The organism is Bacillus cereus group sp. Bc031 (assembly GCF_027716265.1).
In the GTDB taxonomy this organism is placed as follows: Bacteria; Bacillota; Bacilli; order Bacillales; family Bacillaceae_G; genus Bacillus_A; species Bacillus_A paranthracis.
Genome location: NZ_JAQFUL010000012.1, coordinates 1 through 57,671, shown reverse-complemented (window position 1 = coordinate 57,671; position 57,671 = coordinate 1). Strand labels below are relative to the sequence as shown.

Sequence of the window (57,671 nt, the reverse complement as noted above, 5' to 3'; positions counted from 1 at the left end):
CCGTTTTAATAACCCACAGTGCGTAGCAAAGTGCGATTACTGCGACTATACCATCTGTAATTCTTGCCCGCATTTCATTTTTATACGTTTCACCAGTTGCGACTAGTTTTAACTGGAAGATTGGTGAAACGAGATATGGAATGAGGTAGGCCAGTGTCGATACAGTAATTACGAATGTATAAGCTTCCGCAATTGTTCCTGATAATGTTGAGAATAAGAACACTTGCGACATAATGTTTGTTAATCGTAATGAATAAATTGGACTTCCTTTTTTGTTTGTTTTTGTGAAGAAGGAGGGGAAGAAACCTTCTTTTGCTGCTTGATACGGTACTTCTGAGCTTAATAAAATCCAGCCTAAGATGGAACCGAATAGGGAAGTAAGAGCAAGTAATGCCATCAGTTTCCCGCCGCCATGACCCATTGCAGCGTTTAGTGCATCTGCTAATGGACGTTCAGAAGCTTGTAATTTATCAATGTGAAGTACACCCATTGTTAAAATTGTAATTCCTAAGTAAATCGCAACTGTAATAAGTAATCCCGCAACTGTTGCGCGTTTTACCGTTTTTGGAGAAACAGCACGGTTTGATAAAAGAACCGCTGATTCAATTCCGATAAACGCCCAAAGCGTCGTAAGAGCAGCTAAATTTACTTGTGAAAGAAGGCCGTGTGATACACCTGATTTATCGATCATCGGTGTGTACCATTGTCCAAACTTAGAAGCTTCAAATGCAAATAAAGTAACGACGATGAATAAAAGGAATCCAGTTACTTTCGTTGTTGTTGCTAAGAAGTTTAGCTTTCCAGCTCCGCTTACACCGTTTGTTAAAATAACATGAGTTCCCCAAAGTAAGATGGAACAAATGGTAAATGTAATTAGTTTTCCAACTTCTACGTTAAACGAACCAATTGAAAATAGTAGTCGTGTATCTTTCATAATTGGGAAGAAGAGTGATAAATATCCCGCAAATGATGTAATGATAGCAACGTTACTTGCCCAGTTTGCAACCCAATATCCCCATACCATACTGAAACCAGCCATTTTTTTCTTTTTTGGTGATGAGAATAAAGCATATGCATGACTTTGTGGTCCTGTCGTTAAATCAGGACGACGAATTGCTAAATTACCGAAAACAAGAGCTAGCATTAAAACACCAAACCCTGTAGTTAACCAAGCTAAAGTGACACCGAGAGGGCTTGCTGTTTGTGCCAACGTACTTGGCACCATGAAAATCCCAGCGCCAACCATGTTACCGACAACGAAAGCTGTGAGTACCCAAAAGCCCCATTTTTTTTGTTGCATAGAAAATACCTCCAAAGTTAGTATAACCAAGTCAAGCGAGGAGATATGTATGTCTTCCTGAGTCAGGAAGAGAAGTCCCAAACAAAACAAAAAAAGCACGTAATTTGCCGCTACATGCTTTCTATCTTATAAGAAACCCACGACATACCTCTCGATAGCTCTCCACAAACGAAACGTTTGTGACAGTTCTGCACTTATTAAATGCAGACCCAGCAAGTGTGCATGGTGGACACAACTTACTTCGGCAACCATTCCTTTCTCATTCCTTCATCAATGCCACTACATCTCCGGAAATGATACTCTTAATGATTGCAACCTCTACCTCACCGAGATACGAATGAGGATTTAAATATTAAATTAACGTATTTAAGAGTAACAAATGAATTTTTATACGTCAATGGATATAGTAATAATCAGATTATAGAGAAGAGTTTGTGATTAAAATTATGAGGGATTATTATGTAATATTGAATTTTCATAATATAATAAATGTTATTAGCGCTAGATGATTGAAAAGGGGATGAAGTATATGTCTGTATGTCATAAACATTCAGTAATAGGTGTGTTAGATTCGGGAGTTGGGGGATTAACAGTTGCGAGCGAAATTATAAGACAATTGCCTAAAGAGAGCATTTATTATATTGGTGATAATGAGCGTTGTCCGTATGGGCCAAGAAGTGTAGAAGAGGTACAATCTTTCGTATTTGAAATGGTTGAGTTCCTCAAACAGTTTCCGTTAAAAGCTCTAGTTGTAGCATGTAATACTGCTGCAGCTGCTGCATTGGCTGCGTTGCAAGAAGCACTGTCCATTCCAGTTATTGGCGTTATACATCCGGGAGCAAGAGCGGCTATTAAAGTGACGAAGAAAGGGAAAATCGGAGTAATTGGAACTGTAGGTACGATAAAATCTAATATGTACGAAAAAGCATTGCATGAGCTTGATACATATTTGGAAGTGCATAGTCATGCGTGCCCGACCTTAGCTACAGTTGTAGAAAATCAATTAGAAGATACAGCATATGTAACCGAGCAAGTGAAACAAGCTTTACTGCCATTAACGGAAGAAGATATAGATACGTTAATTCTGGGGTGTACGCATTATCCACTTTTAGAGTCCTATATTAAAAAGGAACTAGGAGAGGATGTAACGATTATTAGTTCTGCAGAAGAAACAGCGATAGAGTTAAGCACAATTTTACAGCACAAAGGAATTCTGGCTGACAATCTGAATCCGAAGCATCGCTTTTTTACAACAGGCTCTGCCTTATCATTTGAACATATTGCTGAGCGTTGGCTAGGATATCACATTTCTGTAGAATGTGTGGATTTACCCGTAAAGAATGCTCGCATCTGTAATTAGACTGTATGAAAGTACTTTTTGTTCAATACACTAGGTTAGTTGCATAAGAAGGAAAAAATGCACTTTTAATTGAAAGGATTAAGGTCATTTCAATTAAAGGGGAGATTGGATTATGGAATTATCAAGGTCTCAATTATTTGCTTTAGAGTATATTTCAAAATATGCAGAGAATGAAAAACGTGAGGCGAAAGCAACAATTAATCATATACTTAACATGTGTAATATTACAGATGAAATATTTGAAGAAGCTGTCGCTAACTTGAAATCTCATGCAAGGATTGCTTTACACTTTCATCCAGACAGACTCGATTCGAGTATGAAAAGTGTTGCTGAAGCATTGTTTGAGCAAGGAATATATAAAAGTCAGTTTGAAACATTGCTATCTAACGGAAGCGTATCTGCTTATCCTGGCGGTGAACGTGACCTTTGGGAACAGAGAATATTTGGAGGAGCATATCAATTGGAAGGTGTAACGAATAATCAACGGCCAAAGTATGGAGCGCTAAATTTGATGTTACATCCAGATGGGCCTGCTCCGCGTTTTGGATCATGTTACTTTCTCTTATATCCAAAAGTTTCTTATCACTCTACATATACGTATTTAGATTCGCATCAAGATCCAAAAGAAAAGGGGACTTATGAGGAGTTTGATATGATTTTAGCTGCTCTTTTGGAAGAGACATTCGTAAGAGAGTGTGCAATTGGTGAAGGGAATTTGACTCCAACAAGATTAGTTAATCATTTACTGGCTAACATGGAAAGGCCGTTTATAGATTTAGTAAGCAAAGAGCCAGCCCGTAATCTTAATCATTATATTGAAGCGCAAGTTCATGGAGAGATTTCTCTTAAAGAAGACGTGGAAGCTCTTGTTGTAGATCCTTCATTTAAGGGTACGGATGTAGGAAGAACTTTAGAAGAAATTTGCCTGAAGTATGCTATGGATTTGTATTGGCACACAGGTTTTGTACTTATGGTAGACGACGTTCCAATGAATTTTAGAGGTTCAAAAATGCCATCTTTAGCAAGACGCATTGCACGGAATCATTGTATCGATGCAAATATAATCGGTTCTGCTGTAGCGGATTTAAAACGCAATCCATTATCTTGGAGTGATCGTGGAACTTATGAAGAAGTGCTTCAAGAATTAAAATTATTATGGCATGTTTTAGTTCGATTTGGAAAACCAAATCGAAAGTAGAACGAAATACTCCGTTTTTGGGAAGTATCTATATAGAAAAGAAGCTGATCTAAAATTAGATCAGCTTCTTTGTATAAGATTAAACTAAGTTTAATACAGTTACTTTTTCACGTGTCATAGACTCAAGGCTCTTACGGATACCTTGTGCGCCCATACCTGAACCTTTTACACCGATGAATGGGAAGTGGTCAGGACCGCGCTCTGTGCGTCCGTTAATTTGAACAGAACCAGTTTCGATTTTGTTAGCAATTGCAAATGCTTTGTTAATGTCTTTAGTGAAGACACTTGCTTGCAGACCGAACTCTGATTTGTTAGCAATTTCAATTGCTTGCTCATCTGAAGAAACACGGATGATTGGAAGGATTGGGCCAAATGGCTCTTCCCAAGCAACTTTCATTTCTTCTGTTACGTGGTCGATTAATGTTGGATAAATTAAGTTACGCTCACGTTTATTACCGATAACGATTGTTGCACCTTTTTCCACAGCGTCGTCAACTAAACCTTGAACGAAGTCAGCAGATTTATCGTCGATTAATGGAACGATTGTGCTGTCTTGTTCTGGAGATCCAACTGATAGTTTAGCTACTTGCTCTTTTAATAAGCCAACAAGCTCGTCTGCTACGTTTTCGTGTACAAGTACACGTTTAATAGCTGTACAACGTTGACCAGAGTAAGAGAATGCACCGCTTACGATATGGTTTGCAGCATCTTGTAAGTCAGCATCTTCACGAACGATACCAGGGTCTTTACCACCAAGTTCTAATACAAGTGGAATCATTGAAGCTTTTTTCGCTAAATGTTTACCTGTGTTTGTACCACCTGTGAACGATACCATATTGATGCCTTCGTGTTCTACTAAGTAGTCACCAATTACAGAACCACGTCCTGTCGCTACGTTTACAAGACCTTTTGGAAGGCCAGCTTTATGAAGTGCTTCCACCATTTTAATACCGCTAATTGCACCTTGAGTTGCTGGTTTGAAAATAACAGCGTTACCCATAATTAATGCTGGTGCAAGTTTTGCAGCAGATAAGTTTACTGGGTAGTTAAATGGTGCGATTGCTAATACAACACCAAGTGGTGCGCGTTGGATAATCGCAAGTTTTGATTTTGTACCGCCCGGGAAGCTATCGCCCATCATGCTTTCTCCGTGCATATGTAAAGCTTCTTCGATCGTGTAACGAATGAAGTCAGCTGTACGAACAACTTCTTTCTTCGCATCTTTATATCCTTTACCGACTTCTTTCATAATGATATCGGCAATTTCATCTTGCATATTTACGAGCTCATCAGCCCATTTATATAAATACTTTGCGCGATCTTGTAGAGAAGCTTCCGCCCATGATTTTTGAGCTTCCTTTGCAGATGCAATTGCTTCATCTACTTCTCCGCGAGTAATTGCTTGTACTTGTCCAATTACTTCGTGTAAGTATGGAGATGGAATTTCGATTGTTTCTCCTGAAGAGCTTTCTCTCCATTCTCCATTTAAATAAAATTTGTACGTATTGCTAGTTGTCATGATTAGTCCTCCTAAAATAGCAACTTGTAAGAGTGAGTATAAGGTGATTGTATGGAGTTTGATAACATTTTTCAAATGAAATATTTGTGAAAACGATTTCTTATGAAGTTTTTATTTTGTATGCCCTTTCTTACAGAACATTCCCTTATTTCGAAATGATGGATCATATGTTTTTATTCAATTTGTAAAAAAACAATTGACAGAATACTCAATAAAGTTATAAGATTATAAATGGAAAATAAATGAAGGGGGTGTGCGTAATGATTGTAATCGTAAATGTAATGGGTTTAGCTCTGTTAAATGGCAGAAAACATTTATATCATTACGCAACCCGTGCGGATATATAGGGCATTTTTGTCTTATAAAAAGCGTACGTTGCGTATATCGTAACGTACGCTTTTATGCATTTTTGTGCATATCGTCAAGCGGCGGTATGCTTTTTTTTGTTTATTTTCCATGTTACTAAATAAAACTTTGGAAGGTGGAAAAATGTGATGAGATTGTATGGGTTACGAAATGTAAATGTAATGGGTCTGGATAGCGGATAAAGAAATGAGAGATAAACGAGAACGAGAAGGGAGAGATTACATTGTTTTCAGTATTACTAAAGTTAAAGTGGTTTTTTAAAGAGCATTGGAAGAGATATAGTATCGCCATTGGAGCTCTTTTAATTGTGAATATAGTTGAAGTTATTCCCCCGAAAGTGTTAGGGGTTACGATAGATAATATAAAAACAGGAACGTTATCGAACGAAGCTATTATACAGTCTATTCTTATTTTAATTGGGGTTACGATAGTTGGATATGGCCTCACTTTCGTATGGCAACATCAATTGTTTGGCGGTGCATTCGTGCTTGAGAAAACGATGCGCTCTAAATTTATGGGGCATTTACTTAAGATGACGCCGACTTTTTATCAAAAAAATCGTACTGGTGATTTAATGGCGAGAGCGACAAATGATTTAAAAGCAATCGCTATGACAGCTGGTTTCGGTATATTAACGCTCGTTGATTCGAGTTTATATATGCTTACGATTGTCTTTATGATGGGATTTACAATTAGTTGGGAGCTTACATTTGCGGCACTTATACCGCTTCCAATTATGGCGTATGCGATGAATATATATGGAAAGAAATTGCATGAAAGATTTACAGTTGCGCAAGATGCGTTCGGTGATATGAATGATAAAGTACTTGAGTCAATCGCTGGTGTGCGCGTGATTCGTGCATACGTACAAGAAAATGCAGATCAGGAAAGATTTCATCAATTAGGAGATGACGTCTACGAAAAGAATATGAAAGTAGCTAGAATTGATGCACTATTCCAGCCAACTGTGAAAATGCTTGTCGGTCTTAGTTATTTAATTGGTTTAGTGTATGGCGCATATCTTGTATTTCAATCAAAGGTGACACTTGGTGAACTTGTTTCCTTTAACGTGTATTTAGGGATGATGATTTGGCCGATGTTTGCAATTGGTGAATTAATCAATGTCATGCAAAGAGGAAATGCGTCACTCGACCGTGTAAATGAAACGTTAGCGTATGAACCAGATGTAAAGGATCCGAAACATCCAAAGCTTGTACAAGAGCCGGATTATATTCAGTTTGATGATGTTACTTTTTCATATCCTTCATCAACTGAAACAAATTTAAAAAAGGTTTCGTTTACATTAAAACAAGGGGAAACGCTTGGGGTTGTTGGAAAAACAGGAAGCGGAAAAACGACGCTCGTACGTCAGCTTCTTCGCCAATATCCGCTTGGAGATGGAGATATTGCAGTCTCTGATGTGACATTAGATCAAATGACGAATGAAAATGTGCTTGGGTGGATTGGTTATGTACCGCAGGAACATATTTTATTCTCAAAAACAGCGAGGGAAAATATTTTATTCGGAAATAGGGAAGCGACTGAAGAGGAACTCGAGAAAGCGATTGAAATTGCAGCGTTTAAAAAAGACTTAGAGTTTTTACCAGAAGGGTTAGAAACGCTCGTCGGAGAGAAAGGTGTTTCTTTATCAGGAGGGCAAAAACAAAGGATTTCGATTGCACGAGCTGTTATTCAAAATCCGGAAATATTAATTTTAGATGATTCTTTATCAGCTGTTGATGCTCGTACGGAAGCAGCGATCATTGAAAATATAAGAACAGAGAGAAGCGGAAAGACGACGATTATTACGACGCACCGTTTATCTGCCGTACAACATGCGGATTGGATTCTCGTGATGGATGAAGGAGAAGTAATAGAAGAAGGTACGCATGATCAGCTTATTCAAAAGGGAGGCTGGTATGCGGAACAGTTTGAAAGACAACAGGGTGAAAGTGAAAGTGCGGATAGTGGGGTGAAAATATGAGCGTTTCAAAACGATTGTTTCAATACGCAATGAAAGTAAAAGGGACGATTTTTGCAGCAATGCTAATGTTATTTATTTTCGTCATCGCAGAGCTTGCTGGTCCTTTCGTCGCGAAAACGATGATTGACGATCATATCGTTGGAATAGAGAAGCCTTGGTATGAAACAGAAAAGAGTGAAGAGGCTGTTTCGTATAATGGCGCCTTTTATAAGCGAAGCGATCGCTTCCAGGAAGGTGAGAAAAAAGGAAAAGAAGTACGCGTGATGCAAGTCGGTTTTCAATATTACTTTATACCGAATAAAGTAAATCTAGAAGGGTCACGGACTGTAAAAGGTGATATGATTACCGTTCAAAATGGTAAGGCGGTGCAAGTGTATAAAGCGAAAGCATTGACGAAAGAAGAAGTGTTTGCGTTTTATAAACCAGAAATAAACCGTCTATTATTACTTGGTGGTGGATACTTCGCTTTATTAGTAGTCGTTTCATTATTTGCATACGGAAAGCAGTTTTTCTTACAGAAGGCAGCGAACAAAATTATTCAAATTATGAGGGAAGATGTCTTTTCTCATATTCAAACGTTGCCGATTCGTTATTTCGATCATTTACCAGCAGGGAAAATTGTGTCGCGTGTGACGAATGATACAGAGGCCATTCGTGATTTATATGTAACGGTGCTGGCAACATTCGTTTCTAGTATCATCTATATTATTGGGATATTTGCTGCGCTATTTTTACTTGATGTAAAATTGGCGACGTTATGTTTACTCATCATCCCAATTTTAATTGTTTGGGCTATTTTATATAGAAAGTACGCGTCTGTATACAATCATAAAATGCGTTCGCGTTTATCTGATATTAACGGAACAGTGAATGAATCCATTCAAGGGATGCCAATTATTCAAGCGTTTCGTCAAGAGCGTGAAACGAAAAAAGAGTTTGAAGAATTAAATGGCGATTATTTTAAGTATCAAAATAAAATTTTAAATTTAAATGCAGCAACTTCTCATAATTTAGTAGCCGTATTAAGAAATATTGCTTTCACAGGAGTAATTTGGTATTTCGGCGGTGCTTCATTAAGTGCTACAGGCGTCATTTCTTTAGGGATACTATATGCGTTCGTTGATTATTTAACACGATTATTCTCACCGATTACAAATATGGTGAATCAGCTTGCTAACTTAGAACAATCGCGCGTTGCATCAGAACGTGTTTTTGAATTATTAGAGGAAAAAGGGGAAGCAGTAGAAGAAGAACGTATACCTCGCTTACAAGGAAATGTGAAGTTTGATAATGTGTCGTTTTCTTATAATGGAAAAGATGAAGTGTTAAAAAATATTTCATTTGAAGCGAAACAAGGCGAGACAGTCGCACTTGTCGGTCATACTGGCTCAGGAAAAAGTTCCATTATGAATGTACTCTTTCAGTTTTACGAGTTTGAAAAAGGAAAGCTTACAATTGACGGTCATGACGTAAAAGAGATGCCGAAACAAGCAACTCGTGAACATATGGGAATTGTACTGCAAGATCCATTTTTATTTAGCGGAACAGTAGCATCTAATGTTAGTTTAGAAAATGAAAATATTTCAAAAGAGCGCATCGTAAAAGCATTGCGTGATGTAGGTGCTGAAAGATTTGCGAACAATATAAATGAAGAAATTACGGAGAAAGGAAGTACACTTTCAACCGGAGAACGTCAGCTTATATCGTTTGCTAGGGCGCTCGCTTTTGACCCAGCCATTTTAATTTTAGATGAAGCGACATCTAGTATCGATACAGAAACAGAGGCGATGATTCAACAAGCGCTAGAAGTTGTGAAAAAAGGAAGAACGACATTTATTATTGCCCACCGTCTTTCAACAATTAAAAGTGCAGATCAAATTATCGTACTTGATAGAGGGACGATTTTAGAAAAAGGATCTCATGATGAATTAATGAAAAAGCGCGGGCGTTATTACGATATGTACAAAACGCAAATGGAAGGGAATCAGAGCGCTTAATAGGTATGGGGAGGAACTTGTGATTTTCACAAGTTCTTTTTTTAGTGAATCAGGACTGTTAAATAAGAAGTATTATTTTACCTTTCGTACAATAAATGCTATATTAAAAAATGTTACTTATTTTTTGTATGTAGCATTATTTTTCCTTTTTGTTTGATTATGAAGAAAAAGGATAAACTAAATAAGAACATTTTCATTGAAAAATTGTTCAAGATTGCATACAATCAATATAGTTTTTAAATTCCTATCAGAATACTTGGAGGATTACCATCATGAAGAAATTATTTTCAGTGCTTGCAGTAACTACATTAGCGATCGGGATTGTAGCCGGCTGCGGTAAAGAAGAGAAAAAAGATACAGCTAGTCAAGACGCGTTACAAAAGATTAAACAAAGCGGTGAACTTGTAATTGGTACAGAAGGTACATACCCACCATTTACGTTCCACGATTCAAGCAATAAATTAACTGGATTTGACGTTGAACTATCAGAAGAAGTTGCAAAACGTTTAGGTGTAAAACCTGTATTTAAAGAAACGCAATGGGATAGCTTACTTGCTGGTTTAGATGCAAAACGCTTTGATATGGTTGCAAACGAAGTTGGTATTCGTGAAGATCGTCAAAAGAAATACGACTTCTCTAAACCATACATTTCATCTTCAGCGGCATTAGTTATCGCAAAAGATAAAGATAAACCTGCTACATTTGCTGATGTAAAAGGATTAAAAGGAGCACAATCTTTAACAAGTAACTATGCAGATATTGCTAAGAAAAACGGTGCAGAAATCGAAGGTGTAGAAGGATTTAGCCAAGCAGCAGAACTATTAGCTTCAGGGCGCGTTGATTTTACAATTAATGATAAGTTATCAGTATTAAATTATTTAGAAACGAAAAAAGATGCAAAAATTAAAATTGTAGATACAGAAAAAGAAGCGTCACAAAGTGGATTCTTATTCCGTAAAGGTAGCACTAAGCTTGTACAAGAAGTAGATAAAGCGTTAGAAGATATGAAAAAAGACGGTACGTATGACAAAATAACGAAAAAATGGTTCGGTGAAAATGTATCTAAGTAGTGCATTGGTTTCAGATCGATTGTCTACTTGGGTAGATATTATGCAGTCTTCCTTCATGCCGATGCTGAAGGAAGCTGTTTTTACGACAATTCCATTAACGCTTATTACATTTATTATCGGTCTTATACTTGCGACGTTAACGGCGCTTGCACGTATTTCAGGTAGTCGTATTTTACAATGGATTGCTCGTATCTATGTATCTATCATTCGCGGAACGCCACTTCTTGTACAGTTATTTATCATTTTCTATGGTCTCCCAACTCTTAATATTGAAGTTGAGCCATATACAGCAGCAGTTGTTGGATTTTCATTAAATGTCGGTGCGTATGCATCTGAAATTATTCGTGCTTCTATCCTTTCGATTCCGAAAGGGCAGTGGGAAGCAGCTTACACAATTGGGATGACATATCCGCAAGCGTTAAAACGTGTTATTTTACCGCAAGCAACGCGCGTATCAATTCCGCCGCTTTCGAATACATTTATTAGCTTAGTGAAAGATACTTCATTAGCATCGTTAATTTTAGTAACAGAAATGTTCCGAAAAGCGCAGGAAATTGCGGCAATGAACTATGAGTTTTTAATTGTTTATTTTGAAGCAGGTCTTATTTATTGGGTTATTTGTTTCTTATTATCAATCGTACAACAGATGTTAGAAAAGCGTTCAGAACGCTATACATTAAAATAATCCTTTTACAAAAGGAGTTTTTGTTTTTATGATTTCAATTCAGCACTTACAAAAAAGTTTCGGAGATAATACCGTACTAAAGCATATAGATTTAACAGTTGAGAAGGGCGAGGTTGTTGTTATTATCGGGCCGTCTGGATCTGGTAAAACGACATTCCTGCGTTGCCTTAACGTATTAGAAACGCCAAACGCTGGTCATATTCGTATCGGTAATAAAGAGCTTAACTTCTCTCAAAAAGTAACGAAGAAAGATATTGTCAACCTTCGTACGCAAACAGGTATGGTATTCCAGCACCATAATCTATTCCCGCATTTAACAGCACTTCAAAATGTAATGGAAGGGCTCGTTACAGTGAAAAAGATGGGGAAAGAAGAAGCGAAGAAAAAAGCAAACTATTTCCTTGAAAAAGTGGGTCTAGCAGATAAAGTGGATTTATATCCGTTCCAATTATCAGGCGGACAACAACAGCGCGTTGGAATTGCTCGCGCGCTTGCGATGGAGCCGGAAGTGTTACTATTTGATGAACCGACGTCAGCACTTGATCCTGAACTCGTTCAAGAAGTTCTGAAGGTCATGAAAGAACTTGCTAAAGAAGGTATGACGATGGTCATTGTAACGCACGAAATGCGTTTTGCACATCAAATTGCGAACCGTGTTATTTTCATGGATGGCGGTGTCGTTGTCGAACAAGGTACACCAGAAGAAGTATTTACAAATCCAAAAGAAGAACGTACGAAGAAGTTTTTACAAATGTTGCAATAAATGAAGGAAGGTCTCAAGGCATATGCCTTGAGACCTTTTTGCCATATATATTTATTTGTGGAATCCGCCAAGGCTTTGCTCAGCCATTGCAACTAGACGTTTTGTGATTTCGCCACCAACAGAACCGTTAGCACGAGCTGTAGAATCTGCTCCTAATTGTACACCAAATTCTTGAGCGATTTCGTACTTCATTTGGTCGATTGCAGCTGTTGCTCCTGGTACTCCTAATTGATTTGAAGAATTTTGGTTTGCCATAGGAATATATCCTCCTTAGAGTTATAAAAATTTTTTTGGTTGGACTAGCTGGAGTTGAACCAGATTATCGCCCCGTTTGGCGCTAATCCATCGGTAATTAAGTTTGTACTCATAGTATGGATGTTACCTAGAAAGATATACGAAATAATAATTTGTAAATTTTGTAAAAAAAATCTTAGTGATTTCGTAAATTATGAAATAAGAGTAATCGTTTTATTTTTTAGAAAGAAGGTAAAACTAAGAGCGATATGAAATATATTTTTCTTTTTGTATCCTGCTATTTTGAGGTAAATGTAAGTAAGAACGGGGCAAGACGCTCCTATACGTAGCTAGATACAATTATATGGAGGAATCGTGATGGGAATTTGCCCGCTTTGCAACGCATTAGAATCACAAACATATTCTTGTCAAAATTGCCAAAGTATACTCCAAGATTATGGGAAGGCTGTAGATTACATAGACGATTATAGTGCGTATATGGACCAAGAATTATTAAGTGCAGTAGATGGATTGACACATAATAATTCAAATGAATATTGCAATCATATTTTTTATTGCGGAGTATGTAACGTGGAAACAGAGTTTGTAGTAAAACTTGTGTAAATAGAAAACTTCCACCTTATGAATGAGGTGGAAGTTTTTGTTTTTGTATTTGTGAGTGAATCATAGGAGACGGAATATGCTCGTTGTTTGAGGAAGTCTCTGATTTTATTTGAGACATTTTTTCTTTTGTATCGCGCAAAGAGTGTTCAGTTAAGTAGATGGCATATTCGTAAAATAATTGGCGCGTTAGTTCACTCTGTTCTTTTAACTTGGCATCTTGGAATACAGTTCGCCCTGGTTTAGAGTTTGCTTCAAAGAGCCACGGGTTTTCCTGCGTGTCTAAACCGATATCAAAACCGATTTCTCCAATATTCCCGGTTACTTGTTCATCGAGTGCGTAACTAATTTGTAAGGCTGTATGTTTTAATTTATTTTCAATTTGAATTTGTTTCGTTGAATCAGGAAAAAGTTCTTGCAGCAATTTCGTATCGCCACCGCTATTTACATGCGTTGTTAAGCTACCTTTGCCAGCAATTTTTGCGACGATTGCACTGACCATCCATTGGCCGAAATGATTTTTATTTGTATGAATGCGGAAATCAACAGGCTGCCCATCGAAGCGTAGCAAGGAGATACCTTGTTGTACGATAAACTTTTTTAAATCATGTCCTTTTAACACATGGTTCAGAAGCGTTTCTAATGATTGGTACTTTCTTAGTTTATTTTCTTCATTTTCGCGATAACGACAGTAGTAGCAATTCTCTGTTTGGGAATAAAATATTTGATGAATGTTTCTACCGAAGCTACCATGAATCGGTTTCATATAAACGGATTTATACGTTCCGAGAAATCGTTCCACTTGTTCGAAGTGCTGAAATGTTTCTGTGTTTGGTAATAACGGCATAATGGATTCATCTTTCATAAGAAGTTGATGCACTTCCCATTTATTAAAAAAACCTGGGTTAAACCATGGAATCGCATAGTCATGCTCTAACTTTCTTTTTGCTCTTACGATCGGTTTATAATTTTCGGCTTTCCGATTTGGTAATCGATCGTAAATGACATTCGGTAAAGGGACTTTTTTCTTTATCCACTTTTCCTCTTGAAAGAAATACCCTTCAATTGTTTCGTCTTCCCAGTCTATATGTTGCACACCAAAAACGAATACAAATGGTCGTAAGGTGAATGGTGGAGTTAGTAACTCGCCAAGAGATGTGGAACGGTTCCCTAAAGGATTAGAAGCGTCATCGTTAAAACCAGTCGTGAAAATCCCGATTAATGGTCCGAAAATAATCGTTTCATTTTGTGTGAATGTATGGATAGTAGTGGAATGAGGCAGTAAAAGTTTTTCAGCAATTTGTTTTCCAATTATGATTTCGCGAGTAAAGGAATAATGAATTTTTACATCTTCACTTGCAACATGGCGTAGGCCGAAGGAAAGGGATGTAATTGGTGGTGTAATGGAAAAAATATAAGGTAAAGTAATACTATTTGGATTCTCGTCTGAAATGTTGAATGTATATATGTGCTCTTTCAAAATAGACTTACCCCCTTTCTTTATGGTGTAAAGCGACTAAATTGTAATGGTCCGTGATATATTTTTTCGGCTAATGAATCACTATGGCGAATGTAATGTTCGTACGGGGGAATCGTGTTGACATACATAAGCCAAATTGCCCCTTTTTGATCCATAATAGTGGAAAGCTCTAGCTCGAATAATGAAGAATAAGATGCATCTAGCGTTTGAAACACTTCATTTATAATGTCTTGTAAAGCGTCTTGTAACAATTGTACACCGGTACTAGATAGTACGTATTTAATTTTTGAAAATGCATGCAGGGAGGAATCATCGGTTGCCGATAGTAAAAGTTGATTCGGAAATGAACTTTTTTGTATAAACTGACCGATAACGTTCCACTTCTGTTCTTTATTTTTTTGTAAAATGGTTCGAATATGGAGTGGGTATGTTAATTGATTTGGAGGTTGCAGCATTGTATGCGTGATGTAACGTGCTGATCGTATATGAGATTTGTACCAAGATATAAATTCATCAGTTCGTTTAATTGGAGTAGAAGTATGGTAAGCATCATTTATCGTATCAACATGAAACGTTTTATTTTTATAAACGACCCGGTACAAACTTTCATTGGAATGTGCGTTAGTAGGACGTATAATAATATCTTTTGTTTTTAATAACAGTTTGAAAACGTTGTGTATCGTTGCTATTTCAAATTTTGGTATATAAGGAGATAATTTTTTATTCGTGAGAAATACATCATGTAGTTCGCTTAAGTCAATGAGTGTGTTATTTAAAAAGGTAGTGGAAGCACGGTTGTGTAATGAGCGAATAATTGACTTTGCTTTTTCGACGTTTGTTTCCTCGTTAAAAGAAGAACGATCGTATATATAAGAAGGAATAGGGAATATTTGCTCTTTCCATTTTCCTGTATCTGTATCATAAATCAGACCAGAAATAAGATCTGTTTTAGGATCAATACCAAACGGCGTAAACTGGGCAACGACATTATGATAAAGCCGAGCGCGTTTAGCGATTTCGGTGTAATACGTTTGCTCATAATGAAGGTGAGAAGTTAAAATACCGAGAACCAACGAAATCACTCCTTTACTAACAAAATGTTGGCATAATAGGCGAAGCTATATATTGCAAATACGTTTTTATACCATTATACTTTTGTCCGTATGATGATATGCTATAGTTTTGGAGAAGCGAAAGGTTGATTGTAATGAATATATGGTTAAGTATGTTAACGACGACAGGGCTCGGAGCAATTATTGGAGGATTTACAAATCATTTAGCAATAAAAATGTTATTTCGTCCTCATCGCCCTATGTATATTGGGAAGTTTCAAGTGCCATTTACACCAGGATTAATTCCGAAGCGCCGCGATGAGCTTGCTGTTCAATTAGGGAAAATGGTTGTCGAACATTTGTTAACACCAGAAGGAATCGGCAAGAAGTTAACAAATGAAGAGTTTCAAAAAGGTTTAATCCACTGGGCACAAGTAGAAGTAGATAAAGTAATGGCGAATGAACAGTCACTGCGACACATGTTAGAAAAATGGGACGTAGCGCATGTAGAAAAAGAAGCAACTGAGAAAATCGAACAGGTGATTACAGAAAAGATTCAGGCATTTTTAGAAGAGTACTATACATATACATGGGAACAAGCTTTACCTCATTCTGTTCATGAAAAAATAGAGAATGCAATTCCAAATGTCTCGGCGTTTATTTTAAAGCGAGCAATTCATTTTTTTGAAAGTGAAGAAGGGAAATCTCGTCTTTCAAAAATGATTGATGATTTCTTTGCTTCTAGGGGGACATTGCTTAACTTAGTCGGAATGTTTTTAGGGAATGTAAGTGTAGTGGATCGTGTGCAGCCTGAGGTTATTAAGTTTTTAGGGCAAGATGGCACAAAGCAGCTTTTAACTGAAGTACTGCAAAAAGAGTGGGAGAAGTTAAAAGGAAGAGATGTAAAAGAATTAGAAACGTTTGTAGAAAAAGAAATGATTGTAAGCTCTATATTGTCAGCAGTTAAAGTGGAGGAAACAGTGAGCAAGTTTTTAAATCAATCTGTGCAGCAAGTATGTGAGCCAGTTCGAGAAACAATTATGGAAAAGGTAGTCCCAAGTGCAGTAACGAAAGGCTTGAAGTGGGGAGCAGAAAACGTAGCGAGTATACTAAATAATCTCCACTTGGCTGAAATTGTGCAGCAAGAAGTGTCCACATTTTCCACGGAGAGACTAGAAGATTTAGTGCTGTCCATTACAAAAAATGAACTGAAAATGATTACGTATTTAGGTGCCTTATTAGGCGGTATGATTGGAATTGTGCAAGGTTTATTACTGTTGTTTCTGAAATAATAAAATACGTACATACAAATAAAAGTGAAATTTCTTCACATCTCTTGCATAGTTTGATATGGTAAGAAGAGGTGCGTATGTAAATGCACGTAAAAGGCAGTGCGTATGATAAGCGCTAGCCTTCTAAAGGAGGAAAAATAAAATGACAAAAAACATTCATGATGTAGCATATGAATTACAAAAAGCAATCGCTGAAAACGATGACTTCAAAACGTTAAAAGAGAGCTACGCAGCAGTTCAAGCTGATGCAGCTTCAAAGAACTTATTCGATGAGTTCCGCACAATGCAACTTAGCCTACAACAAAAAATGATGCAAGGCCAAGAAATCACTGAAGAAGACAACCAACAAGCACAAGAAGTTGTAGTTCGCATTCAACAAGATGCTAAAATTACAAAGTTAATGGAAACTGAGCAACGCTTAAATGTTGTAATCGGCGACGTTAACAAAATTATCATGAAACCACTTGAAGAATTATATAGCGCGCAACAACAAGCGTAATGAGAGAAGACGCTCCTAGTATAGGGGCGTCTTTTTTATTTGTTATTTCTTGAAATACTTCGTTTCAATGTTTTTCTCCCTCAAAAACTTTTCAATCTCTTTTTGCTTTCTTCCATTCACTTTCTCAAAGCGCTTTGTAAAAGAAAAATTGGTTTTGAACAAGTTGCCATCTTCAGCGAGTTTGTCTAGTTCTTGCCCTAATTCTACTGAAAGTGCCGTAGACGCTGAAATGTAATCATGAATTTCCTTTGAAGGCTGTTTATAATCATGAGGGATCGTATTGTTATTAATAAAATTAAGGAAATTCGCATCGTTTTGTTGTGCTAAATCTACTAGTTGTTTTAATTTCTCCCGGTCAGATTCCGTTGCATTCTCGTCAGACATGGCTGACGAAAGTGCAACGATGTTTTCGTATAACTCTCCGCTATAATCTAAATAAGTTTTTATACTTCGTTTCATTTCATCTTCATTAATCGTTTCATTCTTTTTTGAGGAAGTGAATATAGTTTCCGGAATTTTAACCGTAACATCTGTAATAGATTGTACATCGTTTTCTTCCTTAGGTTGTGCACTGTTTGAACAAGCTGATAGAAATAAAACTGTAAGTAGCATGAGTGAATATAAAGTATATTTCTTCATTTTAATCTCCTTTTTTATTCATTAGTGTCTTTGTAAAATAGCTATATTCCATTTCAAATACTTTACTAAAAGTGCGTATATATGTTTGACCATTTGATAACATACGACGGATATGAGTAAACCGACGCAAAAAGCGATGAACACATTATAAACATCGGAATAACTAATTTGATGAAACCCTTTAAAGAATCCTAATCCTATTAATAAAATAGGTGAAATAATTAATACTGGAGTGGCAATGATTAGTGCTAGAAGAAAAGGTAATAAAAAGAGTAGTACGAAAAAGGCGATAAAGATAAAGGCAAAGTTTAAAACACTTAAGCTCATAACAGAAAATAGTGCAGTTATCATATTTTTGAAGCTTCGTTTCTTGTCAGCATTGCTTATTGCATAGGAAACAGTAAGTTCTTTAGCAATAGCTTTAGGGTTTCCTAGTTTTCTAGCAATTTCTTCTTCACATTTTCCATCTTGTTTACCACTAATAAAATGAGTTTCATACTCTGAAATAATATCCTCCTTTTCTGAATTAGGTATATTCCGTAGGGAGGAACTAAGTTGGCTTAAAAACTCACTTTTGTTCATTGCGATCACTTCCCTTTATAAAATAATGAATTATAGCTGAGAATCCGCTCTTTGTTGAGAGGGGGATATACTAACTACGAATGTCATTCCAATTAATGGGTGTTCCAATATTTACAAATATATCATTTAGTAGTGTTCTTTGCAAGGTACTGTAAACATTTTGGTACCGTGATGAGATGGAAGTTTTTTAGATTTTTTCGAGAAAATATGAAAATATTATTTTAAGATAAATAAAGGGTTGTAAGCGCATTCCTTAATGAGTGTCATAAAACTGTCAAATTCATATCGTTGGAAAAATAATGCATTTGTAATATAATGATAAATAATACTTCACCACGTTAATTAACCAGGTGAAGTTTAAAATCTTTATTACACAAATTATGAAACAAAGGAATGGTTAGTTTGAGTACAGGTGTAAAAGCAAACGACGTGAAGACAAAAACAAAAGGAGCAGATCTTGTTGTTGATTGTTTAATTAAACAAGGTGTTACACATGTTTTCGGTATTCCAGGAGCGAAGATTGACTCTGTATTTGATGTACTGCAAGAAAGAGGACCAGAGTTAATTGTTTGTCGTCATGAACAAAATGCAGCATTTATGGCAGCTGCGATTGGTAGATTAACAGGAAAACCGGGCGTATGTCTTGTAACTTCAGGACCAGGGACATCAAATTTAGCGACAGGTCTTGTTACTGCGAATGCGGAGAGTGATCCCGTTGTTGCTTTAGCTGGTGCAGTTCCGCGTACAGATCGATTAAAACGTACGCACCAATCTATGGATAATGCTGCACTATTCGAACCAATCACAAAATATAGCGTAGAAGTAGAGCATCCTGATAATGTGCCAGAAGCATTATCAAATGCATTTCGAAGTGCGACTTCCACAAATCCAGGCGCTACTTTAGTAAGTCTTCCGCAAGACGTTATGACTGCGGAAACGACTGTAGAGTCTATCGGTGCGCTTTCTAAGCCACAGCTTGGAATCGCTCCCACACATGATATTACATACGTAGTAGAAAAAATAAAAGCAGCGAAATTGCCGGTTATTTTACTCGGTATGAGAGCAAGCACAAATGAAGTGACGAAAGCTGTTCGTGAATTAATTGCGGATACAGAACTTCCTGTCGTTGAAACATATCAAGCAGCTGGTGCGATTTCACGTGAATTAGAAGATCATTTCTTCGGCCGCGTTGGATTATTCCGTAACCAACCAGGTGATATTTTACTAGAAGAAGCGGACCTTGTTATTTCTATCGGTTATGACCCAATTGAGTATGATCCGAAATTCTGGAATAAACTTGGGGACAGAACAATTATTCATCTTGATGACCATCAAGCAGATATCGATCATGATTACCAACCAGAGCGTGAATTAATTGGTGATATTGCCTTAACAGTAAATAGTATCGCAGAAAAATTACCGAAACTTGTGTTAAGTACGAAATCAGAAGCAGTATTAGAACGATTACGTGCGAAATTATCAGAACAAGCAGAAGTTCCAAATCGTCCTTCAGAAGGTGTTACGCATCCACTTCAAGTGATTCGTACACTTCGTTCTTTAATTAGTGACGATACAACTGTTACATGTGACATCGGTTCCCATTCTATTTGGATGGCGAGATGTTTCCGTTCTTATGAACCACGTAGATTATTATTTAGTAACGGTATGCAAACGTTAGGTGTTGCACTCCCTTGGGCAATCGCAGCTACTTTAGTAGAACCAGGTAAAAAAGTAGTTTCCGTATCAGGTGACGGTGGTTTCTTATTCTCAGCGATGGAGTTAGAAACGGCGGTACGCTTAAATTCTCCAATCGTCCATCTCGTTTGGAGAGACGGCACATATGATATGGTTGCATTCCAACAAATGATGAAATACGGCAGAACATCAGCTACAGAGTTTGGGGATGTTGATCTTGTGAAATATGCGGAAAGTTTCGGGGCGTTAGGTCTTCGTGTTAACACGCCTGATGAATTAGAAGGGGTATTAAAAGAAGCATTAGCAGCAGATGGTCCTGTCATTATTGATATTCCAATTGACTATCGTGACAACATTAAATTAAGCGAAAAATTATTACCAAACCAATTAAACTAATGGAGGCAGATTTGAGATGACTGTTGCGCAATTAATTGATATTGATGCAAAAAAAACGAAAACGAGTAATGAAGTATATCAAACATCTACAATGCTTGCGCTATTAGATGGTATATATGATGGTGTGATTAGCTTTGAGGAACTAAAAGAACGTGGTGATTTCGGTATCGGCACATTTGATCAATTAGATGGTGAAATGATCGCGTTTGATAATGAATTTTATCATTTACGTTCAGACGGTTCAGCAGAAAAAGTAGAGCCAGAAGAAACAACACCGTTTGCGACTGTAACGTTTTTTGAGAAAGAAATGAGTTATACAGTGGAGCATCCGATGAATCGTGAAGAAGTGGAAGCATTATTACATGAATTAATGCCGAGTAAAAACCTATTTTATGGTATTCGAATGGATGGTACGTTCCGTGAAGTAAGAACGAGAACTGTTCCAAGACAAGAAAAACCGTATACACCACTCGTTGAAGTGACGAAATCACAACCAATCTTCTCATTTGAAAATACAGAAGGTACGCTTGCTGGATTTTGGACGCCAGATTATGCGCAAGGTATTGGTGTAGCTGGATTCCACTTACATTATATTGACGATGAAAGAAGCGGAGGCGGACATGTTTTCGACTATGTTGTTGAAAACTGTACGATCCAAATTTGTCAAAAAGCTCATATGCATTTAGCACTTCCAGAAACAGCTGACTTTATGGCAGCTGAATTATCTAGAGAAAACTTAGAGGATAATATTGCGACTGCGGAAGGTGCAGAGTAAAAAGGGAGAGACTGTTCCATTTTGGAACAGTCTTCTTTTATTTGTAATGTTATTCCTTGTCGAATCGTTGATATATTGTAAGTTACGATAGATATATTCGAAAAATCGTTGATATCGTTCATTTCTTTGAAACAAACGGATGCCCCTCATAATAAAAACGCCACGGATAATGTACAGCTTCTTCTGCATAGTCGATATTAATACGAGGTCCTGCTGTTATTTTATATTGTGATGATATGTGTTCTTCTTCTGGGACGAGTTCAATATGCAATGTGTCACTTTGTAATGATACGCCTCGTTCTTCTAAAGTGATTCCAAGGGCACGACATAATTTTCCAGGTCCGTTCGTTAAGTTTTTATACTGTGCCTTTGTAATGTCTGTTTTGTTGTAGCGCGCTAGTTTTATTTCTTCTATTCCATCTACCGGCTCAAGGGCTCGAATGAGAACACCTTGCGGGGTGCCTACTGGTGCTGTAATGACGTTAAAACAATGGTACATACCGTAAATTAAATATACGTAAGCATGTCCTGGCGCACCAAACATGACTTCCGTACGATCCGTCCGTCTGCCGCCGTAACTATGTGCGGCCTTATCACCCGGACCTTTGTATGCTTCTACTTCAACAATGATTCCACTTCGCTTTATTCCATCTACAATATGAACAAGTTTCTGTCCGAGTAATTTTTTTGCGACTTCTAACGTATCGCCTTCATAAAAGGAAGGTGGTGCCTGCATTGTACTATCTCCTTTACTGAGTGTATATGTATATAGTAAACCAAATTTTCAGTAGAAATTCTAACTCGTTCTATTTGCTACATTTATTTCATAAATTATGGATAGAGTACAACAGCGAAGAGGGGGAGTGCGACATGATTTATCGCTTACTAGCTCTTAACATAGATGGGACACTACTATACAACAACGGAAAAATTGCAAAAGGATTAAGAGAAACAATTGAATTTGTAAAAAGAAAAGACGTATACGTTACATTATTTACGAGCCGGAATTTTCAGTCCGCTCATAAAGTAGCAAAGGCGTTAAAATTAGATTCTATATTAGTGACACATGGCGGTGCTTTCGTTTCAGCAACTTTAGATAAGCCGTACGTTCAAAGAAGATTATCGGAAGAGAAGACATTTAACATTGTGCAAGTATTGGAGCATTTTGACTGTAACGTCCGCATTTCTCATGAACGGTTTTCAATCGGAAATCGTGAGAGAAATACACCAAACTTAATTGCGCGTACTGTGCTATCGAGTGCGGATCCGTTATTTTATCCAGTTCAATTTGTAGATTCGTTAGGTGATGCGCTTCGTGATCATCCAGTCGCGGCGCCAAAAATTGATGTTCTTTTCCAAACGAAAGGTGAAAAAGAAAGAGGACTGAATACATTAAGAAAAGCGTTTCAAGATATAGAGTATATTGAATGTGATTCAAAACGAATAGAAATTTTGCCACAAAATGTATCAAAATTACGTGGATTACAATTGCTTGGAGAGCATTTAAATATTTCGTTAAACGAAATGGTTGCCATTGGAGATAGCATGGAAGATTTAGAGGTTATTGAAAATGTGGGTCTCGGGGTAGCGATGGGGAACGCGCCTGTAGAGGTAAAACAAGCGGCCGACTGGATTACACGTTCAAATAGTGAGAACGGCGTAGAGTATATGATTAAAGAGCATTTCCGCAAGCAATTCCCGCTTCCGTTTTTGAAGAATCATAAAAATACACCGAAACGATAAAGGAAAAACGTAGCTTTTGGCTACGTTTTTTGTTTTTCATTTTTTTATGTATAGGTTAAGGATATACCGAAAGAAGATAAGGTAAAACCTTCTGTATTGACCTGCAAACGCCCTTCAAGTAAACTAAAGAGAGTTTGCAAATGAAAAGGTGATAATGGTGTTAATTTCAATTAAAACGTTACAAGATGATCGTTTTTTACGTCCGCTACAAAATATTGGCGGCTTATTTTTTGAAGATAGTACGATTGGATTTGAACAAGAGGAAGCAAATCTTATCGTTGATATACACATTGAAGAGAATGTGAAAGCATCAGCTCGTTTAACAGATGTTGCGACTGGAAATGTGTATGAAGAAACATTCGCAAAAGATTTATCTGCTTTTACAGATGAAAAAGAGCGTATGAAGCAAGTGAAGCACGTTGTTTCTTATGTATATCTTTCTGTTCTTCAGCAGTTAACTGGTATTGAACAAAGCTGGGGTATTTTAACTGGAGTTCGTCCAACGAAACTTCTTCATAAAATGCTTCAAAACGGTATGTCAAAAGAAGAAGCACACCAAGAACTTCGTGAAAGTTATTTAATTCATGAAGAGAAAATTGAACTTCTTCAACGTATCGTTGATTGCCAATTAGCGGTAGTTCCGGATTTATATCGTTTGAAAGAGGAAGTAAGTATTTATATCGGTATCCCATTCTGCCCAACAAAATGTGCATATTGTACATTCCCGGCGTATGCAATTAACGGACGTCAAGGCTCTGTTGATTCATTCTTAGGTGGTTTACATTATGAAGTTCGTGAAATTGGTAAGTTTTTAAAAGAAAAAGGTGTAAAAGTTACGACGATTTATTACGGCGGCGGTACACCGACAAGTATTACAGCAGAAGAGATGGATATGCTGTATGAAGAAATGTATGAAGCGTTCCCAGATGTGAAAAATGTGCGTGAAGTAACAGTTGAGGCAGGTCGCCCAGATACAATTACGCCAGCGAAGCTAGAAGTGTTAAATAAATGGAACATTGACCGTATTAGTATTAATCCGCAGTCATACCATCAAGAAACATTAAAAGCAATTGGACGTCATCATACTGTAGAAGAAACAATTGAGAAGTATCATTTAGCTCGTGAAATGGGAATGAATAATATTAATATGGATTTAATTATTGGTCTTCCTGGTGAAGGGTTAGATATTTTCAAGCATACGCTAGATGAAACAGAAAAGTTAATGCCAGAATCATTAACAGTTCATACGTTATCATTTAAACGTGCTTCCGAAATGACGCAAAACAAACGTAAATATAAAGTAGCAGGTCGCGAAGAAATTACAGCGATGATGCACGAAGCAGAAGAGTGGACGCAAAAGCATAATTACGTACCATATTACCTATACCGTCAAAAGAATATTTTAGGTAACTTAGAGAACGTTGGTTATGCAATGCCGACGCAAGAAAGTATTTACAACATTGTCATTATGGAAGAAGTACAATCGATTATCGGACTTGGCTGCGGGGCATCAAGTAAATTTGTTCACCCGAAGACAGGTGCAATTACGCACTTTGCTAATCCGAAAGATCCAAAATCATATAACGATGGCTTCGTAAAATATACAGAAGACAAACTGAAAATTTTAGAAGAGCTATTTGCATAAGAAGAAAGGAGCTGTTCCGAGTCGGGACAGCTTCTTTTTTATCTTGTCAGTTTTTGTCGGTAAGTCGATATATTCGAAAAAACGCCGATATAATTCAAGTTGCGCCGATATATTTCGAAAAACGCCGATATAATTCAAGTTGCGCCGATATATCCGGAAAATCGCCGATATAATTTCACTTACCCCCAAAAGCGGAACTGTTTGTAAAACTATGTCGATAATAATCAGAAAAATTAGACGAATCATTAAAGGACAATGTCTACTTATGGACGAAATGATAGATTTATGAAAGAGAAAAGGGGGAAATTGTTGGCATGTACATGACGATAGGGAGAATATTTGATTTATCTGTTGGTAAGTATCCGAATAAAGAGGCGTTAGTGGAACCAGAAAAAAATATTCGCTGGACGTATAAACAGTGGGATGAGCAAATAAATAAAACGGCGCATGCTTTATTAGAAGAAGGGGTAAGAAAGGGCGATACGGTATCTGTGTACTTATATAATTGCCGTGAATTTGTAAACGTTTACTTAGCCTGTGCAAAAATTGGAGCGATCTTTAACCCAATTAATTTCCGCTTAAAAGCAAAAGAAGTATCTTATATTCTTCAGGATGCATCCTCGAAAGTCGTTGTTTTTGAAAAAGCAGTTGAGCCAACTGTCGCTATCATTGAACGAGATTTTCCAAATTCGTCTTTTTGGTATGTAGAAGACGATACACCTTCTTATGCAAGTTCTTACCATGAAAAAGTGAACGCAGCATCTTCTAAGAAAATAGATATCGAAATTAATGAAATGGATTATTGTTCGATGCTGTATACAAGCGGTACGACAGGTCATCCGAAAGGTGTATTACATCGTCATCGCGAAATGGCTGAGCATAGTATGATTTGTACGTATTTCCTAAAATATAATCGAGATAGTATTGGGCTTGTTGTAGCGCCGTTATATCATTGCGGTGAGTTGAATGCTGGAATTATACCGCGCATTCAAGTTGGTGGAAAGAATGTTATTTTACATCATTTTGACACAGAAACAGTATTACATACAATTCAAGAAGAGAAGATTACGACGTTTTTTGCAGCGCCGACGATGTGGAATATGCTGTTGCAAAAGGATTTAACGCAGTATGATTTAACGTCAATGAAGATCGGTATATACGGCGGGGCTGCAATGGCACCAGCATTAGTGAAGGAATGTAAAGAACGTCTTTATATTGATCTTGTACAAATTTATGGAATGACAGAAATGGGACCTGTTGTTGCATTTCTCGTAGAAGAGGATCAAATTACGAAAGCAGGTTCAGCAGGAACACCGTGCTTTAGTCATGAAATTCGAATTGTAAAACCAAACGAAGATGCACCGGCAGAACCAGATGATGTATTGCCTCCTTATGAAGTAGGAGAGATTATTTTGCGCGGTCCAACTATGATGGCTGGTTATCATAACCGAGAAGAGGCAAATGCAAAATCGATGTATAAAGGGTGGTATCACTCTGGTGATTTAGGTTACTTCGATAAAGACGGCTATTTATTCGTCGCAGATCGCGTGGATGATATGGTGATTAGTGGTGGCGTTAATATTTATCCACGTGAAATTGAAGATTTTCTCCATAGTCATCCTGGTATATTAGATGTTGCGGTGCTTGGTGAGCCAGATGAATTATGGGGAGAACGTGTTGTGGCAGTTGTTGTAAAGAAAGATGAAACAATTACAGAGGCTGATTTAGAAACGTATTGTAAAGAAAGTGATGAATTAGCGGATTATAAACGTCCACGTCATTATTTATTTGTGGATGAACTGCCTCGTAATGCGAGTGGGAAATTACAGAAGTTTGTGCTTAGAGAGTCTTTAAAAGGGGCAAAAAAATAGAAAGTGGGGGATGCCCACTTTCTATTTTTATTTACGTGAAAACCCTTCTTCATCAAGGTATTCCGCAGCTTCTGGATAAGAGTTAAATGTACCGTCTAAATTTACACCAGCGTACACGTTCCACATATCGTCCTCTGAGATAAGAGTAAGGATATGACCGTCTTCGTTCTGCCATTCTTCTTCTTTCGCAGGTTCTGCAGGAATTACTACTTCTTCTTGTGAAAGTAATTCAATTGATTGCTCGATTACTGAGCGTAATTCATCTGCTGAAAATTCGCGGATGTTAACCATACCTTTATCATCCGTTTTGTAACCTTTAATACCACATGCATATACAAATCCGTTTCCATTTGGATGTAAGTGATAAACAACGTTCTTTTTATCTAAACGACTTTCTTCAAAGTGAAAGTTCACACGTTTTAATGATACGTTTTTTCTTTCTAATTCAGGGAAAGATTCAATAATCGATAATTTTTCTTCAAAAGTTAGCATAGTGCCTCCAAATATATAATAAAAGATTTAATTTGTTCATTATAACATAGTTATAATGGTTTCCAAAGATGCGATAGGTACTTGTAATTGAATGCGTTTCCGTCACGATACTGTAAAAAGTGGACTAACGAATGTATCTATTTAGGTGTACAATGGAAAATGGACTTTATATGAAGGTGGTTATTATATGTTTCAAAAAATAGCAAAGGAATGTTTAGCGGGTTTTACTGTTGCAATTGTTGCGTTGCCACTTGCCATTGCATTTGGTATTGCTGCAACGGGAACGTCTGAGGGAGCACTAGTCGGATTGTATGGTGCAATTTTTGCAGGTTTATTTGCGGCGTTATTTGGTGGTACACCTGGGCAGGTTACAGGGCCAACTGGACCAATTACGGTTATCGCAACGGGGGTTATTGCGACGCACGGATTAGAGGCGAGTTTTATAGCATTTATGATGGCGGGACTATTTCAAATTTTATTCGGTGTATGTAAGCTTGGCTCGTACGTTCGTTACATTCCGTATCCTGTCGTTTCAGGATTTATGAACGGTATCGCATTAATTATTATTTTAGGTGAAATGAAACATGTGCAAAATAGTTTTCTACTCGTCGTATTAACGATTATTGTAATGATTGTTTCCGGAAAGTGGATTAAGGCAATCCCATCTAGTTTAGTCGCATTAGTAGGTGTGACAGCTATGCTTCCTTTATTTTCTTCTGCGTTAGAAGGGCTTACAGTGAGGTTACCGGTTATTGGAAATTTGTCATTAAATATGGTGATTGAAAAGATTGGGACGATTCCAGAAGCGATGCCAACGCTTCATATTCCATCTTTAAGTGGAACAGGCGTAGCAGAACTTGTTTTACCAGCGCTTAGTATTGCTTTATTAGGATCGATTGACTCATTGTTAACATCGGTCGTAATGGATAACGTGACGGGGACACGTCATAAAAGTAATAAAGAACTTGTCGGACAAGGTATCGGTAATATGATGAGCGGATTGTTTGGCGGATTAGCAGGGGCAGGTGCGACTGTACGATCTATCGTTAATATAAGAAGTGGCGGTAAAACGGCGCTTTCAGCAAGTATGCATAGTGTTATATTATTTATTTTCATTATGGGACTTGGATCAGTCGTGCAATACATTCCGCTTGCTGTATTGTCAGGTATTTTAATTTTAACTGGTATTGGCATGTTTGATTGGGAAAGCATGAAGAAAATGCATGTAGCGCCAAAGGGTGATGTCGTTGTTATGCTCGTAACGATGATTGTCACAGTGAAGTTTGATTTAATGATCGCGGTTGCGTTCGGTATTATTCTTTCATTCATTATATACATGGTGAAATGTAAAGAACGTAAAGCTTCTATTGTAAAAGAAAAGGAAGCAACATATAAAATTAAGGGCCCACTTTCGTTTTTAACAGTGGATCGTGTTTTTTATGCTTTACAAGACGTAAAATCTCCGGTTGTTTTACGTATGAAAGAGGCACACTATATGGATGTGTCAGGAGCTATGGCGTTATTGAATTTCATTGAGCAGTCGGATAAATCAGGATTGAGTGTGACGCTAGAGCAAGTGCCTGCTCATATTGAAAAGACGTTAGTAACGATGGCGAGTAAAGAACAGAAAGATAAATTACTGTTTGTAGAAGCTGATGTTATGTAAGGAAATGCCCTCATATGAGGGGGGGGTAATATCCTTATATCGCAATATTTCGCGATTATTGACATTTATTAATCTTAGCAGTATAGTAACATTTTAGATTAGCAGTATGCTATTGTAATAAGTGTAAGAATTTTAAGATTTCTTTTCGATAAAAAGAAATCGCTTTAAGCTGGAGGGAATATTTGATGTACAAACAGTTACCACATGGAGTAAAAGTCGGGATTACACGTTCAATCGTTGCTTCTTTTGAGAAGTATATGAAGGAAATTGAATGGAACGAAGAAAAGTTTGACATACAACAATTTGTTGAACAGTGGAAACAATATTTATATACAAAATCAACTTGGATTAATAAAGTAGATGACAAGTTGAAAGAACATCCAGATTTCCATCAAGCGTTAGCAGTAAAAGTGAACGAAAAAATTAACGAGCTTGTTAATGAAGAGCCGACTGAAGAGCAATTAAAAATTTTAAAAGATCACGAAGTACACAATATAAATGATTTTTGTAAGTTGGAAGCAGCGTATCATATTGAACGTTTGTAGTTGAATTTTTACATAAGAAAACACGTCGTATTCATAAACGGATACGACGTGTTTTTGATTACTCGATTAGCGAGTAATGAAGGTTATTGCGGGATAAACGCTTTCCATTTAGATAAATCGATTGGCTCTTTTGATACTGAGTCAGCAGGGAATGTAAAGGTCCAAGGTTTTGTAGAATTGGCCTTAATTTGAAAATCTTTTAATACAAATATTCTTTCCGCAACAGTAGATTCAGAGCGATCTGAAATATGCAATGGAAGTTGCTCAAGGGTTATATTTTTGTTATAGCCATTACGAATTAAAATAGTTGCATTCAAATCTCCGTTTTCTTCTACAACAGCGTTTAGCCCTCGGAGGTTGATTTCATCTTCTTCAGGTGGATCTAGGTTAGCAATAATTTCTTGTAATTTCATTATTGCACTTTCAGGTAGCTTTTCTTGCCATATAGGATCTAAATCTAATGAATGTTTTCCTTGTAATTCAAATACTAGTTGCCAATCTTCATTTGATAGCGTTGCTTCTGTAATTGAATTTTCTTCAAAGACGAAAGTCCAAGGCATATTTACATTTGATGGGATTCCTTCTAAGTGTGATAAATCAAATGTTTGGCGTGCGCATGTTTCTCCATTTTTATTTAATAAAGATAGAGTAAGAGTTTCAAATTGAATTGGATGCTTTACACTACTACGAATGAATGTAGTAATATAATAAGCATTTTCATGTTTTTTACTTTCAATTCCGGCTAGCGAAATTTGGTTTTCTTGTAAGGTAGGCAAAGATTTATGTAAAAATTGATAAATATACTTTTGTTCTTGTGAAACTTCATTCCAAGAAGGATGGAAGTATAAGTTCGGTTTTACGTTTTTTGTATTATTGCTATTTTCTTCGGTTCCTAATAATTGAGAACTCGAAATTACAGAGTCTCTACCTTTTTTTCTTGCCTTTTTTAAAAATGATAGCATGTAATTCACCTCATTATATATTTTGTGGGACAGTTATATATCTTGCTAAATATAAAGCAACCTCTTTTTCAAAATGGCTAAATGTGTGTAAAAAGATTTCAAAACCTTCTTTTTGATAAAGGCGCGCCGGATCTTCTTGTTGGTATTGTCTTAAGCCAATACCTTCTTTTAAGTGCTGCATTGCACTTAAATGGCTTGTCCAACCAGAATCAAGGAAGTGAAGGCTAATTTGACGTAATACTTGTTGTGCATCTGCATCACTTTCTAAAGCGTTAACACGCTCTATATAACTTGTAAGAGTATCTTTTAATAGCTCTTGTAAGTCCTCAGCAGAATGAACGTTATTAGCAGATAATGCTGGAATTTCTTCGGTAGATAAAACTGCTTTTAAATCTTCTACTAGTCTAGTGAAATCCCACTCTTCAGGAAGCATTCCTTCTAATAAATGATCTTTAGCAATTACAGTTAGTGTATTTTTGATCATTGGAATGACAATCTCTATCATATTTACTTCTTCGTTTAAAAGGTTATTACGAAGTTTGTAAACTACATTTCGTTGGTCGTTTATGACATCATCTAATTTCAAGTTGTATTCACGCATTGAAAAATGACTGCCTTCACAAATTAATTGTGTACGGTTTATTAAATCATAAATTTTATTGTTTAGAATTAAACCGTTCTCATCAATTTTAAGTGACTTTTTTAACTTCTCGACATCTTCACCTGCGTAGCGTTGTATCATTTCATCTTCTAATGAAAGGAAGAATTGGGAACTTCCGGGATCGCCTTGTCGGCCAGCTCGCCCTTTTAACTGATTATCAACGCGGCGAGATTCGTGTCTTTCTGTTCCGATTACATGTAAACCGCCAAGTTCATGCACACCTTTTTCTAATAAAATGTCTGTTCCACGTCCTGCCATATTTGTAGCAATTGTAATTTTCCCTTTTTTTCCGGCTAGGGCAATTAAATCAGCTTCTTGCTCAGCACTTTTTGCATTTAATAGTTGATAAGGCAAATTTGCTTCATCCAAGTAACGTGCAACTGCTTCTGATTGAAGGATGGACATCGTACCAATTAAAATAGGGCGTTCTTTCTTATGTATATTCATTACTTCTGCACAGACAGCTTTATATTTTGCGTCGGCTGTTACATATACGACGTCTTTTTTATCTTCACGAAGTATAGGACGATTCGTTGGAATTGAAATAACTTCCATATTGTATACGCGGTTAAATTCTTTCTCCTCTGTTTTTGCAGTACCTGTCATACCGGATAAAGCTGGATACATACGGAAGAAGTTTTGAATAGTAATAGATGCTTGTGTTTGATTCTCGTCTGTAATCGGTAAACCTTCTTTTGCCTCCAGTGCTTGATGCAACCCATCGCTTAAAGAGCGGCCATCCATAATACGTCCTGTGAAAATATCAACAAGCATAATTTTTTCGTCTTCGACAATATAATCGACGTCTAGTTGGAAAGCTACATGTGCGCGTAATGCTTGAATCATATAATGATATAAAGTTTGATGCTCTAGATCATATAAGTTATCAATATCAAATAAATCTTCAATTTTTGTAATTCCATCTTCTGTAAAGTTACATGCTTTTGTTTCCGCATCGTAAGTGTAATGCAAAGTGTCTTGGAACGTTTTCATTACCTTTGCACATAAATGATGGAAATCGGAGCTGCTTGATTTTTTCCCAGCGATAATAAGCGGGGTTTTAGCCTCGTCAATTAAAACGCTATCAATCTCATCAATAATTGCAAAGTGAAATGGGCGCTGTACTTGTTCGGCTTTAGATGATGCCATATTATCACGAAGATAATCGAAACCAAACTCAGTACCGATTCCGTATGTAATATCAGCTTCATAAGCGCGTTTTTTATCGATAGATTTCATTTGTGACATATTTAATCCAACTGTTAATCCAAGAAACTCATGAACTCGTCCAATTAATTCCTTATCACGCTTTGCTAAATAATCATTTACTGTAATAACGTGAACGCCTTTTTTTTCGAGAGCACGTACGTAAGTAGGTAAAGAAGAAACGAGAGTTTTTCCTTCTCCTGTAGGCATTTCAGCAATATTTCCTTCTAGCAATACAAGACCACCGATTAACTGTACATCGTAGTGACGAAGGCCAAGTACTCGTTTTGCAGCCTCTCGAACGACAGCAAATGCTTCTACCTTTATATCTTCAACTGTTTTTCCATTTTGTAACATATGCTGGAAAGTGACAGTTTTTTGACGTAATTCATCATCTGATAATGTTTCCATTACAGATTCTAATTGATTAATATCATTCACAATTTGTTCATAATTTTTAATCTTTCTTTTTTGTGAATCTCCCAATAGTTTCTTGACCGAATTCAGCATTCTTGTAACACTCCTCTTACTGACAATAGATACATTATAGCATAGTTATACTAGAAAAAAGTAGAAATGGAAAGTGGTAGGGGATGTGTGTAAAAGAGTTATGTGAGTAAGGATACTTTTGTTTTGTTGTAAAAAAGAAAGTATTCAATATATAAGAAATTTGGTATGATGATTTAATGAGATAGAATATGGTCTCTATAATTCAAAACAATACGCTTAAGAATATATGTATAAAAGAAAAGAGAAGGTACATGAATAAGAAGTTTGTAAAAGGTGCAGCAATTTTAACAATTACAACTTTTTTGTCGAAATTGCTTGGTAGTTTTTTTCAAATTCCGTTACAAAATATTGCAGGAGATGAAGTGCTTGGTATTTTTCGCCTTGTATTTCCTGTATATATGATTGCCCTTACCTTATCAGTAGCTGGTGTCCCATTGGCAATTTCAAAATTGATTGCAGAGTTGAATGAAAAAAATAAGCAGAAAGAAATTGCGAAATTATTTAAATCGGCATCAATTATAGGGATGGTATTTGGAACATTTGGATGTCTAGTGATCGTGTTATTTTCTACTGAAATTGCAAGTATGCTTGGTGGACAAGAAACGAGGGTGCCCTTACTGGTTACGTCATTGGCTTTACTCGTTGCACCATATATGGCAGTTTATCGAGGGTATTTTCAAGGATTCGGTGATATGAAGCCGACAGGGATATCACAAGTCATTGAGCAATTTGTACGAGTATTTTTTATGTTAATCATCGCTTATATATTAGTATATTGGAATGAAAGTAGTACTATCATTACTAGTGGGGCCATGGTTGGATCTTTTCTTGGGGTAATAAGTTCACTTATATATTTACGTATGACGTACAATAAAAGTTCATACCGATATAAGAGCAACTCGTATTCACTACAAGATTTGAAAAAAGATGGAAAGAAAATATTGCAAGTATCTATTCCGATTGCTATTGGAGCTTTATCCATGCCGCTTTTAAATTTGGTGGATTCGCTAACAGTACCGCACGTGCTGCAAGGATCGTCAGCCGAAATTCAATCGCAATTTGGTATATATAGCCGCGGTTCTGCATTTACACAATTAATTGTTGTTTTCGCAAGCGCAATTGTATTTCCATTAATACCATTATTAACGTCTGCACTAGCAAAAAAAGATATGAATTTAGCAAAAATGACAGTCCAAAATACGAACTCACTTATGCATGTGCTAACAGCCCCATTAACAATCTGGTTAATTGCATTAGCGGTTCCGTTAAATGTGGGATTGTTTACAGATGCGAAAGGAAGCAGTATGTTAGCTGTTATGATTGGTAGTTCGTATTTCACATCGGTTATGGTATTATCAATAGGAGTTTTACAAGGAATTAACCGCTCTGCCCAAGCTGCGTGGATTGTTATCGGTGCAAGTTTTGTGAAATGTTTATTAAACATAGTATTAACAAAAAAGTTTGGTATAGATGGAGCGGCGTATAGTACATTGATTATATATGTGTTAATCTGTATCGTAAATCATCTGTACATTCGAAAATATCTTTCCTATTCTGTTCACATAGGAAGATTTTTTATTGTAATAGGTGTATCTTGTATTTTAGGATTCGGACTATATGAACTATCTACTATAATAGATGTTACATCTTCAAGAATTATTGCGTTATTATATAGTGGCGTAGCACTTGCTATTGCAATCATTTTGTATGCGGTATGTGCTTTGAAATTAAACTGGATATCAAAAAAACAAATACCATTTTTGAAAAAATAAATATAGAACTACGAAATGTAAGGATTGGAATTCGGACGGGCTTATTGTGATGATGCTTTTTTAGGTAAGGAGTTGGTGCCAATAATGGATGAAATGGTTGGTTACCAAATGTTGGAGGAGATTAAGAGTGCGGTTAGTTTTATCAGGATATTATGGTTTTTATAACGTTGGAGACGAAGCTATTCTACAATCGATTATTGAATCGTTACATAAAGAGAATCCGAATATTGAACTCGTTGTGCTGTCAAATGACCCTGACTATACAAGGAAAATGTACGGAGTAGAAGCGGTGGATCGTTGGAGTATCAAATCGGTTTATGATGCAATAAAAAAAAGTGACGGACTTATTAGTGGCGGAGGGAGCCTCCTCCAAGATAAAACGAGTGTAAAAAGTATTTTATATTATACGGGTATTATGGGGTTTGCTCGTATGTTAAAAAAACCGTATTACATTTATTCACAAGGAATAGGTCCGATTACAAAAAGGCATAATCGACTATTAGTGAAATGGCATTTGTCGAAAGCGACATATATATCAGTTCGAGATGAGGATTCATTTTTATACTTAAAGGAACTTGGCATGAAAAGGGATATTGAACTTGTTCCAGATCCAGTTTTAACATGGAAACGAAAAAAACAATCAGATTGGCTACAAAAACATTCTTTGCATGGGAAAATAATTGCAGTGAGTGTGCGTCACTGGAATGCAAAAGAAGATTATATAAAAAAGTTAGCGATAGCTTTAAAAAAATTAAAGCAAGAAGGATACCAAATTTTATTCGTCCCGATGCATGGTCCGTTTGATCAAAATGCTTCGCGTGATGTAGTGGATTTAATGGGAGAAGAGACGTATATGCTTCCATATAAAATGGATATTGATGAAAAAATATCTATTTTATCAGAGTGTTCTCTTTTAATTGGTATGCGTCTTCACGCCCTTATTTTTTCGGCTGTCGCGAAAACACCGATGGTTGGAATTTCATACGATCCAAAAATCGATTCATTTTTAAGACAAGTGAATCAACCGGTTATAGGAAGTGTGGATGGAGACTGGAGTGCAGAAGATCTATATAAAATTGCGAAGAGGCAAGTGATGCAACATGAAGAGATACAGCAATCTCTGCAAAGAAGAGTAGATGAGCTGCAACTGCAAGGAGAACAAGCGGCTAAGAAAATTATTTATCATATAGAAAAAAACACTCTACAGAAAAAGTAGAGTGTTTTTTGTTAGTGTATTTATTTACGCCCTGAATCTTTCTTTTATATATTGTGTAACGAGATAGACACCGTAACCTTGTATGATCATAAACGTCGGGATGATAAAGTAGCGATAGCGCGATTGAATTTCAATGAAGAAGTGCACGCCTGCGTAACCTAAAATTAATAATGAGAAGAACAGTAACGTTTTATTTCGTTGTTCTTTTATCGTTTTGATAGAAGCTATGCAAGCGAATATGCAAATGCTTACGTAACATAATTTTTCTAACGTCCACAGTAATTTTGATAATTCGGGTTTTGGATGTCCTTCTAATCCCCAATAAATGGCTGCGTCATAATCTCCCCACATAATTTTAAATTTATCTTTGAATAACAATAATAGTTGTCCTTTATCAGAAGTTCTTTCTTTAATGAGCTGTTTTTCAATTTCGAAACGTTCCTCGCCAATTGGATATTGAAAAACAAGTTTATGGTCAGGGAAAGAAAATCCACCTGTTGTTTCAGGGTTGAATCCAACTACAAATTTCCAATAAGGGTCTCGACTGGATAATGGATATTGTGTAACCCCTGTAGCAATTAATGAATAGCTAAAGATGAAATGCACGATATAATAAATGCCAATCATACCAATGAGCTTTGATACAACCATTTTTTTATTCAGTTTCTTATCACCAATTATATGAGTGATAAGTAAGAAAAGAATGAGAGCTAGTAAAATAACAATACCAATTGGTCTCATAATATCGCCAAATGCAATAAGAATACTAACAAATATCCACGTATATGAATGCGAGATTCCTTTTTTTACGAGAAGATAAAAACCACCGTAGAATAGAAATGTTGCGAGATGCTGATTTGTTAGTACAGAAGTCATCATAATGTTAGGAATGTACGTTGCGAAAATAAGCGCGGCAACTCTACCGCTAAATTCGTTAAATAGATGTGTAGCTATGCGATATATAAAGTACGTAATACCAGTGCAGTATAGTATGTTTAATAATTTAATTGCTAGTACACCTTCGCCAAACAATTTGATCACACCAGCTTGGTACATTGTAAAGCCTAATTGATATACCCAAGTAGTAAAATATGCTTTGTCCGCGAATGAGAAATTGTTATTTGCAGCATCAACGGCGCCGTTATACATTTGTGCGAAATCTTGTACGACATTTGTTTGAACTGTTAACACCCATGTAAGACGAAGTGTGAATGCTAGTAGACAAATAAATATGATAAATTGTGTTTGAGTGAAAAACCGATTCACGATGATAGACATGAATATGATCCCGATTAGAATGACTATAAGTGCCACTATAAGGAAATAGGGATGATCGTACTTCGGTTCAGTTATTAAAAATTGCAATGAGTATATAAGAGTCATTACAAAAAATAACAATGTTAATATTTGCAGTGATTTAAATGCAAATGCATATAATCTAGGCATAATGATCCTCCGTAGTATGTAATATCTTTGTAGTTATTTCTATATAAACAGAAATAACTACGTCATTATATCATAAAGGATTTCGCGGTTGTAAAAGGAATGGAGTCTATAGGAAGATTAGTAGGATATATAATATTTCGATATAACAAAATACTTATTTTAAAAAGGTTGTATGCTAATTTTTGTTTATCATGTTTATATAATTAGTATATAATCGATGTTGGAATGATAAATTCGTAGATTACGAGGAGGATTACATAACCGTGAAAAAATTTTCAAAAGGTATTACAGCAGTTGCATTAACGGGGGCATTCCTTTTAACGCCTATTTCAAGTTATGCAGCGAGTGATGATATTACAGGTCATCTATTTGAGCAGCATATGCGTACTCTTATTAATAAAGGAATCATGTCAGGGTATGGAAATAATGTATATTTACCTGACAAAGAGATAACGAGAGCAGAGTTTGCTACATTAGTAGCAAAAGCCCTGCAACTTCCGCAAGCAGATTCAAATTTTAATGATGTGCCAAAATCATATGGCTTATATGACGGCGTAAGTAGAGCATTCGGAGCGGGAATTATTAAAGGGCGTAGTCCTGAGACTTTTGCACCAAATGATGTGATTACACGTGAAGAAATGGCCGTAATGGTAAAACAGGCGCTAGATTATAAAAAGGTTAACGTAACTGTAAGTCCGCTTACATTTGCTGATACGAATCGTATTAACTATAAAGAACATGTACAAGTTATGGTAGCTACGGGGATTATTAAAGGTTATCCAGAAGATAATACGTTTAGACCGCATTTATCAGCGACAAGAGGTATGGCTTCAGCGATGCTGAACTTAATGCTTGATAAAATTGGTAACAGCGGAGGAGAAACGCCTGTAGAAACAAAGAATTATGTATTGTTAAATGACGCAGGGAAAATAGTAGAGCGTTACACTACATACAAAGAAGCTGTTACAGCTGCGCAAAATAAAGGCATCAATGCAGTGAAGTATGAAAATGAATACGTATGGATTAAAGATGGCTTTGCAAGTGCGAAGCAAATTTCTGGAGATACAATTAATGTGTACGGTGATAATTTACAAACAGTATATACGTACATTCAGTATGGAACGGAATTTAAAGTGTTAGAAGTTGGAGAAGATCGTGTGAAAGTACAACTCTCTGATTTAACAGGTTATGTAAAGAAAAATGAAGTCACGTTAATTCCTGAAAATGAAATGAAAAAGTCATCTTATTACGTAAAATCAGATGGATATTTATATCACAGATATTTCACGTATAATACAAGTTCACCTGGATATACAGAATATAGATTTGGTGCAGCCCCTTCGTTCATGAAGCAGGGACAATCAATGTATAGTGTAGATGGAAAAACATTCGGAAATGAAACGTTTTACCAATATTTTAATTACGTATCATTACGTACGAAAACAGAGTACACGGCAGAACAGTTAGATAGTTATATAAAATCAGTTAAAGCAGATTCTCCATTAATCGGTTTAGGTGCGAAATTTAAAGAAGTAGAAAGCAAGTATAATGTAAATGCATTATTCCTATATTCATTAGCAGCTCATGAGAGTGATTTTGGGACAAGTAGGCTTGCACGAGAAAAAAATAATTTATTTGGCTTAAATGCAACAGATAATAGTCCGTTTGGTAACGGTTTAACATTTAATTCAAAAGAAGATTGTATTGAACATGCGGCAAAAGTATATATGAATGAAGGATATTTAAATCCAGGTCATTGGCGTTATACTGCAACATATACAGGTGATAAAGCTAGCGGTTTAAATATGAAATATGCATCTGATGCAAACTGGGGTAAAAAAGTAGCAGGGCATATGTTCCGTTTTGATTCGTACTTAGGTAAAAAAGAGTACAACAAATATAAACTTGCTCGTGTAACGAATAAGGTGGAAGCGAAAAAAGATCCTCGTACGTCGAATGAAAGACTGTATAACTTAGCGGCAAATAAAGTTGTTACGATTACAGGCGAAGAAATGATAAATGGACAAGCATGGGTTAAAATCATTTCTGATGATCCTGCTGTAAATGAAGCGTATGTTGTAAAAGAAAATGTAGAGTACGTAAAACACTAATAAAGAACAAATAAAAAATGCCATATAATAATATTTATATGAATATAATACCACTTTATAGAAATTAATAACAAATAATTCGACAAAATAATAAAAATAAAGCGCATTATTGTCGAAGGTTGTCGATAATTTTAAAAAGTATAAATTGTCATTTCATTTATATTATGTGCTATAATGCTATTTGTATATTAAATAAAAACGATGTATATACGTTTACACATTAGAAAAGTTGATAAATATATAATTCGACAAACATTATAAATTTGTCGAATTATGCGATAAATAATTCTTTTAAAAAAAAGAATTATGACGTATTATATACATGGTTTAACTTTTTGGAAAAAGATAGTATTTATTATGGCTGATAAATTACTATTCTTCAAAAAGTGTTTGTAAATTAATATATGTATTTAGTAAATCACTAGTTTTTCAAATACATATTTCTAAAGCTAGTATTATATTTCTCAAGGAGGAAATAAATCAATGGCAAAAAATAAGTCTTTTAACAAATTAATGGCTGGTACAATGACAGCTGCAATGGTAGCAGGAGTAGTAGCACCAGTTGCTACAGCAGCAGAAGAGAGTGCATTTAAAGATGTTCCTAAAGGACATTGGTCTGCAGATGCGATCAACTCTATGGCTGCAAAAGGTATTATCGTAGGTATTGGTGATGGCCTATTCGGATTTGGCGACGATGTAACTCGTGCTCAAGTAGCTACTTTCATGGTAAAAGCAAAAGGTATTGAACCTGGTTCAACGAAAACTCCATTCACAGATGTACCAGAAAGCAGCATTTATGCTAAATTCATCGCAGCTGCTGAAGCTAACAAAATCATGGCTGGTTTAGGCGACAATAAATTCGGTCCAGACGAGAAATTAACTCGTGCACAAATGGCACAGCTTCTTGTTAACGCATACGGTTTCAAAGCTGATGAAAACAACAAAAAATCTTTCAATGACATCGACGGTTTACCTTGGGCAACTGCAAAATCTTCAATTGAAACTCTTGCAAGCTTAGGTATCGTAGCTGGTGAAGGTGAAGGTAAATTTAATCCAAACGGTGTTGTAACTCGTGAGCAAGCTGCACAGTTCATCTACAATGCTATGAACTATCACCCAGAAGTAAAAACAGAAGCTAAAGTTGAATCTGTAAGTGCAATCAACGCTCAAGAAATTAAAGTTACATTCACAAACCCAGTAAATGAAAAAACTGCGGTTAACGAAGCTAACTACATTTTCAAACAAAATGGATCTAATTTAACAGCTGTTGATTTTGAAGGTGAAGCTGGTAAAAAAGGTGTTCTTTCAAAAGACGGTAAGAGCGTAACTTTCAAATTAGTAGCTGACAAAGCATTTGCTAACTCTGACAAATATGCAGTACACTCAACTACAGGCGTATTAGGTGCTGACTTAAAACCTGTAGAAAAATATCTTGATACAGAAAAAACATTCTCTGACTCAAAAGCTCCAGAATTATTAGGTGCACGCGTTGTTGGTAACGCAGTTGAATTAACATTCAACAAACCAGTAAAAGAAACTGCTGACGTTAAAATTGACGGCGTTAAAATCGAAGGTGTAAAAGTTGCAAGTAAAACACCAGGTGTATACACTTTAACAACTGCTACAATTGCTGATAAGGGAATCTTCGCAAAAGGCGATCATGAAGTAGTTGTATACGATGCTGAAGATACATTACGCGTAAATGCTAATAAAGCTTCAATCTTAACAACAAAATACACTGTATCTTCTGATACAACAGCACCAGAAGTGAAATCAGTTAAAGCTATTAACAACCGTTCTTTCAAAGTTACATTCTCTGAGCCATTAAGCCAACACCCTGAAGTAACTGTGAAGAAAGGTAACTACACATTCCCAACAGCAGCATATGATACTGTAGGTGGTAACGGTGTAGTACAATTTACAATTGATCCACAAGATGCAACTTCATACATCGTTTCTATTAAAGAAGATGCAAAGGATGCTCGTAATCCATTATATGCAAGTGGTGAGAAGAACGTTGACTTAAGTGTTAACCTTAAAAACTTCAAAGATACAGTAAACTTACTTGGTAAACCAGTTGATATGAGTGTTTCTTTAACTGAAGATACTGCTACACCAAAAGTATCTACTGATAGCTTAAACAAAATTGAAGGTAATAACTTACTAGTTAAGTTCAACGGTAAAATTGTTGTAAATAATAAAGACCAAATCGTAGTACGTGACAAAGATGGCGTAGTTGTAACATCTGAAATCACAACTGTTGGCGATGTATTAAACATTAAGCTTGCTTCAGCAGCAAAAGATGAGCCTTACACAGTAGAAGTAAAAGCTGGTGCTGTTAAGTTTGCAAAAGATGAGAACTTAGCTTCTTACTCTGTAAACACAAATAGCAACGTTGCATTTAATACAACTGTTTCTACATCAGGTATTGTAACACCTGTCGTAGAAAAAAATGCTGACATTATTTCAATCGAAGGCGATGTAATCACTGTAAATTACGGTCAAGACATGAGCGGTAACGCGAAAGATGTAGAGAACTACAAAATTGACGGTAAAGCATTACCAGCAGGTACAACTGCAGAGTTCGTTGGTAGCAAACAAATCGTTAAGATTTCTTTACCTAAAAATTATTTCGCAAAAGCTCAAGATGCTAAATTTACAATTAGCACAAACGTATTAACTTCTTCTGGAAGCAAAGTAGTAGCTAACGCTCAAACAAAAGCTCCAGTTGAAAAATTAATCAACTTCGCTGATAACACAGCTCCAAAATTAGCTAGCGCTGTTTATGTGAAAGCTACAAATGAAGCTGAAGTTTCAAATACAATCAAAGTTACATTTGATGAAAACATTAAAGAGTTCCCTGCAGATGACGCTCAATTTATCAATGACTTAAAAGTTGTTGTAAATGGCAACAATGCAACAGTTAAAGGTATTAAGCATGGCGGCGAAAAAGAGAAAAACGTTGTTTACTTAACAACTGAAAAAGATCTAAACGTTGCTCAAGCTGCAACAATTAGTGTAGTACCAAAAGGTGCATATAACCCAGAAATCAACATTACAGATGCTGCAGGTAACAAGTTATCACTTGGTAACGTAACTGCATCAACGGCTGTAGTTGCTAAATAATAATAAATAGTATATCTGTTATTGATGAAAATCCCTTGTAGGAAATTTCCTACAAGGGATTTTCTATATGATTCAGTTATTTGCGAGCAGGAGACTTATGCTGTTTGATTGTTGCAAGAAGTAAACATAGTAAGTATAAAAAATGCCATGCCCTTAAAATAGGTGCATGGCATTTCAATGTTATTCAATTTCCAAATCAACAACCATATAAGCGAGTATGACAGTAAAGAATATACTTACAGCAGGTGCTGTTAATACGTGTCCAGACATAAAGCCAATACCGAGCGATAGGACGAGTGTGCTAGCTAGTAGCATGTGTTTTACGCTAAATAGTTTCTTGAAGTTTGTGATCAAGCGAATGAATATTTTTATACCGAAATAAAGAAGCGGCAGTAAATACATAAGGAAGCCGACAATTCCGAATGCAAAGAATAGGTCGTGGAAATCCATTTCGACTAGCTTCACTTTCGTTGTATAGTTACCAGCGTAGCCCATTCCGAATAGTTTTTGGGATAATGGTGCTTCTTTATAGTATTGTTTGTATACTTTTAAGAATTTGTCCCGATCACTATAAATTAAACTCTTCACTTCAGAGTCTGTTAGTTCACCTTTTGCGTGTTTTTTTGCATCCTCTGGATTTTCTTTAATTACTTTTCCTTCTTTTTTATCCTGTTCTTCTTGTACTGATTTTTTGTATTCGTATATTTGCATGTGGATTCCCATATTTTTTGCGATAGGAGTATGCGGTGTAAGAACAATTAAACCTCCTAGTACAACTGCTGCAACGATGGTGTTTACAAGATATGTGAATCCTTTTTTTTCTTTTTTACGGTTTATCATATATTCAATGAACGAGAAGAAAAGTGCTACGCCTAATGTTAGCACAATTGCACCATATCCAACTTTTGTTCCGACCATAATACTTGCATACATCGCAAGTATTGTTGGAATCCAGTAATATATTTTCGAGAAAGAAGTTGTTTTATAAATCGAATATAAGACAACGATTGGGAACATAATCGCGAAGAGAGCACTTAAATCATTTCCAGCAAAGAACCAACCTCTTGAGCCAATTTTTGAGTGAGGATAGCTTGGGAAATCAGTGCCAGTTTGCATTGCGATAATCATTGTGATGCTTAAAATTAAAGTTGCATATAAGAAATATGTAATGATTTTATGAAACACATATTCTTTATTTTTTAGCTCTTTAAAGACGATAATATATCCAAACAGTAGCACAATTGGATATATGCTCTTTAAAATAAATTTAACTTCTTCTCCAAATGAAACTGGAGATTTAACCATCATATTATTTACAAGACCGATTGCCAGTGCAATTCCGAGTAAACATAAATAGAGAATGTACTTTTTCGCGCCTTGTTGTTTATGATGAAGAAGTAGATAACCTAATGCAAGAAGCATAAAGGCGAAACGGACTACGATTCCGACTGTTGCGCTCATGTGTAATACATAGATTGAAAAAGACGTTAATAAATCTAAAATTGGTTGAAACACGATGAATAGCAGTAGGAAATGCGGGAAGTAGTTATCCGTCTGTTTTAACTTAGTAACCATATGTTCCTCCATTTCTTCATTCCTTTATTTCAGCACCCCTCTATATAATAGGAAGGGGAATGAATTTCTATATTTAATTTTTATATCAGACTTAAGAATACACCATTTCATTGTAATGGTAAATAGATGAAGAGCCGGGATAAACCGACTTTAATTTCTATATTTTTCAACGAAATTGTATGTTTTATGCAAGGCGATATACAAATTACGAGATTATTAGACAGAAAATTAAGAAAAAAGAAGGGTTTTTCACATCCTTTCTATAATTATATAAGTATAATCTTTGTGTAGAAAAGAGGGGTATATATAATGGAAGTAACAAGTAAAACAGAATCTGTCATTGTGAAATATGAAGGGCACGTTGCAACGGTTATGGTCAATCGCCCAGAGGTGTTAAATGCATTAGATGAACCAACGTTAAAAGAGTTATTACAAAAACTGAAAGAAGTAGCGGAGAGTTCTGCACACATTGTTGTGTTATGCGGGAACGGCCGTGGTTTTTCTGCGGGTGGAGATATTAAATCGATGCTTTCAAGTAATGATGAAAGCAAGTTTGATGGTATTATGAATACTATTTCTGAAGTCGTTGTGACTTTATATACGATGCCGAAGCTTGTTATTAGTGCTATTCATGGACCAACTGCTGGTCTTGGATTAAGTATTGCACTAACAGCTGACTATGTGATGGCAGATATATCATCAATTATTGCGATGAACTTTATTGGAATCGCTTTAATTCCAGATGGTGGCGGCCATTTCTTCCTTCAAAAGCGCGTTGGTGAAAATATGACGAAGCAAATTATTTGGGAAGGAAAGAAATTATCAGCAACAGAAGCGCTTGATATCGGTTTAATTGATGAAGTAATCGGCGAAGATTTCCAAACGGCTGTGAAGCAAAAAATTAGTGAATGGTCACAAAAGCCAATCAAAGCGATGATTCAAACGAAGCAAATTTTATGTGAAGTAAATCGCTCCAATTTAGAACAAACGCTGCAGCTTGAAAAACGCGGTCAATATGCGATGAGACAAACTGCGGATCATAAAGAGGGCATCGCTGCATTTTTAGAAAAACGTTTACCGGTATTTAAAGGAGAATAAAGTGTAGTGGCAGTTTTACTGCCGGTTAATTTAGGATAAAGGGGAGAAAGTGCTAACACATTTTAGTATAATTGTGTTAGCACTTTTTTTAAGGAGTAATGAATGAAGAAATTGATTGGCGTTATCGTTATTATTTTACTTACATATTATGCTTTGCATAGTACACCATCTCTTGCGGTACGGACTGCACTATTTTTTGAAGGGCATCCAATTGCTGCTTTCTCAGGTGAAGTGGAGAAAGAACGGGATGTGAAAAAAGAAGCGATTCCTGATGAGTACAAAACCTTATATGGAGAGAAGAAAGAAGAACCAGAGCATTATTTCTTTCCGGCAGTAAGGGCGCACGGATCAGGAATTGATATGTTAAGTGCTTGTGTGAAAAAAGAGTGGTTATTTTATAAGGCAGAGCTCGGCTGCTATTAAACATAGGAGGATGAATGATGTCAGCATATAACAAGTTAGTAAGAGATCGTGTTCCAGAGAAGATTTTAATGTCTGGAAAAACATATACAGCACAAAAATTAACAGGACAAGCATACATACAAGCTTTGGCGAAAATTGGAACAGAAGAAATTCGTGAATTTGCTTCTATGAAAGAGCGTGAACATGCGCTTGATTCTCTTGCGGATGCACTGGAAGTAATCATATCATTAGCGCGTGCAGAAGGTGCAACAATTGAAGATGTAGAACGTCTTCGTAAGCAGAAAGAGATAGAGCGCGGTGGGTTTGAAAGAGGTATTTACTTGTTGGATGTTTCAGAAGAATAGATTTGTAGGGAAAGCATAGCGTTACTCATTAACGAACGCTATGCTTTTTTGTTGCGATTAAGCTAATAATGAAGAAGATAGCTGTTAATACCCAGCCAATTGTAATAGAAGTAGTAGTATGAACTGCATAAGAAACTTGTAAACAAAGTAATGATGCTAGAAACCAAATGAGTGCAATGTGTACATATTTTTTTGATATATTCATATTGTATAACTCCTTTTATATACTAAAGTGAATTTTACTATAATTTAGAAAATTAAGCTATATGAGTAGAGGATTTATAGTAAATTCGGTATACTAAATAATAGGAAAAATGAGGAGGAAACGACAATGGCACATTATGCGAAAGAAACGATGGAATTGATTAAGGAGCTTGTCTCTATTCCAAGTCCATCTGGAAATACAGATAAAATTATTCGTTTTATTGAAAACTATGTAAGTGAGTGGAATGTAGAAACGAAGCGTAACAATAAAGGTGCTCTTATTTTAACGGTAAAAGGGAAAAATGATGCACAGCATCGCTTATTAACAGCACACGTTGATACGTTAGGTGCGATGGTGAAAGAAATTAAGCCAGATGGTCGTCTCAGTCTTTCTATGATTGGCGGATTTCGCTGGAACTCTGTAGAAGGGGAATATTGCGAAATTGAAACATCAAGTGGCAAGACGTATACAGGAACGATTTTAATGCATCAAACATCTGTACATGTATATAAAGATGCAGGTGAAGCGAAACGTGATGAGAAAAATATTGAGGTTCGTATCGATGAGCGCGTATTTTCAGCTGATGAAGTACGTGAATTAGGAATTGAAGTAGGAGACTTCGTTTCATTTGATCCACGCGTTCAAATTACAGAGAGTGGATACATAAAATCACGTCATTTAGATGACAAAGTAAGTGTTGCAATTCTATTAAAATTAATTAAAAGATTACAAGATGAAAACGTAACATTACCATATACAACTCATTTCTTAATTTCTAACAATGAAGAGATTGGATACGGTGGTAACTCTAACATTCCAGAAGAAACGGTTGAATATTTAGCGGTTGATATGGGAGCGCTAGGTGATGGACAAGCATCTGACGAGTATACAGTATCTATTTGTGCAAAAGACTCTAGTGGTCCGTATCATTATGCACTACGTAAACATTTAGTAGAGCTTGCGAAAACGAACAATATTGAATATAAAGTAGATATTTATCCGTACTATGGATCGGATGCATCAGCTGCGATTCGAGCTGGATTTGATGTGAAGCATGCATTAATTGGAGCAGGTATTGATTCTTCTCATGCATTTGAGCGTACACATGAAAGTTCGATTGCTCATACAGAAGCGTTAGTATATGCGTATGTAATGTCTCATTTAATTGAAGAATAATTTCGTAGAAAATAAAGAGGGCTGATTGAAAATGTTATTTTTAATCAGCTTTTCATTTGGTGGGTAATGGATCGCTTTTTGAATTTTTATATTTATTCTTCCTTATATGTTCATCTTTAATAATATAGGCAGAAAACGTATTTACTACAGTGGTAGAATGTTATAAACTATTATAGGAGTTATTTTCCAATTGGTATTTTTTATATTAGTTTGATTAAGAGAATTGTATAACGTGAGATTTTGAGAGGAGATTTAATTTTTATGAAGTACAAGGCAATCGCTGCTGGTATGTTAGCAGCAAGTTTACTAGCTTATCCAGTTAGTAGTTTAGCAGAAACAAAGAAGTTTTCAGATGTTCGAGACGACTCATTTGCAAAAGACGCAATTTACTATTTAGTAGAGAGAGATGTAATTAGTGGTAGAACAAGTGATACGTTTGCGCCAAAGGGCCTTTTAACACGTGCTGAGGCAGCGACAATTATAGCGAAAGCAATTGGATTAAAAGTGGATCCAGTTGAGAAACCATCTTTTAATGATTCAAAAAATCATTGGGCAACTCAGTATATTGCAGCAATTGAAAAAGAAAATATTATTGCAGGCCGAGGAGCAGGCGTATTTGATCCTGATGGAAAAGTAACGCGTGCTGAAATGGCTTCTATGCTTGTGAAGGCTTATAAACTACAAGGGTTAGTACAATCCCCAATTACGAATAAATTTACTGATTTGGAAGGTCATTTCGGTAAAGAAGCAGCAAATATTTTAGTAGCGTTAGAGATTTCTGCTGGTACTGGTAAGACGATTTGGAGCCCAGATCTTTATATACCGCGTGAACAAGCAGCGCAAATGACGTATAAAGCGGACAAGCTAAAGAAACATAATGATAATACGAGCAAACCAGAGGAAACAAAGAAAGAAATGTATATAGATCGTAAGTTCATTACATATCATCAACCATCATTATCATCAGGAATTACTGACTTGCAGCATGATCCACAAAAAGTTGTAGTAAAAGAAGAGCGAGATGGATGGATTAAAATTGTAACGAGCAAAGGTGAGAAGTGGACACCTTTAAAAGAAAAAACAGAAGTTATTAATGAAGGATTTACAACATATGCAGAAGCGTCACATTCTTCTAAAGTACTAGGGAAATATGGAGCACAAACAGTAACGGTTATTGAAGAAAAAGATAGCTGGATTCGTATCCGTACAAATAGTGGTTTCCAATGGGTTGATAAAAATCAATTAAACCCAGTAAAACAAGAGAACTTCTTAGAAGGTAAAGCAATTATTATTGATCCAGGTCACGGTGGAATTGACTCGGGTAATGTTGGTTATTACGAGAAAGAAAGTCAAATCGTATTAGATACATCTTTACGATTACAAAAACTATTTGAGAAAAAGACACCATTTACTGTTAAGTTAACACGTACGAACGATACACGCCCAGGAGTAGATGCTAGTGATTCTTTAAGAAAAAGAGTAGAATTTGCTAATGAAAATAATGGTGATATTTTCGTAAGTATTCACGGTAACGGTTCTACAGGTAAAGATGGACACGGCACAGAAACATTCTATTATGCAGCAGCACCGACAAAATCAACGAATCCACATACGGAAGACAGTCGCTTATTAGCAGAAAAAATTCAAAAGCGCCTTGTAGCAGCTCTTGGAACAAAAGATCGTGGTGTGAAAAAGGATAATTGGTACGTAGTAAAATATAATACAATGCCAGCTGTATTAGCAGAATTAGCATTTGTAGATAATAAGGATGATGCAAATAAACTCGCTACACCAGCACAGAAGCAAAGTGCAGCAGAAGCGATTTATCAAGGTATTTTAGATTATTACGAAGCAAAGGGTAATAACGTATCTTCTTTCCGTTAATACATTAAAAGAGATTGCCAATAGGCAGTCTCTTTTATTTATTAACGTTTCTCTTTATTTCAGGCATGTGATATCATTTAATTTTATACAAAAAAGTATTGTAATTATAACGATATAGAGGATGATCATAGATTGAATAATCATAGGAAAACACCTGCATGTATATATACGTATGCATTTCGTGAGGAGGAGCGTGCTTTATGTTACTTGGAAATGCGCTCGTTCTTTGGAATGGAGTCCCACGTTAATATTTTGAAAAGTGATGTCAAAATTGACCCGAGTAGAAGTCCTTTTATGAAAGAACGCGTTGAGGTTATGTATGAAGGAGACGACTTAGAAAGTATTTTGGAACAAGTAAAGGAAATTGAATTAGGAGAAATGACGTTTAAAGTTATCTTCGTGAAAATCAATGATCTTGAGGGAGAAAATAAAATAGAGTATGCGGAAAGACGTATCATTGAACGACGTATTGGGGATTGTATTGATGCGGAAGCAGATGTGCGCAATCCAGAGCGTACTTTTGGTATTGTTCCATTAGGCGGACGTTGGTATTTTGGACATTATGTAGAGAGTAAACCAGTTTGGTACCATCATATAAAAAAACCACGTAGCTATTCGACATCTCTTAGCACACGCGTTGCAAGATCCGTTGCAAATATTGCGGTGCCAAATCCAGAGGGAGTAAGAGCGATTGATCCGTGCTGCGGCATTGGAACGGTTGTAGTAGAAGCTCTTTCGATGGGAATTAACATTGTTGGTAGAGATATAAGCCCGCTCGTTGCGATTGGAGCGAGAGAAAATATTGCGCACTTCGGATTCGATGGGACGATAACGAAAGGTCCGATCGAGGGGATTACGGAGAACTATGACGTCGCAATTATCGACATGCCATATGACTTATTTACGCACGCAACACCAGAAAATCAGCTCTCCATTCTTTCAAGCGCACGCCGCATTGCTAAAAAGGTAGTCGTTGTCACAATGGAAACAATGGACGATATGATTCATGAAGCAGGATTTGAAATTATAGATCGTTGCACTACAAAAAAAGGAACATTTTCTAGACAAATTCTTGTTTGTGAATAAGGAAGAAAGGTCACCCGTTTGTTAAAGTAAGATAATAAATTACAGGATAGTTAGTCCATTATGAGGGCTGATTATCCTTTTTTATTTACATAATGAATGGGGAAAATAAAGATTGAATATTTAGTTTAATCAGTATAATATAGGTGTGTAATTTGAAGTGTTTGTTAGGTTTTGGAAAGAGGACAAAGTTTCGATGTGAGGACCTTAAAAAACAATTAGAGGCACTCTTAAAGATAGACAAAGGATGGGAGGGTGTTTTAATGAGAGTTCAAGAAATATGTATTGGTAATAGAAAGGCATACCTTCTACTAAATTCGGAAGGAGTACCTGTTGTATCAGTAGCTAAGTATATGAAACATCTCTATAACAATGAGAGTAAAAGTAATACTTTAAAGACATACTGTACGGCTTTAAAACACTATTTCACATACTTACAACAAATAAAAATTGATTACCAACAAGTTAATTTTGAGATTTTATCTAACTATGTGGTCTGGCTTAGAAACCCATATAGAAACAACAAGGTAATTCCTTACAAAATACCTCAAAAACATAATAAAGAAAAAGAACCCAAACAACTGACTGAGAAAACAGTAAATAACTACATCAGTGCCGTAACCAACTTTTATGACTATTTGTATCGTAGCGAGCTAATCGATTCAGATATAGTTGAAAAGCTAATGAAAAAGATGTTTACTGGTGCCGGTGGAAATGGATACAAGAGCTTTTTACATCATGTCAACGAGGGAAAACCCTACTCCAAAAATATCCTTAAATTAAAAGAACCCAAAGAAAAAATAAAGATATTTACAAAAGAACAAGTTGAAACCATCTATCATTCAACTACGAATATTAGAGATCGATTTCTAGTTCTTTTGCTTTTTGAAACAGGTTTACGTATTGGTGAAGCTCTCTCTTTATTCCTTAAAGATTTTCAATTTGATGCTAAACAAAGAAAACATAAGCTTAAATTAACAGATAGAGGAGAATTACCTAATGGTGGTAAGTTAAAAACAGGATCTCGGGAATTAGAAATTTCTCAGTCATTAATGAACCTATATGATGACTATCTGTATGAAGTGATTGATGATTATAATCCGGACCATAACTTTGTTCTTGTGAAGCTTTTTGGGAAGAATTCTGGTGAACCAATGACCTATTCGGATGTATATGCCACTTTTAAAGAGATTGAGAGAAAAACTGGTATTTATATAACTCCACATTTATTTCGTCATACTCACGGAACGATTTACTATCTCGAAACGAAAAATATTAAAATGGTGCAAGAGCGTTTGGGACATTCGCAAGTCCAAACAACAATCAATCTATATGTTCACCCTTCTGATGATGCAATCCGGGAGGATTGGGAAAAAGCAGCTCATGCGTTTAAAATTGGACCCAAAATAGATAACTAAAAGGACGACGTTGCCTTAGAAATTCCTGACGAAGCGTTTCCTTTTTAATTTAAAACTAAACGAGTGATGTAGGAGGAAAAGCTTTGAAAAAAAATATAGAAAATTACCTAATTCCGCAAAGTGAATATTGGGACTTAATCACTTCTACCCTCATCTCTTACGAGGTGAAGGAAATATCTAGCGATGGAACACTAAGAAGAAAACTTGTGAAAGATAATTATTTTTCTATTAATGATATATGGAACGTGAATGAAATTGGTCAAATTCCTAACTTTGAAGAACGCTTTAAGAAATATACGGGGACAAGAAAAGTATTAAAGTTAGCTACTAAGTGCATTACAATATCCCAAGAGTTGAAATTTGTATTCTATTGCTACCTTTTTAACGATGAGTTAAGTTTTAACACTGTATTTTGCACCTACAACGTGCATTTAAAAAATTTGATTCAATTTCTAAATGAAAAACACAATCAACTACATTCTTTACTTGATTTAAATATCGATAAAGCTGAGAAAGAGTGGGTTTTGTGGTTAAATAATAAGGGATTAAAAACTACTTCATCAAAAAAGAACCGCGATTATAAAACTAAAACACAACAAGCAACTTTCTTGCGAAGAATGTATGAGAAATTATATTATCTGACAGATACACGGGAAGAATGGGAAAAAGATAAATGGGATGCCAGGGTGTTAAATAAGAAGTATGGGATCTTATATAATACTTCTGATTCTCATTATTATATAGATTTTACAACTATTCATAATGATGTTTTTAAACAGCATTTTAAAAAATATATTAAAACTAGATTACTAGGCGGAAAGAAATTTTCGGTGGGTACAGCTATGAATTATCTAAGATTTGTTTCAAGGTTTCTAAATTTTATCAGTCAACTAGAACCTAACTGGAGTAATCTAAATATGCTTACAAGAAAACATATCGAGAACTATTTAGAGTATCTTCATTATTATGCAAAAAATAATTTGAAATATAAAAAAACTAATCCAAAGCAACATATAAATGATAGTCTAAAATGTGTTTACACCTTTTTACGTGATATCCAACGTTTTGAATACAGTATTGCACCTAAGAAATCCACTTCTAGACTACTTTATTCCGAAGATTATCCAAAATTAGATAAGAAATCCGATGATGATATTGATTACATTCCTGATTATGTATTGGAGCAATTATTTACGCACATTAACGATCTTCATCCAGATGTTCAGCCAATCGTTTGGATAGCGTACAAAACTGGTTTGCGCATTAGTGATACACTTGGTTTGACTCAAGATTCTTTGATTAAGTTAAACGGTAAATACTGGATTCAGACGGATGTTGAAAAAACTTATGTAAAAGACCATAAAGTGCCCATTGATGAACAATTAGCTAATATAGTCGCCATTTTAATCCGTAATTCTAAAGAACGCAGCAATGATGACAATAATCCCAACAAATACATTTTCGTCCGCTATAGTGGTACACGTAAGGGGCGGCCATTTATCCGGTATTGGGTACAAACAAAACTTAATGAGTTATCAGTCAAAAAGAATATTACGGATGAAACAGGTGATATCTTCCACTTTAAAAATCACGCGTTTAGACATACTTACGCAGTAAAGATGTTAAATGGCGGAGCTGATATTTTAACCGTTCAGGAATTATTAGCACACGCATCACCTGAAATGACAATGCGATATGCCCGTTTATTAGATGACACGAAGCGTAAGGCTTTTGAAGAGGTCATTAAAAAAGGTGTTTTTAGCTTTGATTTGAATGGTGAAATTCATCAGGTATCAGAGGCTCAAAACATTCCGGAAGGTATTATGGATATGATATGGAAAGACGAGAAATTAAATGCATTGGACAACCCTTACGGGACGTGTCGTGCTCGAGTTAATGGTAATTGTCCATTAGCAGTAGAGCCCCCTTGCCTTACAGCAAACGATGGAAAACCTTGTTTTGACTTATCGGTTGGTATGACAAGCTTTGATGTAAAAAAATATGAGCTACATATAGAAAGTACAATTAAAATAATTGAAGTCTCAAAGGAATATGGTCGCCAAGATATGGTCGAAGCAAACGAAAAGAACTTAAATAGATACAAAAACATTTATGAAACGATTAAAAACGGAAATGTCATTTTTGGACGTTTTGAACGTATAAAGAGGCAGTTAGAGGACAAGAAAAGGAAAGGTGTTAACCGTGGGTAATTTTAACCGTGAAGAGCAATTGAAGCAGCTACACGAAAAAAGAAAGCAAACAACCAAAGTTAAAGTTGAAGAAGCTATTAAACGCTTAACAAAGATTTCTAAGGCAATTAACTTTAACAGTGTGGCGGAAGAAGCTGGTGTAAGTAAAGCTACGCTTTATAATCACCCAGAACTTAAAGAACGTATTAAATTCTTACGGAATCAACAAGAAAAAGCATTTGTAGACTCTAGAATTAAACGAGATGAAAGTAATCAAAAAGCCATAATTGCATCTCTTAAAAGAAAGATTGAAAAGCTGGAAAAAAGAAAAAAAGAGCTCGAAGAGGAAAATAAGCGATTACGCGAAAGAGAAAACGAAAAGCTTACTGATTACTTTTCGAAGTTATAAAGCAAGACCACACATATTAGAGGATTACCAGTATTAAAAAAACAAGCTAAACAAATTCATATAGGAAAAGAATTGAGTTTTACTCCGTTAAAAGAGATCACCATACATACCATCAAACTAATAAGAATACAAGATAAAAATGAATTATATTTTTAAAAGGTGCACAACTTTTTTATTTTAAAGACATTATAAAACTTTATAATCTTACAATTATTCACATTAAATTATTTTGGAAAACAAATGATTTTTTAAGAAACTGGCTATGATTGTCACTATTATGGTAATTAACTTTTGAAGATGGATGAAAAAGTTAGAGGAAAAGTAGTTTAATATGTATTTGTAAATATTAAAAGAAATAATTTAACTAAACTGATAATATCAAAATGTTTACAAATTGAGAATTTGGAATATAATAACTTTAGAGTGAAAAAACACAGTTCGGTTGGTAGTCCGGACGCAATAATTATTTAATTATTGTCAGTAACCTTCCCCCCTGGGATGTCCATCACTCATGTAATAAACAAGGGGGATTCTCAATGAAACTTACAATTTATTTTGATGGACAATTTTGGATTGGAATTGTAGAAATGTTTGAAAATAATAAATTGAAAGTATGTAAACATACTTTTGGTTCAGAGCCAAAAGATAGTGAAATACTAGATTTTATTTTTCATGATATGGTTCCGCTATTAAAAAGTACATCAGGCGTTAAAAACTCTATTGATAAAAGGAAAAGTAAAATTATTAATCCCAAAAGATTAATAAGGTTAGCCGCCAAAGAAATGAAAAATCAAGGAGTTTCTAACAAATCTTATGAAGTATTGAGAATAGAACTAGAACAAAAAAAGAAAATGAAACAATGTATTACGCGTCAAAAGAAAGAAGAATTACTAGAAAAAAAGCGACAAATGAAAATTCAAAAACGAAAAGCAAAACATCGAGGAAGATAAAAGGTCATCTTCAAATGAAAAAGAAATTATATTCATAAAGCGAAAAAAAACGCTATATTTTTGTAGGGAAATATAGCGTTTTTTATGAATTTATTTGATTCAAGATATGTTTAAGTTACTTACTGAGCTTCATATCATTTTATATATTCAATATTTATCCCCTTTTGAATAAAGATCTAAATTTCGTTAATACTATACTTGCATCTAGATTGCCATCTTTGAGCCGAGCAGTTAGCTTTTGCTAGCTGCTCTTTTTTGTAAAAATATACGCAATGGACTGGATGCATATATAATATTTTGTGTTTCTTTCTATATAAAATGAGGTAGTCTTTACAAAAGAATGATCTCGTTAAAAGAGTATTTTATTAAGTGCTCTTTTTATGTTTTAAACTCATACAAAATGATTTTTTTATTAATTTCTTTGTCTTTCCTGCATAATGTTTTCGATTCAGTTTATACTATCACTGTAACTTATAGTTACAAAAACCAGTGCTTGATAAGCGCAGTTTTCTTTTTTTACAGAGCAGTTAGCTAATCACGCTAATTGCTTTGTTTTTTAGTTCAATTTTATTTGTATATTTATAATTCCTATAAATGAAAAAGCATGATACAATCAAGTAAAGATAAAATTCCATTCCATACGAGCCCTTATTATTATGTAAGGGCTACACCCTTATTAAAATTACGATTTCTTTCTAAAACTGGACATACCTTTTAAATATACATATAATATCACGTGGTATTCTTTTTCAATGTTAGTTTTTAAATAAAGGTTTCAATTGAATTTTTAACCTTATACAGTTCTTTTTCAAAGAGTACTATTCGAGGTGCTCTTTTTTATTACTAAATAGAGGTAGAAGGACACTCCCATCAATTTAAGAATATTAACTTCCTCAATTATAAAGAAACAGTATTCTCTTTAAACAAAATAAATTAGAAGACGTTTTTATGGATCTTTCGATTCGAAGTGAACTCTAATTATTTGCTGAAGAATTAGAGCGATATCTTACCCCTTTATTTTTAAAAGAATTTGCTAGAAAGTTAGCTTTTGTATAACGGAAACGTAAGTTTTCAGGTCATTATGTGACTACTCACAATATAAAAAGCTCAAATTCTAAAGCGTTTAAGTTAAGTTTTTTTGATTACAACTTAAACAGCTCTTTTTTATTGAATGCGTGTCTTATTTTGGGATGACAGGGACCCAAAGTTCATGTCTCGGCTTATGTTTCGGACCGTAATAACATTCAATGCACGGTAAATTGGCAAGTTCATACTCAGAAGTTGGGACCCACTCGGAATATAATCGTTTCCATGCGTCTACTATATTCGGGAAAACTACCCATGTACTTGCGGGAATAATTAGTGTTTCCATATTAGCTGATACCTCCCCATCATATCTTACACCCATAAAATAAGAAAATTCTTCATCTTTTATGGCAGCTTCCTTCCCACAAACCCCTAAAAGACTTTCAAGCGTGCACTTTGGATTTTCCCATGACATATCTATTAATTCTTGCATAAATCCGTCTTTTTTCGCAGTGTTCCAAAGTGTAGGGATTTTTTTAAAGGCGCTGCTTGTTTTTACTGGTTTACTCTTTCCTACAATTCTTAACTCAAAATCGAGGTTTTCAATTCTGTACTCCATCTCGGTATCTCCTTTAATAGAAATTTGGAAGGAAATCTTCGGAAAGGCTTTTAACTGTACTCCTTTATTACGAGCATTAGAAGGGGTTATTCCATGCATTTTTTTAAAAGCACGTGAGAAAGCATCAGAAGAAATATAACCATATTTAATTGCCACATCAATGATCTGAATGTCACTTTTTTGAATTTCAAATGCTGCAAGTGTTAAACGTCTTCGTCTAATATATTCTGAAAGCGACACACCTGAGATTGAAGAAAACATTCTTGAAAAATGAAACTCAGAGCAATTAGCTGCCTTTGCAATCTCCTTATAATCTATCTCTTCATCCAAACTATTCTCAATATAGTCCAATGCGTTATTCATTCTTTTTAGCTAATCCATAATTTTACTCCCTTTCAAATATTTAATTTAATACATAATAGATAATAATAACCGACATTTCATGCCTAAAAATGTCGGTACAAAAAATATATCCTTAAATTGAATGTAACATAAGGGTTACCTATTTGTTCTCTGATATTTATATAGTCTTTTTAATTCTAGGGATCACTAACATTTTAGAAAAAAACAGGCTTAGCATATTAGAATAAGAAAAGAGTCCTATTCCCTTCGTTAAGAATAACTGTTTACAGTTAGAGGTATTATACAGCATGGTTTATTAAGACGAAATCAGTACGCTGAATATTACCAATAAAAATTGAAGTTTCAACTAATGAAAAAATAATACTTTATCTTTTCAACTTGAAACTTTCAAACATATTTTACCTAGTCTCGAAATTAATTCTGTTGGTTA

The 57,671-nt window shown here is 35.6% G+C and carries 46 protein-coding genes and 1 riboswitch (1 of these 47 running past the window's edge); of the genes, 31 read left to right on the top strand and 15 right to left on the bottom strand.

Annotated features, from left to right (window positions below):
* Nucleotides 1–1,300: the 5' portion of an amino acid permease gene (locus PDQ33_RS07250; protein WP_061131386.1), read on the bottom strand. The gene continues 125 nt to the left of window position 1, outside the view; the window shows 1,300 of its 1,425 coding nt (coding positions 1–1,300); the start codon lies at nucleotides 1,298–1,300; its stop codon lies beyond the left edge, outside the window.
* A 147-nt stretch (nucleotides 1,301–1,447) separates the two neighbouring features.
* A riboswitch (Lysine riboswitch) is annotated at nucleotides 1,448–1,629 on the bottom strand.
* Nucleotides 1,630–1,829: 200 nt separating this feature from the next.
* Here PDQ33_RS07250 and racE point away from each other — a divergent pair.
* Together racE and PDQ33_RS07240 are read left to right on the top strand one after the other, a co-directional pair.
* A complete protein-coding gene (racE, locus tag PDQ33_RS07245; RefSeq protein WP_000109646.1) occupies nucleotides 1,830–2,660 on the top strand; it encodes a glutamate racemase in 831 nt (276 codons plus the stop codon).
* A 112-nt stretch (nucleotides 2,661–2,772) separates the two neighbouring features.
* Entirely contained in the window at nucleotides 2,773–3,858 is a 1,086-nt protein-coding gene (locus PDQ33_RS07240; RefSeq protein ID WP_061131387.1) for a DUF3626 domain-containing protein, read from the top strand.
* Nucleotides 3,859–3,937: 79 nt separating this feature from the next.
* Here the strand turns inward: PDQ33_RS07240 and gapN are convergent, their stop codons facing one another.
* Nucleotides 3,938–5,377 carry an NADP-dependent glyceraldehyde-3-phosphate dehydrogenase gene (gapN, locus tag PDQ33_RS07235; protein ID WP_000213631.1) on the bottom strand — a complete coding sequence of 480 codons (1,440 nt, stop codon included), beginning with the start codon at nucleotides 5,375–5,377 and terminating at the stop codon, nucleotides 3,938–3,940.
* Nucleotides 5,378–5,966: 589 nt separating this feature from the next.
* Between gapN and PDQ33_RS07230 the strand changes: the two genes are divergently transcribed.
* The 5 genes from PDQ33_RS07230 to PDQ33_RS07210 all read left to right on the top strand — a co-directional run bounded on the left by PDQ33_RS07230 (nucleotide 5,967) and on the right by PDQ33_RS07210 (nucleotide 12,242).
* Entirely contained in the window at nucleotides 5,967–7,727 is a 1,761-nt protein-coding gene (locus PDQ33_RS07230; RefSeq protein ID WP_000493198.1) for an ABC transporter ATP-binding protein, read from the top strand.
* On the top strand, nucleotides 7,724–9,724 hold the full coding sequence (locus PDQ33_RS07225; RefSeq protein ID WP_270755230.1) for an ABC transporter ATP-binding protein: 2,001 nt from the start codon (nucleotides 7,724–7,726) through the stop codon (nucleotides 9,722–9,724). The genes PDQ33_RS07230 and PDQ33_RS07225 overlap by 4 nt, the downstream gene beginning before the upstream one ends.
* Before the next feature lie 272 nt (nucleotides 9,725–9,996).
* Nucleotides 9,997–10,794 (top strand): amino acid ABC transporter substrate-binding protein, encoded by a 798-nt coding sequence (locus tag PDQ33_RS07220; RefSeq protein WP_061131389.1) that lies wholly within the window; start codon nucleotides 9,997–9,999, stop codon nucleotides 10,792–10,794.
* Entirely contained in the window at nucleotides 10,781–11,479 is a 699-nt protein-coding gene (locus PDQ33_RS07215) for an amino acid ABC transporter permease (protein WP_000281503.1), read from the top strand. The genes PDQ33_RS07220 and PDQ33_RS07215 overlap by 14 nt, the downstream gene beginning before the upstream one ends.
* Before the next feature lie 28 nt (nucleotides 11,480–11,507).
* The gene (locus tag PDQ33_RS07210; RefSeq protein ID WP_000623602.1) at nucleotides 11,508–12,242 is read left to right on the top strand and encodes an amino acid ABC transporter ATP-binding protein; all 735 of its coding nucleotides are present in this window, start codon (nucleotides 11,508–11,510) and stop codon (nucleotides 12,240–12,242) included.
* A gap of 51 nt (nucleotides 12,243–12,293) precedes the next feature.
* Here the strand turns inward: PDQ33_RS07210 and sasP are convergent, their stop codons facing one another.
* Nucleotides 12,294–12,497, bottom strand: coding sequence for a small acid-soluble spore protein, SasP family (gene sasP / locus PDQ33_RS07205; protein ID WP_270755226.1), 204 nt, complete (start codon nucleotides 12,495–12,497; stop codon nucleotides 12,294–12,296).
* A gap of 357 nt (nucleotides 12,498–12,854) precedes the next feature.
* Between sasP and PDQ33_RS07200 the strand changes: the two genes are divergently transcribed.
* Nucleotides 12,855–13,100 carry a hypothetical protein gene (locus tag PDQ33_RS07200; RefSeq protein WP_000510467.1) on the top strand — a complete coding sequence of 82 codons (246 nt, stop codon included), beginning with the start codon at nucleotides 12,855–12,857 and terminating at the stop codon, nucleotides 13,098–13,100.
* A gap of 16 nt (nucleotides 13,101–13,116) precedes the next feature.
* On the opposite strand, the gene PDQ33_RS07195 is transcribed toward PDQ33_RS07200, so the two are convergent.
* Both PDQ33_RS07195 and PDQ33_RS07190 read right to left on the bottom strand, forming a co-directional pair.
* Complete coding sequence (locus PDQ33_RS07195; RefSeq protein WP_270755222.1) at nucleotides 13,117–14,577, bottom strand: YheC/YheD family endospore coat-associated protein; 1,461 nt, start codon at nucleotides 14,575–14,577, stop codon at nucleotides 13,117–13,119.
* A 20-nt stretch (nucleotides 14,578–14,597) separates the two neighbouring features.
* Nucleotides 14,598–15,650, bottom strand: coding sequence for a YheC/YheD family protein (locus tag PDQ33_RS07190; protein ID WP_270393678.1), 1,053 nt, complete (start codon nucleotides 15,648–15,650; stop codon nucleotides 14,598–14,600).
* 134 nt (nucleotides 15,651–15,784) lie between these two features.
* Between PDQ33_RS07190 and PDQ33_RS07185 the strand changes: the two genes are divergently transcribed.
* A complete protein-coding gene (locus PDQ33_RS07185; RefSeq protein WP_116777217.1) occupies nucleotides 15,785–16,921 on the top strand; it encodes a DUF445 domain-containing protein in 1,137 nt (378 codons plus the stop codon).
* A gap of 142 nt (nucleotides 16,922–17,063) precedes the next feature.
* On the top strand, nucleotides 17,064–17,420 hold the full coding sequence (locus PDQ33_RS07180; RefSeq protein ID WP_000164606.1) for a YlbF/YmcA family competence regulator: 357 nt from the start codon (nucleotides 17,064–17,066) through the stop codon (nucleotides 17,418–17,420).
* A 42-nt stretch (nucleotides 17,421–17,462) separates the two neighbouring features.
* On the opposite strand, the gene PDQ33_RS07175 is transcribed toward PDQ33_RS07180, so the two are convergent.
* Complete coding sequence (locus PDQ33_RS07175) at nucleotides 17,463–18,059, bottom strand: NDxxF motif lipoprotein (RefSeq protein ID WP_071741506.1); 597 nt, start codon at nucleotides 18,057–18,059, stop codon at nucleotides 17,463–17,465.
* A gap of 21 nt (nucleotides 18,060–18,080) precedes the next feature.
* Nucleotides 18,081–18,641 (bottom strand): DUF1700 domain-containing protein, encoded by a 561-nt coding sequence (locus PDQ33_RS07170; RefSeq protein WP_076873801.1) that lies wholly within the window; start codon nucleotides 18,639–18,641, stop codon nucleotides 18,081–18,083.
* Nucleotides 18,642–19,043: 402 nt separating this feature from the next.
* Here PDQ33_RS07170 and alsS point away from each other — a divergent pair, with 402 nt between their 5' ends.
* The gene (gene alsS, locus PDQ33_RS07165; RefSeq protein ID WP_000103515.1) at nucleotides 19,044–20,732 is read left to right on the top strand and encodes an acetolactate synthase AlsS; all 1,689 of its coding nucleotides are present in this window, start codon (nucleotides 19,044–19,046) and stop codon (nucleotides 20,730–20,732) included.
* 16 nt (nucleotides 20,733–20,748) lie between these two features.
* Nucleotides 20,749–21,507 (top strand): alpha-acetolactate decarboxylase, encoded by a 759-nt coding sequence (gene alsD, locus PDQ33_RS07160; protein ID WP_000215032.1) that lies wholly within the window; start codon nucleotides 20,749–20,751, stop codon nucleotides 21,505–21,507.
* A 118-nt stretch (nucleotides 21,508–21,625) separates the two neighbouring features.
* Here the strand turns inward: alsD and PDQ33_RS07155 are convergent, their stop codons facing one another.
* Nucleotides 21,626–22,243 (bottom strand): DNA-3-methyladenine glycosylase, encoded by a 618-nt coding sequence (locus PDQ33_RS07155; RefSeq protein ID WP_001148802.1) that lies wholly within the window; start codon nucleotides 22,241–22,243, stop codon nucleotides 21,626–21,628.
* Nucleotides 22,244–22,377: 134 nt separating this feature from the next.
* On the opposite strand from PDQ33_RS07155, the gene PDQ33_RS07150 reads away from it, so the two are divergent.
* From PDQ33_RS07150 to PDQ33_RS07140, 3 genes are all read left to right on the top strand, one after another.
* Nucleotides 22,378–23,250 carry a Cof-type HAD-IIB family hydrolase gene (locus PDQ33_RS07150; RefSeq protein ID WP_000640425.1) on the top strand — a complete coding sequence of 291 codons (873 nt, stop codon included), beginning with the start codon at nucleotides 22,378–22,380 and terminating at the stop codon, nucleotides 23,248–23,250.
* Between the two features lie 154 nt (nucleotides 23,251–23,404).
* A complete protein-coding gene (locus tag PDQ33_RS07145) occupies nucleotides 23,405–24,895 on the top strand; it encodes a coproporphyrinogen III oxidase (protein ID WP_163072651.1) in 1,491 nt (496 codons plus the stop codon).
* Nucleotides 24,896–25,209: 314 nt separating this feature from the next.
* On the top strand, nucleotides 25,210–26,766 hold the full coding sequence (locus PDQ33_RS07140) for a fatty acid--CoA ligase (RefSeq protein WP_061131398.1): 1,557 nt from the start codon (nucleotides 25,210–25,212) through the stop codon (nucleotides 26,764–26,766).
* Between the two features lie 27 nt (nucleotides 26,767–26,793).
* Here the strand turns inward: PDQ33_RS07140 and PDQ33_RS07135 are convergent, their stop codons facing one another.
* Nucleotides 26,794–27,258, bottom strand: coding sequence for a hypothetical protein (locus tag PDQ33_RS07135; RefSeq protein WP_270755215.1), 465 nt, complete (start codon nucleotides 27,256–27,258; stop codon nucleotides 26,794–26,796).
* Nucleotides 27,259–27,445: 187 nt separating this feature from the next.
* Between PDQ33_RS07135 and PDQ33_RS07130 the strand changes: the two genes are divergently transcribed.
* On the top strand, nucleotides 27,446–28,924 hold the full coding sequence (locus PDQ33_RS07130) for a SulP family inorganic anion transporter (protein WP_071741499.1): 1,479 nt from the start codon (nucleotides 27,446–27,448) through the stop codon (nucleotides 28,922–28,924).
* 185 nt (nucleotides 28,925–29,109) lie between these two features.
* Nucleotides 29,110–29,469 carry a hypothetical protein gene (locus PDQ33_RS07125; protein WP_061131401.1) on the top strand — a complete coding sequence of 120 codons (360 nt, stop codon included), beginning with the start codon at nucleotides 29,110–29,112 and terminating at the stop codon, nucleotides 29,467–29,469.
* An 83-nt stretch (nucleotides 29,470–29,552) separates the two neighbouring features.
* Here the strand turns inward: PDQ33_RS07125 and PDQ33_RS07120 are convergent, their stop codons facing one another.
* Together PDQ33_RS07120 and secA2 are read right to left on the bottom strand one after the other, a co-directional pair.
* Nucleotides 29,553–30,431 (bottom strand): accessory Sec system S-layer assembly protein, encoded by an 879-nt coding sequence (locus tag PDQ33_RS07120; RefSeq protein WP_016716591.1) that lies wholly within the window; start codon nucleotides 30,429–30,431, stop codon nucleotides 29,553–29,555.
* A gap of 13 nt (nucleotides 30,432–30,444) precedes the next feature.
* Nucleotides 30,445–32,808, bottom strand: coding sequence for an accessory Sec system translocase SecA2 (gene secA2 / locus PDQ33_RS07115; protein WP_016716592.1), 2,364 nt, complete (start codon nucleotides 32,806–32,808; stop codon nucleotides 30,445–30,447).
* A gap of 251 nt (nucleotides 32,809–33,059) precedes the next feature.
* Between secA2 and PDQ33_RS07110 the strand changes: the two genes are divergently transcribed.
* Together PDQ33_RS07110 and csaB are read left to right on the top strand one after the other, a co-directional pair.
* Nucleotides 33,060–34,580 carry a putative polysaccharide biosynthesis protein gene (locus PDQ33_RS07110; protein ID WP_016716593.1) on the top strand — a complete coding sequence of 507 codons (1,521 nt, stop codon included), beginning with the start codon at nucleotides 33,060–33,062 and terminating at the stop codon, nucleotides 34,578–34,580.
* Between the two features lie 127 nt (nucleotides 34,581–34,707).
* A complete protein-coding gene (csaB, locus tag PDQ33_RS07105) occupies nucleotides 34,708–35,796 on the top strand; it encodes a polysaccharide pyruvyl transferase CsaB (protein ID WP_062822271.1) in 1,089 nt (362 codons plus the stop codon).
* A gap of 24 nt (nucleotides 35,797–35,820) precedes the next feature.
* Here csaB and PDQ33_RS07100 read toward each other — a convergent pair whose 3' ends face one another.
* The gene (locus PDQ33_RS07100) at nucleotides 35,821–37,242 is read right to left on the bottom strand and encodes a glycosyltransferase family 39 protein (RefSeq protein ID WP_270755209.1); all 1,422 of its coding nucleotides are present in this window, start codon (nucleotides 37,240–37,242) and stop codon (nucleotides 35,821–35,823) included.
* 263 nt (nucleotides 37,243–37,505) lie between these two features.
* Here PDQ33_RS07100 and PDQ33_RS07095 point away from each other — a divergent pair, with 263 nt between their 5' ends.
* Both PDQ33_RS07095 and PDQ33_RS07090 read left to right on the top strand, forming a co-directional pair.
* Nucleotides 37,506–39,353: an S-layer homology domain-containing protein gene (locus tag PDQ33_RS07095; RefSeq protein ID WP_016716596.1), complete on the top strand. Its 1,848-nt coding sequence runs from the start codon at nucleotides 37,506–37,508 to the stop codon at nucleotides 39,351–39,353.
* A gap of 483 nt (nucleotides 39,354–39,836) precedes the next feature.
* A complete protein-coding gene (locus PDQ33_RS07090) occupies nucleotides 39,837–42,479 on the top strand; it encodes an S-layer homology domain-containing protein (RefSeq protein ID WP_270755207.1) in 2,643 nt (880 codons plus the stop codon).
* A 180-nt stretch (nucleotides 42,480–42,659) separates the two neighbouring features.
* Here PDQ33_RS07090 and PDQ33_RS07085 read toward each other — a convergent pair whose 3' ends face one another.
* On the bottom strand, nucleotides 42,660–44,054 hold the full coding sequence (locus PDQ33_RS07085; protein WP_061131405.1) for an O-antigen ligase family protein: 1,395 nt from the start codon (nucleotides 44,052–44,054) through the stop codon (nucleotides 42,660–42,662).
* 309 nt (nucleotides 44,055–44,363) lie between these two features.
* Between PDQ33_RS07085 and PDQ33_RS07080 the strand changes: the two genes are divergently transcribed.
* The 3 genes from PDQ33_RS07080 to PDQ33_RS07070 all read left to right on the top strand — a co-directional run bounded on the left by PDQ33_RS07080 (nucleotide 44,364) and on the right by PDQ33_RS07070 (nucleotide 45,919).
* The gene (locus PDQ33_RS07080; protein ID WP_016716599.1) at nucleotides 44,364–45,152 is read left to right on the top strand and encodes an enoyl-CoA hydratase; all 789 of its coding nucleotides are present in this window, start codon (nucleotides 44,364–44,366) and stop codon (nucleotides 45,150–45,152) included.
* A 102-nt stretch (nucleotides 45,153–45,254) separates the two neighbouring features.
* A complete protein-coding gene (locus tag PDQ33_RS07075; RefSeq protein ID WP_016716600.1) occupies nucleotides 45,255–45,575 on the top strand; it encodes a hypothetical protein in 321 nt (106 codons plus the stop codon).
* Between the two features lie 17 nt (nucleotides 45,576–45,592).
* The gene (locus PDQ33_RS07070; protein WP_001277353.1) at nucleotides 45,593–45,919 is read left to right on the top strand and encodes a nucleoside triphosphate pyrophosphohydrolase; all 327 of its coding nucleotides are present in this window, start codon (nucleotides 45,593–45,595) and stop codon (nucleotides 45,917–45,919) included.
* A gap of 28 nt (nucleotides 45,920–45,947) precedes the next feature.
* On the opposite strand, the gene PDQ33_RS07065 is transcribed toward PDQ33_RS07070, so the two are convergent.
* Nucleotides 45,948–46,124, bottom strand: coding sequence for a hypothetical protein (locus PDQ33_RS07065; protein ID WP_001027096.1), 177 nt, complete (start codon nucleotides 46,122–46,124; stop codon nucleotides 45,948–45,950).
* A 126-nt stretch (nucleotides 46,125–46,250) separates the two neighbouring features.
* On the opposite strand from PDQ33_RS07065, the gene PDQ33_RS07060 reads away from it, so the two are divergent.
* The 7 genes from PDQ33_RS07060 to PDQ33_RS07030 all read left to right on the top strand — a co-directional run bounded on the left by PDQ33_RS07060 (nucleotide 46,251) and on the right by PDQ33_RS07030 (nucleotide 55,233).
* A complete protein-coding gene (locus PDQ33_RS07060; protein WP_016716601.1) occupies nucleotides 46,251–47,300 on the top strand; it encodes a M42 family metallopeptidase in 1,050 nt (349 codons plus the stop codon).
* A 261-nt stretch (nucleotides 47,301–47,561) separates the two neighbouring features.
* A complete protein-coding gene (locus PDQ33_RS07055; RefSeq protein WP_270755205.1) occupies nucleotides 47,562–49,184 on the top strand; it encodes an N-acetylmuramoyl-L-alanine amidase in 1,623 nt (540 codons plus the stop codon).
* Nucleotides 49,185–49,316: 132 nt separating this feature from the next.
* On the top strand, nucleotides 49,317–50,270 hold the full coding sequence (locus PDQ33_RS07050; protein WP_270394204.1) for a TRM11 family SAM-dependent methyltransferase: 954 nt from the start codon (nucleotides 49,317–49,319) through the stop codon (nucleotides 50,268–50,270).
* Between the two features lie 260 nt (nucleotides 50,271–50,530).
* Nucleotides 50,531–51,685: a tyrosine-type recombinase/integrase gene (locus PDQ33_RS07045; protein ID WP_001265869.1), complete on the top strand. Its 1,155-nt coding sequence runs from the start codon at nucleotides 50,531–50,533 to the stop codon at nucleotides 51,683–51,685.
* An 83-nt stretch (nucleotides 51,686–51,768) separates the two neighbouring features.
* Entirely contained in the window at nucleotides 51,769–53,895 is a 2,127-nt protein-coding gene (locus PDQ33_RS07040) for a tyrosine-type recombinase/integrase (protein ID WP_270755203.1), read from the top strand.
* On the top strand, nucleotides 53,888–54,283 hold the full coding sequence (locus PDQ33_RS07035; RefSeq protein WP_000526290.1) for a DUF6262 family protein: 396 nt from the start codon (nucleotides 53,888–53,890) through the stop codon (nucleotides 54,281–54,283). Before PDQ33_RS07040 ends, PDQ33_RS07035 begins: the two co-directional genes overlap by 8 nt.
* 536 nt (nucleotides 54,284–54,819) lie before the next feature.
* Nucleotides 54,820–55,233: a YjdF family protein gene (locus PDQ33_RS07030; RefSeq protein WP_000778908.1), complete on the top strand. Its 414-nt coding sequence runs from the start codon at nucleotides 54,820–54,822 to the stop codon at nucleotides 55,231–55,233.
* Nucleotides 55,234–56,413: 1,180 nt separating this feature from the next.
* On the opposite strand, the gene PDQ33_RS07025 is transcribed toward PDQ33_RS07030, so the two are convergent.
* Nucleotides 56,414–57,241, bottom strand: a complete 828-nt coding sequence (locus PDQ33_RS07025) for an AraC family transcriptional regulator (RefSeq protein WP_270755201.1) — start codon at nucleotides 57,239–57,241, stop codon at nucleotides 56,414–56,416.
* Nucleotides 57,242–57,671 lie beyond the last annotated feature (430 nt).

Excerpts from the sequence above, each read along its gene's own strand:
- PDQ33_RS07220 (WP_061131389.1), top strand. The coding sequence starts at position 9,997 with ATGAAGAAATTATTTTCAGTGCTTGCAGTAACTACATTAGCGATCGGG.
- PDQ33_RS07135 (WP_270755215.1), bottom strand. The coding sequence starts at position 27,258 with ATGCTAACTTTTGAAGAAAAATTATCGATTATTGAATCTTTCCCTGAA.
- PDQ33_RS07045 (WP_001265869.1), top strand. The coding sequence starts at position 50,531 with ATGAGAGTTCAAGAAATATGTATTGGTAATAGAAAGGCATACCTTCTA.
- PDQ33_RS07110 (WP_016716593.1), top strand. The coding sequence starts at position 33,060 with ATGAATAAGAAGTTTGTAAAAGGTGCAGCAATTTTAACAATTACAACT.
- PDQ33_RS07085 (WP_061131405.1), bottom strand. The coding sequence starts at position 44,054 with ATGGTTACTAAGTTAAAACAGACGGATAACTACTTCCCGCATTTCCTA.
- sasP (WP_270755226.1), bottom strand. The coding sequence starts at position 12,497 with ATGGCAAACCAAAATTCTTCAAATCAATTAGGAGTACCAGGAGCAACA.
- PDQ33_RS07145 (WP_163072651.1), top strand. The coding sequence starts at position 23,405 with ATGGTGTTAATTTCAATTAAAACGTTACAAGATGATCGTTTTTTACGT.
- PDQ33_RS07150 (WP_000640425.1), top strand. The coding sequence starts at position 22,378 with ATGATTTATCGCTTACTAGCTCTTAACATAGATGGGACACTACTATAC.
- PDQ33_RS07225 (WP_270755230.1), top strand. The coding sequence starts at position 7,724 with ATGAGCGTTTCAAAACGATTGTTTCAATACGCAATGAAAGTAAAAGGG.
- secA2 (WP_016716592.1), bottom strand. The coding sequence starts at position 32,808 with ATGCTGAATTCGGTCAAGAAACTATTGGGAGATTCACAAAAAAGAAAG.
- PDQ33_RS07170 (WP_076873801.1), bottom strand. The coding sequence starts at position 18,641 with ATGAACAAAAGTGAGTTTTTAAGCCAACTTAGTTCCTCCCTACGGAAT.
- PDQ33_RS07090 (WP_270755207.1), top strand. The coding sequence starts at position 39,837 with ATGGCAAAAAATAAGTCTTTTAACAAATTAATGGCTGGTACAATGACA.
- PDQ33_RS07215 (WP_000281503.1), top strand. The coding sequence starts at position 10,781 with ATGTATCTAAGTAGTGCATTGGTTTCAGATCGATTGTCTACTTGGGTA.
- PDQ33_RS07175 (WP_071741506.1), bottom strand. The coding sequence starts at position 18,059 with ATGAAGAAATATACTTTATATTCACTCATGCTACTTACAGTTTTATTT.
- PDQ33_RS07075 (WP_016716600.1), top strand. The coding sequence starts at position 45,255 with ATGAAGAAATTGATTGGCGTTATCGTTATTATTTTACTTACATATTAT.
- PDQ33_RS07120 (WP_016716591.1), bottom strand. The coding sequence starts at position 30,431 with ATGCTATCATTTTTAAAAAAGGCAAGAAAAAAAGGTAGAGACTCTGTA.
- PDQ33_RS07065 (WP_001027096.1), bottom strand. The coding sequence starts at position 46,124 with ATGAATATATCAAAAAAATATGTACACATTGCACTCATTTGGTTTCTA.
- PDQ33_RS07100 (WP_270755209.1), bottom strand. The coding sequence starts at position 37,242 with ATGCCTAGATTATATGCATTTGCATTTAAATCACTGCAAATATTAACA.
- racE (WP_000109646.1), top strand. The coding sequence starts at position 1,830 with ATGTCTGTATGTCATAAACATTCAGTAATAGGTGTGTTAGATTCGGGA.
- alsD (WP_000215032.1), top strand. The coding sequence starts at position 20,749 with ATGACTGTTGCGCAATTAATTGATATTGATGCAAAAAAAACGAAAACG.
- PDQ33_RS07125 (WP_061131401.1), top strand. The coding sequence starts at position 29,110 with ATGTACAAACAGTTACCACATGGAGTAAAAGTCGGGATTACACGTTCA.
- PDQ33_RS07210 (WP_000623602.1), top strand. The coding sequence starts at position 11,508 with ATGATTTCAATTCAGCACTTACAAAAAAGTTTCGGAGATAATACCGTA.
- PDQ33_RS07060 (WP_016716601.1), top strand. The coding sequence starts at position 46,251 with ATGGCACATTATGCGAAAGAAACGATGGAATTGATTAAGGAGCTTGTC.
- PDQ33_RS07155 (WP_001148802.1), bottom strand. The coding sequence starts at position 22,243 with ATGCAGGCACCACCTTCCTTTTATGAAGGCGATACGTTAGAAGTCGCA.
- PDQ33_RS07080 (WP_016716599.1), top strand. The coding sequence starts at position 44,364 with ATGGAAGTAACAAGTAAAACAGAATCTGTCATTGTGAAATATGAAGGG.
- PDQ33_RS07130 (WP_071741499.1), top strand. The coding sequence starts at position 27,446 with ATGTTTCAAAAAATAGCAAAGGAATGTTTAGCGGGTTTTACTGTTGCA.
- PDQ33_RS07055 (WP_270755205.1), top strand. The coding sequence starts at position 47,562 with ATGAAGTACAAGGCAATCGCTGCTGGTATGTTAGCAGCAAGTTTACTA.
- PDQ33_RS07025 (WP_270755201.1), bottom strand. The coding sequence starts at position 57,241 with ATGAATAACGCATTGGACTATATTGAGAATAGTTTGGATGAAGAGATA.
- PDQ33_RS07240 (WP_061131387.1), top strand. The coding sequence starts at position 2,773 with ATGGAATTATCAAGGTCTCAATTATTTGCTTTAGAGTATATTTCAAAA.
- PDQ33_RS07140 (WP_061131398.1), top strand. The coding sequence starts at position 25,210 with ATGTACATGACGATAGGGAGAATATTTGATTTATCTGTTGGTAAGTAT.
- PDQ33_RS07030 (WP_000778908.1), top strand. The coding sequence starts at position 54,820 with ATGAAACTTACAATTTATTTTGATGGACAATTTTGGATTGGAATTGTA.
- PDQ33_RS07180 (WP_000164606.1), top strand. The coding sequence starts at position 17,064 with ATGACAAAAAACATTCATGATGTAGCATATGAATTACAAAAAGCAATC.
- PDQ33_RS07070 (WP_001277353.1), top strand. The coding sequence starts at position 45,593 with ATGTCAGCATATAACAAGTTAGTAAGAGATCGTGTTCCAGAGAAGATT.
- gapN (WP_000213631.1), bottom strand. The coding sequence starts at position 5,377 with ATGACAACTAGCAATACGTACAAATTTTATTTAAATGGAGAATGGAGA.
- PDQ33_RS07185 (WP_116777217.1), top strand. The coding sequence starts at position 15,785 with ATGAATATATGGTTAAGTATGTTAACGACGACAGGGCTCGGAGCAATT.
- PDQ33_RS07200 (WP_000510467.1), top strand. The coding sequence starts at position 12,855 with ATGGGAATTTGCCCGCTTTGCAACGCATTAGAATCACAAACATATTCT.